Below are 56,467 nucleotides of genomic sequence, written 5' to 3'. Positions count from 1 at the left end.
GGCCGGCCGCGAGTCCCCACCACAGTCCGCGCGCGCCGAGCCCGAAGTGAAACGCCAGCGTGTAGCCGGTCGGAAAACCGATCGCCCAGTACCCGAAGGCGGCGGCGATCATTGGTACGCGCGTGTCTTTCAGGCCGCGCAGACAGCCGGAGCCGACCGTCTGCATGCCATCGACGATCTGGAAGATGGCCGCCACGCCGAGCAGCGAACTTGCGAGCTTGACCGTGGCCGCGTTGGCCGGATCGTCGAGATGCAGATAGAGGCCGACGATCCAGTGCGGCGCGGCGATCAGCACGAGGCCCGACAGCGTCATGAAGGCGACGCCGAGCGCGAGCGCGACGAAACCGGCGTGGCGCGCGGCGAGCGGCTGGCCGGCGCCGGACCAGAAGCCGACGCGCACATTGGCCGCCTGGCCGATCGCCAGCGGCACCATGAAGGCTACGGAGGCGACATTCAGCGCGATCTGATGCGCGGCCAGTTGCGACTCGCCGAGCAGGCCGACCATCAGGCCGGTGGCGAGAAAGAGAGTGGACTCGACGCCGTAGGTGATCGCGACCGGCCAGCCGATGCCGAACAGTTCGCCCATCAGCGGCACGTTCGGCCGCGTGGCGACGACGAAATGGCGATAGCGCGGGCGCAAATGCAGCAGCGCCATCAACACGAGCGCGCTCAGCCAGACGGTGATCGAGGTCGCGGCCGCCGAGCCGAGAAAGCCGAGTCGCGGCAGTCCATAGGCGCCGTGGATCAGGCCGTAATTGAGAAAACCGTTCACGCCGACGCTCGCCAGCGACACCCACAAAAGCCGTTTGGCCGCGCCGATCGCCGGCAAAAACGAACGCATCAGGCCGACCCCGATCAGGCTGCCGAGCGAGCCCCAGCGCAGCACCGCCGAATATTCGCCGACGTTGTGCGCGAGCAGCGCGGGTTCGCCGAAAGCGAGCAGGATCGGCGTGGCGAACGAGAGCAGGAAGAACGCCGGAACCGACAGCAGCACCGACAGCACCAAGCCGGTCCAGTAGATGTGCGGCACGCGGCCTTCGTCCTGGGCGCCGCGCGCGTGCGACACGCTCACGCTGACGGAGGTCAACACGCCCTGCAGCAGCGTGACCACCACGAAAAACAGATTCGCGCCGAGGCCGCCGGCCGCGAGCGCGTCGGGGCCGAGCGAGCCGAGCAAGATCGTGTCGGTGACGCCCATCGCCATCTGCGAGAGCTGCGCAATGGCGAGCGGCGCGGCGAGCCGCGCGGTGTCGGCCGCGTGGCGGGTCAGGGTCGGCGGCCGGGCGGCCACCCGAGTGATGCCGGATTGAGTCATGGAGCGCCTGGCGGCGGAAGTGGCGACAGCGCGACGGCGGCGCGACGAGCGCGCGAGCGGTGGCGAGGGCAGCGGCTCGATGCGCCTCGGCGAATGCTCGAGGGAGCCGCCGGCCGGGTGTGTCAGCCGATTGTTGGTTTGTCGAAACTGACAGCTTATTGCTTAGGCGCGGCGATGTCGATGGAATAGGCACGATTTTGGTGCGCCCGTTCCTCCGAGTTTTCGGACTGCGGCCCGTGCGTCAGTTCCGAGCGTTAGTCCCGTGAATCAGCCCGTCGAGTCAGGCCTCGTGAACCGCAATCCGCGTATCGCCGAGCAGCACGACCTGTCCCGCGCGGATCTTGCAGGTTTTACGCGTCTCCACCCGGCCGTCGACGGTAACCGCACCGTCCGCCACCATCATTTTTGCCGAACCGCCGCTGTCCGCCAGCCCCGTTATCTTCAGGAGATTGTGCAGTTCGACGTAGTCGCCGGTGAGCGTGAAATCAAGGTTGGGCATGGCGTTTGCACCTTCAGGCAAAGGGTTCGCATCATAAGCCAGAAGCTTGCCCTGGATGAAGTTCGCGGTGTGCGCCGCCGTCGTGTGAGCATCTGCAAGCAGATGTTATGCGTTTGTCGGAAAGTGAAACGTTCCGTAACGGCAGTCGTAAAACACAAACTTCACTCGTAGAGTTCAGGTCAGTAGGGAAAGCCTGCTGGATTTTTATCCGGCAGCGAGCAGACCGGGCGAGGCACGCAGAGCGCGTTCATATGGGCTCAAATGCGCAGCGCCAGACAGGCCGCCCGCGTCACAACAACCTTAGAGAGGATTAGCCATGACCCAGATTCGTACGCTTCTGATCGGTACCGCCCTTACGGCCCTTGCTTCGACAGCCGCGTTCGCACAGACCGCGCAACCGGCAGCGGGCGTGGAAGGCCAGCCGCAGGTTCAGATGCAAAGTAATGACGCGGCGCCCGCCGCCCAAGGCGTGCAACCGGTGACGCCGGCGCCGACGCGTCTGACGGCGTCGGGCTCGACCGACCCGCTGGTGCAGAAGCGCGACGCCAACGCGAAGGCTAACGCCGAATATCGCGCGTCGAAGAAGGCCTCCAAGGCGGAGCTGAAGGATCAGCAGAAGGCCGCCAAGGTCCAGTACAAGGAGCAGGTGCGCGACGCCAAGATCAATCAGAAGGCGGATAAGCAGACGGCCAACAACGAAATGAAGATGAACATGCAAGGCCAGACGGGCGACCAGTCGGACGGCACCGACGTCAAGCATTAAGGCCGAGTTCTGAGCAGGCGGGGTGGCGGCTCGGTTAGCCGCCGCGACCGCCGCTTCACCGGACTTTCGGGTCCGGGCATTTCGATTCGACGGAGGTATCGAATGAGCATCGCACATTCCACGAAGACCACGCTTGTCGCCGCGTTGATCGCGGGTTGCCTGTCGTCGGCTGCATTCGCGCAGGCTAGCGATCCGGCTGCGGCGCCGGTCACCCATGCCGATAAGAAGGCGGCCAAGGAACAGTCGAAGGCGGACAAGAAGGCTTCGGTCGCGCAGGCCAAGGCCGACAAGAAGAAGACCGATGCGCAGGCCGACGCCGACGAGGCCAAAGCCGACGCAAACGTCAAGGACGCGAAGAAGCAATAGCAGGCTTCGCGGCAGTGGCTGACGCGGGGCGCGTGAGCGTCTTGATGTCGTGCCTGCGAAATGGCTCGTATGCATTCGTGCGACGAGCCATTTTTTTGTGTTCGTGTTCGCTCGCACGGCAGGCGTGAAAACGTGGACAGCGCATCCGGCTAAAAAAGGGCGCTTGTCGGCCCGGGTTGTATGGATATACAGTATGCGTCGCCGCTCTGAATCCATCCAACGTCCAAATCAATCGTGCTCTCCGTCGCCGAATCCGCGCCTTCCTCGCCGTCCCCGACGTCCTCCGCGTCCGACACCGCCGCCTGGCTGGCGAAGCTCAATGACGCCCAGCGCGAAGCGGTCGACTACGGCGCCGACACGCCCACCGCACCGTCCGGCGCGTTGCTGGTGATTGCAGGCGCCGGGTCCGGCAAGACCAATACGCTTGCGCACCGGGTCGCCAATCTGGTGGTGAAGGGCGCCGATCCGCGCCGCATCCTGCTGCTGACCTTTTCGCGCCGTGCGGCGCTCGAAATGACCCGGCGCGTCACGCGCATCGCCGGCGCGGCGCTCGGTTCGCGAGCTGCGCTCGCGCAGGGGCTGACGTGGTCGGGCACGTTCCATAGCGTCGGCGCGCGGCTGTTGCGCGAATACGCGGATCTGATCGGCCTCGCGCCGGCCTTCACGATCAACGACCGCGAGGATTCCGCCGACCTGATGAACCTCGTGCGCCACGAACTCGGCTTGTCGGCGAAGGAGCGGCGTTTCCCGGCCAAAGGCACGTGCTTTACCATTTACTCGCGCGTCGTGAACACCGGCGCGTCGCTCGGTCAGGTGCTGGACAAGGCATTCCCGTGGTGCCGCGAATGGGAGGCCGATCTGCGCATGCTGTTCGCGTCATACGTTGAAGCGAAGCAGAAGCAGAGCGTGCTCGATTACGACGACCTGCTGCTTTACTGGTCGCACATGGCCGCCGAGCCGGGCATCGCCGCCGACCTGTCGGGACGCTTCGATCACGTATTGGTCGACGAGTACCAGGACACCAACCGTCTGCAGGCGGCCATCCTGCTCGCGTTGAAGCCAGATGGCCGCGGTCTGACCGTGGTCGGCGACGACGCCCAGTCGATCTATTCGTTTCGCGGCGCGACCGTGCGCAATATTCTCGATTTCCCCGCGCATTTCGATCCGCCTGCCAAACAGGTCACGCTCGAGCGCAATTACCGCTCGACCGCGCCGATCCTGGCGGCGTCGAACGCGGTGATCGAGCTGGCCAGCGAGCGCTACACGAAGAATCTGTGGACGGACAAGGCGTCGGCGCAGCGGCCGCGCCTCGTGACGGTCGCCGATGAGGCGGATCAAGCCCGCTACATCGTCGAGCAGGTGCTGGAAGCGCGCGAGCAGGGCATGAAGCTGAAGTCGCAGGCGGTGCTGTTCCGCGCCGCGCACCACAGCGCCGCGCTGGAGATCGAACTGACCCGGCGCAACATTCCGTTCGTCAAGTTCGGCGGGCTGAAGTTTCTCGACTCTGTGCACGTGAAAGACGTGCTTGCCGTGTTGCGCTGGGCGGAAAATCCGCGTGACCGCGTGGCCGGCTTTCGTGTCGTGCAGTTGCTGCCGGGCGTGGGACCGGCCACCGCGGCCAGGGTGCTCGACGAGGTCGTCGCGCGCGCGGGCAGCGGCAACCCCGCCGACACCGCCGGCGGCGCGCTGGCCGCCTTCACCGCGCCGGCTCGGGCGCAGGAAGACTGGCATCCGTTCGTCAAGCTGATGTCGAGCGTCTACGGGCGCCAGACGCCATGGCCCGCCGAGTTCGAAATGGTGCGCCGCTGGTATGAGCCGCACCTGGAGCGCAATCACGAGGACGCGGCGATCCGTCACGCGGACGTGTTGCAGATGGAGAGTATCGCGGGCACGTATGCATCGCGTGAACGGTTTCTGACCGAGTTGACGCTCGACCCGCCCGACGCCACCAGCGACGAATCCGGCGTGCCGCTGATCGACGAAGACTACCTGATCCTGTCCACGATCCATTCGGCGAAGGGGCAGGAGTGGCGCAACGTGTTCGTGCTGAACGGCGTGGACGGCTGCATTCCGTCCGATCTCGGCGCCGGCAGCGAAGAGCAAATCGACGAGGAGCGCCGTCTGCTCTATGTGGCGATGACGCGCGCGAAAGAGGACCTGCATATCGTCGTGCCGCAGCGCTTTTATGTGCACAACCAGACGCATATGGGCGATCGTCATGTGTGGGCATCGCGCACGCGCTTCATTCCCGCGCATCTGATGCCGTTGTTCGATGCCTATGCATGGCCGCGCGTCCCGGTGCCGAGCGCGCCGACACCGGCCGGGCTGGCTGCGGCGGCGCAGGCGAAGATCGAGATCGGCGCGAAACTCAGGAAGATGTGGGATTGAGAGTGGCGGCGGCGCGCGCTTCGATGCCGTGCACCTGATGCCGCTGTTCGATGCAATATGCGGCGAGGCGCGCGAGTTCTGCCCCACCTATGACGTCTGGCGGGGCGCCGCCGTTCAGGCGAAGGTCGGGATCGGCGCGAAACTCAGGAAAATGTGAGATTGAGAACGCGACGGTGCGCGCATCAATGCGACGCGTCTAATGCTGTTCTTCGACGGAATGTGTGGCCAAGGCATGCCAGTTCCGCGCGCCTACGGCGTCTGGGCGCTGCCGCCGCTCAGGCGGAGACCGGGATCGGCGAGCAACTCAGAACAATGTGGGATTGGGAGCGCGGCGGCGCGCTCCCGTGCGTGACAGCCGAGACGCGACCCACGCTGACCAAACGACGCGGCTAGATCGTCGGCCCGGTCCGTTGTTCTGCGCAACGTCTTTCGAGCGGCGGACGGTCGCCGCTGTTGGCTGCCGGACTCAGTGATGGTTTCCGAAGCTCTTCAGCCTCAGCGCGGCTGCGACTGCCGCTGCTGCTGTTGCTGCGGCGCCGGACGCGGCGGCACGAAGAAATTGCGCAGCCAGGCCGCCATCCGCGAAAACACGTCGTACGGCTCTTCCACGAAAATTTCCGGCTTGAGCAGGCGCAGGAACTCCATGATCTGCTGCGCTTCCTGCTTCTGGAACGAGCCGTGCGAAATACCCAGCCGCAGCAGCCCGCGCAGTTCGCCGAGCTTTTCGCGCGCCGTGCTGCCCACACTCGTTTCGCACGCCACCTTGGCCTCGTAGACGCGCTGACGCAGTGATTCCACCAGCCGCCACGCCGGCGTCTGCATGACTTCCTCGAGCGCCTGAATATCCTGCGCCGCGCTCTTGATCTGCGCGGCAAGCGGGTCGATCAGCGCGGCGTCGCCTTCCGCTTCCTTGACGATCGCCGCCGCCCAGTCGCGGCACTGCTTGGCCAGTTCCTCCGGCGTCCATTCCGAGCGGGCGGCGAAGCCGAAGCCGAACTCGCCCGCCTGCCGCATCAGAATCGCGACGACATCCGGAAACTCCTTGTCCAGTGTGCGTTTGGCCCATGCGTATTGGCCGCCCTGCAACATCCGCTGAACCGCGTGTTCGGTCAGCGGCACCATATTGTCGAGCAGCTTGGCGCGCAAAAAATCCTCAAACGACGGCGTCGCGAACTGCGGATCGAGCTTCAGCGATACCCGCAGAAAAGCGTCGAAATCCTTGCGCAGCGTCGCGATGGTCTCGTCTTTGAGCGTGAGGGTGATTTGACCCATGTGTTATCCCGTTTGGTCCTGCCGCGCGGCCTCGCCACACCGCCCGGCCGCGCGGGCCATGGGAGACGCGGCGTTCGATGCCGGCGCGCTTGATTCCTGCCTGATGCCGCATACCCAGCGGGACGTATCCCGACGAGCGGACCTCGACTGCATAACGGCGGATCGTGGGGAAACTTAAGGGAGTGCGGGGCGGGGGCGCCCGCTTTAGAGGAAAGTGTCGCCCGGCTTGCGCAGGCATGGCGCGAGCCGGGCGACGCTGTCGCTACGTTGAAAGCCGCGTGTGTCTATTTCAACACGACGCATTGCCAGACAAAAAACACCGTCAGCCCGACGGCGATGGTCAGCAGCGGCCGCCGCGTCAACGCGCTGACGAGCACCGCGGCCAATGCGCCGACCAGTTGGGGATTGCGCCAGGTCAGCTCGGCGTCGCCGCCGTGCGGCGCAACCGCCATTGGCACGATGATCGCGGTCAGCACGGTGACCGGCACGAAACCGAGCGCGGTGCGCACCAGCGGCGGAAACACCAGCCGGTCGCCGAGCACGAAGACGGCGGCGCGGATCACCCACGTGATCGCCGCCATGCCGAGAATCAGGACGACGTAGTTCATCGCGATGCCTCCGCCGTTTTGCCGTTGCCGCGCAGGTTGGGCCGCGACGTCGACAGCAGGACGCCGATCGCCACGCCCGCGAACACCGCGCCGAGCAAACCGAGCTTGTACGGCCACGCCTGCCAGAAGAAGGCCAGCATGCCCGAGGTGACGGCCGCCGCGATATAGCGCAGCGCGACGAGTTGCGGCACGACGATCGCGATGAACGTGGCGACCATCGCAAAATCGAGGCCGAGCGATTGCAGGCCCGGGAAAGCCACGCCGAACAGCAAGCCGGCCACGGTCCAGAGCTGCCAGTTCAGATACATGGCCAAGCCGGCGCCGAAGAAGTAATGCGGCCCGATCGTGCCGGGCTCCCGATGCCGGTAGTGTTCCCACGCGACGGCGAAGACTTCGTCGGTGAGCAGCGCGCCGAGCACCCAGCGCCAGCGTGCCGGCAGATGCGCGACGTGCGGGGCGAGCGTGGCGCTGTACAGCACATGACGCAGATTGACGACGAGCGTGGTCGCCCAGACGACGGCAAAACTCGCGTGTCCGGCAATCAGGCCGAGCGCGATGAATTGCGCGGAGCCGGCGAACACGATGAGCGACATCAACTGGCCGTGCCATAGATGCAGCGGGCCGGATGCGACGAGGGTGCCGAAAATGACGCCGAAAGGCGCCGCGCCTACCATCATCGGGATGATGTCGCGCGCGCCGGCGGTGAACTCTTTGAAATGGCCTGGGCTCGTGGGCCGGCCTGCGGTGGAATGGGTCAATCTAGCCTCCTTGATTCGGGAAGCATAGCGGCGGTGGCCAGGCGGAGCTTGTACGTTCTTGCGGATGGGCGATGGTTCGATGCGGCGGTGGCGCGCCCGAGGCCGTGTCATGCCACGCGGCCGGAATGAGCAAATAACGTGGCACGCGGAGGTCGCCGGTAACGTGGATGTTGGCGTCGTGTCTGGCGGTTGGGTTGGTCCGAGCCGCGGCGCGCCAGAGGCAGCCGCTCGCGTACTTGCGAGTACATGGGATGGCCAAGGCGGCCGAGCGGGGTAGGCCGCGGGCAAAGTACGCACGTGCGTCGGTGTCGTGCGGGTGAAGTGCTTGAGGTTGCAGGACGCGCAGTTCGCCGACAACGCACGCACCCGCGTCGCGTCACACGCCCTGCCACCGCCCGGGCGGCACGCCGAACATGCGCCTGAAGTGTCGCGTGAAGTGGCTCTGGTCCGTGAAGCCGCTGGCGGCGGCGACCTCCGTGACGGAAACGCCCGCGCGAAGTGGCGCGAGCGCGCGCTGCAAGCGCACCTGATTGCGCCACGCGTGAGGCGGCAGACCGGTGGTCTGGGTGAAAAGACGCGCCGCGTGGAACGGCGAGAGTCCCGCTACCTGGGCCACTTCAGCGAGCGTGACGGGTTCGACGAGGTCGCCCGTCAGGCGCTCCTGCATGATCGTCACGCGAGCGTCGTCGGTGGCGAGGCGCGAACGCGCCGGCTGCGTTTGCGCATAGCGCACCAGCAGCGTGGACAAGGCGTCGAGCATGGCGGCTTCGGCGGCGAGCGCGTCGCCGCCCGTCTCCAGCAGACGATGCGCGTGCGCCAGCCGCGCGGCCAGATCGGGATCGCGGATCACACCGGGCGCAAACCACGGCAACGCCTGAGGCTTGCCGCTGACCTCGTTGGCGAGCGCGTGGATGAAATCCACCGGCGCATACATCACGCGATACCGCCAGCCCGCCTCGACCGCCTTCGAGCCGGTGTGCAATTCGCCGGGATTGATGATGGGTACGCTGCCGGCTTCGGCGACATAGTCGGAACCGAGATACCGATACCCCTCGGCGCCCGCCACGATCACTGGAATCGTGTACGCATCGTGCCAATGCGGCGTGAACTCGTGATCGTGATATTCGGCCGTAAGCAGGTCCGCGCCGGGCAGAAGCGGCGTGCGCCAGTAGCGGGCGGAATCCTGGAAACGGTGTGCGGCAGTCATCATGAAAGTCCAGCTTGACCGGTCAGTGTAGCGCGTCGCGACCATGGCGCGTCATGCGCTGATGTGTCGGCCGACTGCGTTTTGCCGTAGGGCGGTGTCTACTTGAGCGGTATCGTTGTTCCGGCCGGCATCGGCACGGCGCTCACGCTGTTCTTCGCGCTGCCGCTGACCACGCGGTCGCTGTAGGTGAGATACACCAGCGAGTTGCGCTTCGCGTCGACCACCCGCACCACATGCAGCGACTTGAAGATGAACGACATGCTCACCGAGAACACGTCGGCCTGCTTCTTCACGGGACCCGTGAAGTGGATTTCACCGACCTGCCGGCAGGCGATCGACGCTTCGGTTGGATCTTCAGCGATGCCGAGCGTACCCTTGACGCCGCCGGTACGCGCGCGCGACACGTAGCAAGTCACGCCTTGAACCACCGGATCGTCATAGGCCTCGACGACCACGCGGTCGGAACCCGTGACGCGGAAATTAGTATTGACGCTGCCGACTTCTTCGCCATGCGCCGAAGGCAGCAGGAGGGCGGCAGCCGCCGCAAGCGAGATGCGCAACAAAGTGGGTTTCATGGGATGAGCTTGCCGGAAATTGAGCGCCTGAATTGGGCGCGGGATGTGCGCGGGGAAATCGTCATCGTATAACGGCAGGCGGGTCGGATGGCCGACGATCCGGCCGACGCGCCGGTCGTAGCGGCGCGAGCATGGCGTTGACCAGAGCGACACGGTTTGGCACCGTGTGGCGCGCAAAAGAAAAAGGCCCGCACGGATGCGGGCCTTTCAAATTTTTTGGCTCCTCGACCTGGGCTCGAACCAGGGACCTACGGATTAACAGTCCGGCGCTCTACCGACTGAGCTATCGAGGAACAGCAGTACAACTTGATTAACTACAGCTTGATCTACATAAAAAAGCCCGTCTTGGTTAACGGGCTTTTGCAATTCTTGGCTCCTCGACCTGGGCTCGAACCAGGGACCTACGGATTAACAGTCCGGCGCTCTACCGACTGAGCTATCGAGGAACAGAACAACAAACAGCAGAGAAACGAAATTGTAGGAGCAGCTTAAGCGCCTGTCAATACCCTGCGTTCATCTCGATTTCATTCGAATTCGACTGCGGACGCGACAGGCAGCGAGGCTCAACGTGCGAGCAGCTCGAGCTTTTCCTTCACGTCCTTGAACTCGTCGGCTTCCGGCAGCGGTGCCTTGGTCTTGGTGATGCTCGGCCAGTTCTTCGCGAGTTCGGCATTCAGTTCGATGAAGTTCTGCTGGTCGCCCGGCACGTCTTCTTCGGCATAAATGGCGTTCACCGGGCACTCGGCCACGCACACGGCGCAGTCGATGCATTCATCGGGGTCGATCGCGAGGAAGTTGGGACCTTCGCGAAAGCAGTCCACCGGGCACACATCGACACAGTCGGTATAGCGGCACTTGATGCAGCTTTCGGTCACAACGTGAGTCATTCAGGCAGCTCCTGCATGCGGTATCTGGGGAGGCGGAAACGCCAAAAGCGCTATTGTATCGTAACGTCAAGAGGCACATGCGGCATCGCGCACGACCGTTTATACGTTTTCGTGATTAGTTTATGACGTCCGCCTGGCGGCTTCCCTGAGCGCCCGGCGCGGGAGTCTGCCGGCGCGCTGAATACCGGCGCATTCGGGTAACATGCGTCAGGCCGGTACGCACGGGGCGTGCCGTCGCGCATGGGTGAGTCGGGCCTTCGTGTCAGGCCTTCCGTTTCTCCGCAGTCCAGTTCGCACCATCATGATTATTACTTCGCTGCTCGACACCGATCTGTACAAGTTCACGATGATGCAAGTGGTGTTGCATCACTTTCCCGCGGCGAACGTGGAGTATCGCTTCCGCTGCCGTACGCCGAATGTCGATCTCGTACCGTACATCGGCGAGATTCGCGACGAAGTGCGCAAGCTCTGCCAACTGCGCTTCACCGACGACGAACTCGACTACCTCCGGCGCATGCGCTTCATCAAGGGCGACTTCATCGAGTTTCTCGCGCTGTTCCATCTGAACGAAAAATACATTTCGATCGAACCGTCGCCCAAGGGCAATGGCGAAATCGACATCGAGATCAAGGGACCGTGGCTGCATACGATCCTGTTCGAGATTCCGATGCTCGCGATCGTCAACGAAGTCTACTTCCGCAATACGCAGCAAAAGCCGGACTACAGCGAAGGGCGCGGGCGCCTCGTCGACAAGATCCAGCTGCTCGGCGCGCGTCCGGAATTCGCCGACTGCAAGATCGCCGACTACGGCACGCGCCGTCGCTTCTCGAAGCAATGGCACGAGGAGGTGATCCTCAAGCTCAAGGAAGGCCTCGGCGAGCAGTTCGCCGGCACCAGCAACGTGTTCTACGCGATGAAGCACAGCCTCACGCCGCTCGGCACGATGGCGCACGAATACCTGCAGGCGTGTCAGGCGCTCGGTCCGCGGCTGCGCGATTCGCAGATCTACGGCTTCGAAATGTGGGCCAAGGAATACCGCGGCGACCTCGGCATCGCGCTCTCCGACGTGTACGGCATGGAGGCGTTCCTGCGCGACTTCGACATGTACTTCTGCAAACTGTTCGACGGCGCGCGCCACGATTCCGGCGATCCGTTCGACTGGGGCGAACGCCTGCTCAAGCACTACGAAGCGAATCGCTGCGACCCGCGCACCAAGATCCTCGTGTTCTCCGACGCGCTCGACATTCCCAAAGTGCTGCAACTCTACGAGCGCTTCCGCGGCCGCTGCAAGCTGGCGTTCGGCGTGGGCACGAATCTGACCAACGACCTCGGCTATAACCCGCTGCAGATCGTCATCAAGATGGTCCGCTGCAACGGTCAGCCGGTGGCGAAGCTGTCGGACTCGCCAGGCAAGAACATGTGCGAAGACAAGGCTTATCTCGCCTATCTGCGCCAGGTGTTCGGCATTGCGCAACCCGAGGAAGAGGCGGCCAAGTAACGCGGTTCATCGCTAGCTGTCAGTAGCTTATGCCGCGCGTGCGATGCGCGGCAATAGGCCGTTCGGCCAGGGTGTTCGCGCGCGGGGTGGCCGGTATAATTCTCGCCATATCGCACGGCTGCCGACACGAGGATTTCGCACATGGACACATCGATTGCACGCCGCAACATCCTGGCGCGCATCCGCGCGGCGCAAGGGCGTGAGCCGGAGCCGTCAGCTTCCGAGCGCGAGGCCGCCGCGGACTATCTCGCGCGCCATCCTGCCGGCCCGCGTCCGGAGATGCCAGCCGACCTCGTTGCGCACTTCATTGAAGAAGCGCAAAAAATGGCGACCACGGTGGACTCGGTTGAAGCACTGGGCGACGTGCCGGCCGCGGCGCACCGGTACCTCACAGAGCATGCGTTGCCGCTGCAGGCCATCGCCTGGCAAACGCTGCAAGATCTGCATTGGGCGGAAGCCGGCCTCACCGTCGAATTTCGCAAGCCGCAAGACGGCGACGTAGTCGGTCTCACCGGCTGCTTCTGCGCGACCGCCGAGACCGGCACACTGGTGCTGCTGTCGGGCCCGGAAACTTATGCCTCGGCCGGTCTACTTCCGGAAACTCACATTGCGATCGTGCCGGCTTCTCGCATCGTCTCGGGTCACGAAGAGGCGTTCGCGCTGGTCCGCAAGGAACGCGGCGAACTGCCGCGCGCGGTCAACTTCGTCTCCGGGCCTTCGCGCACCGGCGATATCGAACAGACCATCGTGCTCGGCGCGCATGGGCCTTACCGGGTGCATGTGATCGTCGTGCAGGGCGCCTGAGCGGCAAGCACGGCCGTGCCGCAGGACGCGTGCTCCAGCGTGCGGTCGCAATCAATAACAAGGACTTCAAACCTATGAAAGGACGTGCCGCCTGGACGGGCATGGCGCTCGCGGCTGCATTGGCGCTGGCCGGCTGGCCGCAGCTCGCGTCGGCCGCCAGGCTCGACGGCGCGACCTTGTCGGCGCTGTGGGGACTACCGTTCGCGGGCGTGCTGCTGTCGATCGCGCTATTTCCGTTGATCGCGCCGGCGTTCTGGCATCACCATTTCGGCAAGATTGCTGCGGCGTGGGCGCTGGTGTTTCTCGTGCCGTTCGCGCTCGACTACGGTAGCAGGGCCGCATTCGGCACACTCGTGCATGCGCTGCTCGAAGAATACATACCGTTCATCGTGTTGCTGACGGCGCTCTACACCGTGGCGGGCGGCATCTGCGTGCGCGGCAATCTGCATGGCACGCCGCGCCTGAACACCGCGATCCTCGCGCTCGGCACTTTGCTCGCGAGCATCATGGGCACGACCGGTGCTGCCATGTTGCTGATACGTCCGTTGCTGCGCGCCAACGACAATCGCAAGCACGTCGTTCACGTGGTCGTGTTTTTTATCTTCCTCGTGGCCAACGCGGGTGGTTCGCTTTCGCCGCTGGGCGACCCGCCGCTCTTTCTCGGCTTTCTGCAGGGCGTGAGTTTCTTCTGGACCACCACGCATCTCGCGCTGCCGATGCTGTTCGTCTGCGGCGTACTGCTGATCGGGTTCTATGCGCTGGACTCGCACTACTTTCATCGGCGCGAAGAAGAGCGCTCGCGTTTTCTCGATCCGACGCCGGACACGCCGCTGCTCGGCATCGACGGCAAAATCAATTTTGTGTTGCTCGCCGCGGTGATCGCGCTCGTGCTGATGAGCGGGCTGTGGAAACCGGGCGTGGAATTCGACGTGTTCGGCACGCATGTGGCGCTGCAAAACGCCGTGCGCGATGCCGCGCTGATCGGCGTCACCTTGCTCTCGTTGGCGCTTACGCCGCGCGCGGCTCGCGCGGGCAACGACTTCAACTGGGCGCCGATCGAAGAAGTGGCCAAACTGTTCGCCGGCATCTTCGTGACGATCGCGCCGGTCATCACGATTCTGCGCGCCGGCGAGGCGGGCGCGTTCGCCGGCATCGTCCATCTGGTCAACGACGCCTCGGGCCAGCCGCACGATCTGATGTACTTCTGGGCGACCGGGCTGCTATCTTCGTTTCTCGACAACGCGCCGACTTACCTCGTGTTCTTCAACCTGGCCGGTGGCGACGCGCAGACGCTCATGACCACCGGCGCCACTACGCTCGCGGCGATCTCGGCCGGCGCGGTGTTCATGGGCGCGAACACGTATATCGGCAATGCGCCGAACTTCATGGTGAAGGCAATCGCGGAATCGCGCGGCGTTCGCATGCCGGGTTTTTTCGCGTATCTAGGCTGGTCAGCCGTCGTGTTGTTGCCGCTTTTCCTCGTCACCGGCTGGCTCTTTTTTTGACGCCGAGGCAATCTAACTCGACGCGCTTTACGGAGAATTGCAATGCAGAAGATCCTCGTCGCCCGTCCGATCTTTCCCGATGTGATCGAACGGCTCAAACAGTATTTCGACGTCGACTGGAATCAGGGCGACGTGTTGCCCGCCGACGAACTGAAACGCCGTCTCGCGGATAAAGACGGCGCGCTGACCGCGGGCGATCCGGTCGGTGCCGCCGAACTCGCGGCGGCGCCGCGTCTGCGCGTGGTGTCGAATATGGCGGTGGGCTACAACAACTTCGACATGGCCGCTTTCAACGCGGCCAACGTGTTGGGCACCAATACGCCGGACGTGTTGAACGAATCGACCGCGGACTTCGGTTGGGCACTGATGATGGCGGCGGCGCGCCGCATCACCGAATCGGAGCACTGGCTGCGCGCGGGCCAATGGCAGAAGTGGGCGTATGACGCGTTTCTCGGCAGCGATTTGCACGGCTCGACGCTCGGCGTGATCGGCATGGGCCGCATTGGCCAGGCGCTCGCGCGTCGTGCGAAGGGCTTCAACATGCAGGTGATTTATCACAATCGTTCGCGCGTGGCGCCCGAGATCGAGGCCGAGTTGAACGCGGAGTATGTATCGAAGCAGGATCTGTTGCGGCGCGCCGACCACGTCGTGCTCGTACTGCCGTACACGAAGGAGAACCATCACACGATCGGCGCGGCCGAACTCGCGCTGATGAAACCGACCGCGACGCTTACGAATATCGCGCGCGGCGGTATCGTCGACGACGCAGCGCTGGTCGAGGCGTTGCGCTCGAAGCAGATTGCCGCCGCCGGTCTCGATGTGTTCGAAGGCGAGCCGAATCTGAATCAGGATCTGCTCAGCGTACCGAATGTCGTGCTGACGCCGCACATCGCCAGCGCGACCGAAGCCACGCGCCGCGCGATGGCGAATCTCGCCGCGGACAATCTGATCGCGGGCCTGGGCGAAGGTCCGCGCGCGGGGCGGCCGCCGAATCCGGTCAACCCCGAGGTCATCGGCAAGGCGCGTTCATGACAATGTATCTAGTGGCGGCCGTCGCCGTGCTGGCGGTCGCCTTGGTTATCGCGCTGGCCTTGCTGATGCGCGGCCATAGCCGCGCGGAAGACAACGAGCAGTTCGAGTTGCTCAACGAACGCATCGACGTCGCGGCCGACGCGCAAGCGCACGCCTACGAGCGGCTTGAGCGGCAACTGCGCAATGACATCACCGAGACGGCGCGCGTGTCGCGTACCGAACAGAGCGGCGGCTTCGCGCACTTTCAGCAGACGCTGGCCGCGCAGTTCAGCAGCATGACGACGGTGCAGGCCGGCAAGATCGACGGCTTCGCGCAACAGCTCGACGCCGTGCGCCACAGTCTGCAGGCGCAGGCCCAGCAGGCGCGCGACGAACAAGGCCGCTCGCTTAAACAGTTCGGCGATACGCTGAGCCTGCAACTGGGGCAACTCACCGAGGCGAACGACCGCCGCTTCGCCGAAGTGCGCGCGACCATCGAACAGCGGCTGAAGGATATCGAGGCGAACAACTCGCTCAAGCTCGACGAGATGCGCCGCACCGTCGACGAAAAATTACACGCTACGCTTGAACAGCGTTTGGGTGAGTCGTTCAAGCTGGTGTCGGACCGGCTCGAACAGGTTCACCGTGGACTGGGCGAGATGCAGACGCTGGCCGCCGGCGTCGGCGATCTGAAAAAGGTTCTCACCAACGTGAAGACGCGCGGCACGTGGGGTGAAGTGCAGCTCGAAGCATTGCTCGAGCAATTGCTCACCGCCGACCAGTACGCGAAAAACATTGCGACGGTGCCGAGAAGCGCGGAGCGCGTCGAGTTTGCGATCAAGCTGCCGGGACGCGCGGAGCAGGGCGCCGCGGCCACACCTGTGTGGCTGCCCATCGACGCCAAATTTCCGCGTGAAGACTACGAACGCCTGATCGAAGCGCAGGAGCGCGCCGATCCGGTCGCGGTGGAAGAAGCGTCACGCGCGCTCGAAGTGCGGATTCGTGCCGAGGCGCGCACGATCGCGGAGAAGTACGTGTCGCCGCCGCACACCACCGACTTCGCGCTGCTGTTTCTGCCGACAGAAGGGCTTTATGCGGAAGTGTTGCGTCGGCCGGGCCTGACGGACCTGCTGCAACGCGACTATCGGGTGACGATTGCGGGGCCGACTACGCTGACCGCCTTGCTCAATAGCTTGCAGATGGGTTTCCGCACGCTCGCGATCGAGAAGCGATCGAGCGAGGTGTGGCAGGTGCTCGGCGCGGTGAAAACGGAGTTCGGCAAATTCGGCGATGTGCTGGCCAAGACGAAGGCGCAACTGGAAACTGTGACGCGTTCTATTGAAGCGGCAGAAACGCGCACACGCGTCATGAGCCGAAGACTGCGCGATGTCGAAGCGTTGCCGGGTGAAGAGGCTAGCGGGTTGCTCGGCGATGCGCTGTCGGGTGTAGATCCCGACGAGCAGTAAAGGAGTCGAGCTAGCGGTGTAGTAGTCGCGGGGGCGCGACAAGTTGCCTCCGCGAAAACTATAGAACAACACGTCCGGCACCCGCTCAGGCGCCTGCGCCCGCCGCCAGTTGCTCCAGCGCTTCGCCCGCCAGACGCACCACGCGCCAATCCGGCATGACAGCCGCGCCCAACCTTTCATAGAAGCTGATGGCCTGCTTGTTCCAATCGAGCACGGTCCATTCGAACCGCCCGCATTGCCGTTCCACCGCCAATGCGGCAAGACGCTGCAACAACGCGGTGCCAAGACCGCTGCCCCGTTGCGAGGGTTGCACGTAGACGTCTTCGAGATACAGTCCGCGCTTGCCGACGAAGCTCGAGTAATTGTGAAAGAACAGCGCATAGCCGACGATGCGGCCTTCGCTTTCCGCCACCAACGCTTCAATGGAAGGCCGCGCGCCGAACAGCGCGTCGCGCAAGCCGTCCTCGGTCGCAACGAACACGTGCGTGAGGCTTTCGAACTGCGCGAGTTCGTACGTCAGCGCGAAGATGGCGCCGGTGTCCGCGGGCGTGGCGGCGCGGATCGTTGCGGGCATTACGCCTCTTCCGGCGCGTCGGTCAGCTGGATTTCAATGCCGCCGAAGCGCGACGCCACCCAGTTGTATGCGTGGCATGCGATCCACAGCAGGATAAAACCGAGAATCGCATTCAGCAGCAGCGCGCTGAACACCGTGCTCAGTTCCACCGAGCCGTAGCGCACGAACGCGACCAGCACGCCCAGCAGCACGATCGGCACCGAAAACGTCAGGTACACGAGGATCAGTGCTTTGGCCGTCTGTCCCGGTGCAATGAACGAGATCTGTTTTTTCATGTAAGTCAAACCCGTGTGTCGTAGTGGTAATGGGTAAAGCAGTCAATGAGCGCTGGCGGGTGCGTTGCCTCAGCCGCGCGTCGGCGTCAGATGAGACCGTCGAACAGCATGATCGCGACGCGCTCTCCTTCAGCGACCTCGCCGTCATCGTGCCCGAGCACGATGAAGCAATTGGCTTCGCTCATCGAACTCAGCACGCCGGAGCTTTGCGAACCGGTCGGCGTGACGTGCCATTGTCCGTGCGCGTCCTGTTCCGCGACGCCGCGCTGGAATTCGGTGCGCCCGGCGCGTTTGCGGATGGCCCGGCGGCTCATGGCGTGGATGACCGGCAGCGGTTGCGGCGTGGCGCCCGACATGAGCAGCAGCACTTCTCGCACGATCTGATAGAACGTCACCATCACGGCGACCGGATTGCCCGGCAAACCGAAGAATAGCGCGGGAAGCCCGACACCCGGCCGCTCACCGGACCAGACGCGGCCGAAGGCGAGCGGGCGGCCGGGGCGCATGGCGAGACTCCAGAACGCGACGTCGCCGAAAGTTTGCAGCAGTTGCTTGGTGAAATCCGCCTCGCCGACCGAGACGCCGCCCGAGGTCAGCACCACGTCGGCGCTCGCCGCGGCGCTGCGCAAGGCGGCTTCCATCGCGGCGGGCTCGTCGCGCACCACGCCGAGGTCGAGCGTGTCGACGTTCAGGCGCCGCAGCATGGCAAACAGCGTGTAGCGGTTGCTGTCGTACACGCAACCCGGATCGAGCGGCTCGCCGAGCGAGCGCAGTTCGTCGCCGGTCGAGAAGAAGGCGACGCGCAGAGGCCGCCTCACATTGACTTCGCCGATACCGAGCGAGGCCAGCAAACCGAGGTCCGACGCGCGCATGATGCGGCCCGCCCGCAGCGCGGCATGACCGCGCGCGAGGTCTTCGCCGGCGAGCCGCCGGTTTGCGCCGGCCGTCACGGCGGTGGCCGCAAAGCGGATCGAAACGGAATCGGCGCCGCGCTCGACGAGTTCTTGCGGCACGACCGTGTCGCAGTCGGCCGGCATGCAGGCGCCGGTCATGACGCGCGCGCATTGCGCGGCGTCGACGCGGCCCGCGAACGGATGCCCGGCCAGCGCCTTGCCGACGACCGCCAGTTCGACAGTGGCCGAGCCCGTGGCGAGTGCCGCGCGGTTGAACGCGTAGCCGTCCATGGCGGAGTTGTCGTGCGAAGGGACGTCGATCGGCGACACGATATCGTCCGCGAGCACGCGGTCGAGCGCGTCGCGCAAGGCCACGCGTTCAACCGCCGTGACGGGCGCGGCCCACTGACGAACAATCGCCTGTGCGGCCGGGACAGGTAGCGCGTGAGGATCGTACTGCGCGACGCAGCGGGAAAATTCGTTAGACGTGGTCATGAAGAGCTGAGCGTCGCGACCGGCGGCGGGTGCGGGAGCGGCGGTTGCCGTGCGGCCGGAGCGGGATTTCAACCGGGGCCTCAATCACGCTGGAGGTCGGCGAGTTCTTGTAGCGAATTGATATTGTAAAACGCGCGCTCGTCGGTAAAGACGACTTCCACCGTCTTGTGGCGCGCGTACCACGCGCGAACTTTACGCTCGCCGGCCTCCAGGAAGGCCGACAGATCGTCCGCGAGGCTCGTGCGCATGAGCGCGAAGACGGGATGCAAGGACGTTTGACCGTGCGCGTCGATCGTGGTGACCGTGGCGATGTCGGCTCCATTCGAGTCCAGCGCGTGCGCGAGGCGATCGGCCAGATTGGCTGGCAGCCACGGCGAGTCGCAGGGCGCACTGAGCACATAGCCGGTCGCGGCTGCCCGCAACCCGGCAAGCAGGCCGGCTAGCGGGCCTGGAAATCCAGCCAGGGTGTCCGCCACCACCGTGGCGCCGAACGGCGCGCCGAGTACGTTGTAAGTGTCGAGGTGACGATTGGCGCTGATCAGAAGGGCGCCCGTTTGTGGCGCGAGGCGCTTGAGCACATGCGCGGCGAGCGGTTCGCCGTGCAGCATTTGCAGGCCCTTGTCGGCGCCGCCCATGCGCATGCCGCGGCCGCCCGCGAGCAACAGTCCGGTAATGTGTTCGCGCGCCGGCTTCATGCGCCGCCGCTCAGCCGCCGATGTACGACATTTCGACGCGGCGGCCATCCCGCGCGCGTGAATCGGCCGAGGCGCTGCCGCGCAGTTGCGAATAGCGGTCGCCACGGTCCTGCCAGATTTCGGCGATGGCAGTGGCAATGTCGGCATCGCTCGCGCCGTTGCGCACCAGCGCGCGCAGGTCGTGCCCCGACGAAGCGAACAGACACAGGTACAGCTTGCCTTCCGTCGAGAGGCGCGCTCGCGTGCAACTGCCGCAAAAGGCGCGCGTCACGCTCGAAATCACGCCGATTTCGCCGCCGCCGTCCACGTAACCCCAGCGCTGCGCGGTCTCGGCGGCGCTGTGCGCTTCGAGCGGCGCGAGCGGGAAGTGCTCGGCAATGCGCGTAACGACGTCGGCGGACGGCAGCACTTCCGTCATGTTCCAGCCGTTCGACGTGCCGACGTCCATGTATTCGATAAAGCGCAATACCGCGCCCGAGCCTTTGAAGTGACGCGCCATCGGCACGATTTCGCTGTCGTTGGTGCCGCGCTTGACGACCATGTTCACCTTGATCGGCGCGAGGCCCACCGCGTGCGCCGCGGCAATGCCGTCCAGCACGTCGCCGACGGCGAAATCCGCATCGTTCATGCGACGAAATAGCGTGTCGTCGAGCGCGTCGAGACTCACCGTGACGCGCGTCAAACCGGCGTCTTTCAGGCTGCGCGCCTTGCGTTCCAGCAGCGAACCGTTGGTGGTCAGCGTCAGATCGAGCGGGCGGCCCGCCGGCGTAGTCAGTTGCGCGAGGCGTTCGATCAGGAATTCCAGATTTTTACGCAATAGCGGTTCGCCGCCCGTCAGACGGATTTTCTCCACGCCATGTGCGACGAACAGCCGCGCCAGCCGTTCGATTTCCTCGAAGCTCAGCAAGGCGCTGTGCGGCAAAAACGTGTAGTCCTTGTCGAACACCGCGCGAGGCATGCAATACACGCACCGGAAATTGCAACGATCCGTGACCGAAATGCGCAGGTCGCGCAGCGGTCGCGCGAGCGTGTCGTGCAGCGCGCCGCTGGGCGTCTGCACGGGGCCGGCGATAACCGGCACGGCGCTGAGATCGGCAACAGGGATGATGCGTCGGGACATGAGTTGCTTCGATGAATTACGTCGGTTAGTGCTTGAAGTAAAGCTAGATATTCATTCTATCGGAAATGATTCTGGCAGCGCGGCACCTTGGGTCGTGTCGGGGTATACGGGGAGTGGCATACCGCGGCGCGCCCGGGCTGCGGCGCGAGCCCATGAAAACAAAAAGCCCGCCGGTGAGGGCGGGCTTTTCGAGTGCGGCAGGGCAGCTTACTGCGGGTGCTGGCCTGTTTCCACCTGTTGCATCGGCGCGCTGTCGAGCGGCGGCAGCGGCTTGCGTTCGCGAGCCACGCGAGCCGGCTTGACGGTCTGGGCAGCAACTTCCTGCGCCGCGCGCAGCTTGTCGGCGTCGGTGTTCACCCAGACGAGGCCGGCTTGTTCCAGCACCGGCTTCAGGGCTTCCGCCGACACGGCGACTTGACGCGGCGCTTGCTGCGCAGCTTGCGGTGCGACGGCGACGGGCGCCGGTTCGACCGCTGCCGGTTCGGGTGCCGGTGCTACCGCTGCCACGACCGGCTGCGGTTCCACGATCTCAGCCTGCTGCGCGGGTTGAACAACCGGCGCTTCGATTGCCGCAGCCGGAGCCGCAGTCTCGACCGGAGCCGGAGCAGCGGCTTGCGCCTCGACAACCGGCGCAACCGCCGGCGCTTCGACCTGCGCATGAGCCGGGGCTTCGACGCGTGCGACCGGTTCAACCAGCGACACCGTTTCGCTAGCGGCCGGCGCAGCTTGCGCTGCTTCGACCTGCTCCGCGGCGGCTTGCGCCACCGGCGTTTCGGCGATTGGCTCGACGGCTGCCGGCGCAACCGGCGCTTCCGCGACCGGTACTACCGTTTCCGTCTTCGCAGCCTTTTCGACGGCCAGAGCCGGCGTTTCGGTTGCGGCGTGCAGTTCGGTCACCACGGCCGTTTCCGTCGCGACAGCAGCGACCACTACTTCCACCGGCGTCACGTCCTTCGCCTCGACGACTTCCGGCTTGCGCTCGACCGGCTGATGCGCCGTGCGCACCGGCGCTTCGTCGGTTGCGCTCGCATTGTCGCCTTCAGCTTCCGCGACGTCCGCTGCCAGATTGCCGTTCACGTCCTCTTCACGCTCACGACGGCCACCGCGACGGCCGCGACGGCGACGACGACGCTCTTCGCCTTCACGCGCCACTGCTTCCTGATCGATCGGCGCGCCGTTTTCGCCCAAGGCGGTCTGGTTTTGCACCAGTTCTTCCGCCGTTTGCGCTTCGCCTTGCGTCAATGCGTCCGCGGTTTCTGTTTGCGGCTTGCGGCGTTCGCCACGTTCCGCGCGTTCGCCACGTTCACGGCGCTCGCCGCGTTCCTGACGTTCGCCACGCGGTGCGGCTTCCGCCGTTTCCGCGCGCTCGGCACCGCGATTGTCGCGGTCACGGTTTTCGCGACCCTCGCGCGGCTCACGGGCCTCGCGCGGTTCACGGCCTTCGCGGGCTTCACGCGGCTCACGATTTCCACGCGGTTCGCGCGCCTCACGCGCTTCACGCGGCTCGCGGCCCTCGCGTGTTTCACGCGCCTCACGGCCTTCACGCGGCTCGCGTTCTTCGCGGCGTTGCGACGGCTGCTGACCTTGGGCTTGACGGCCGCCGGTCGTGCCTTCGCCACGGCCCGCTGCATCGCGAGTGCCCGTGCCGGTGCGGCGATTGCGGTTGCGATCGCCGCCGCGTTCGCCGGTGCGCTCACCGCGCTCCGTGCGTTCGCCGCGTTGCGGACGTGCCTGCTTTTCGGTCGCTGCCGGCGCGACGGGCGCCGGAGCGGCTGGCTGCACGCCGAACAGATTCTTCAACCAGCCGATAAAGCCGCCGCTCGCCGGCGTAACCGCGACCGGAGCCGGGGCCGCGACCGGGCGGACCGGCGCGCTCGGCGCCGGCTTTTCAGGCGTGATGCCCTTGACCGCCGCTTCCTGCTTCGGCTTCACTTCTTCGGTACGCTTGCTGTAACCGGTTTCCGATTCCAGTTCGCGGGCTGCTTCTTCGGCCATCTTCCACGAAGCGCGCGGATCGTCGAGGCGCGCGTCGTCGTGACGCAGACGCTCAAGCTTGTAATGCGGCGTATCGAGGTGCTTGTTCGGGATCAGCACGACGTTGACCTTGAAACGCGACTCGATCTTGTTGATCTCGGCACGCTTTTCGTTCAACAGGAAGGCGGTCACTTCGACCGGCACCTGACAGTGAATTGCCGCGGTGTTTTCCTTCATCGCTTCTTCCTGAATGATCCGCAGCACTTGCAGCGCGGACGATTCGGTATCGCGGATGTGGCCCGTGCCGTTACAGCGCGGGCAGGTCACGTGACTGCCTTCCGAGAGGGCCGGACGCAGACGCTGACGCGACAGTTCCATCAGGCCGAAACGCGAGATCTTGCCCATCTGGACGCGCGCGCGGTCGTGCTTGAGCGCGTCTTTCAGGCGTTGCTCGACTTCGCGCTGGCTCTTGGCGGACTCCATGTCGATGAAGTCGATCACGATCAGGCCGCCCAGGTCGCGCAGACGCAGCTGGCGGGCGACTTCGTCGGCGGCTTCGAGGTTGGTGCGCGCGGCCGTTTCCTCGATGTCGGCGCCCTTGGTGGCGCGCGCGGAGTTCACGTCGATCGCGACCAGCGCTTCGGTGTGGTCGATCACGATTGCGCCGCCCGAGGGCAGCGGCACCGTGCGCGAGTACGCCGTTTCGATCTGGTGTTCGATCTGGAAGCGCGAGAAGAGCGGTACATCGTCGTGATACCGCTTCACCTTGCTGACATTATCCGGCATCACGATATCCATGAAGGCGCGTGCCTGGTCATGAATTTCGGTCGTGTCGATCAGAATTTCGCCGATGTCCGGCTGGAAGTAGTCGCGGATCGCGCGGATCACGAGGCTCGATTCGAGATAGATCAGCATCGGCTGACCGCTCGAACCGCTTTGCGACGCGGCTTCGATCGCGCGCCACAGTTGCATCAGGTAGTTCAGGTCCCACTGCAGTTCTTCGGCGCTGCGGCCAATGCCGGCCGTGCGCGCGATGATGCTCATGCCTTCCGGCAGTTGCAGCTGCGCCATGGTTTCGCGCAGTTCCTGACGGTCGTCGCCTTCGATCCGGCGCGACACGCCGCCGCCGCGCGGATTGTTCGGCATCAGGACCAGATAGCGGCCGGCGAGCGAGATGAACGTGGTGAGGGCCGCGCCCTTGTTGCCGCGTTCCTCTTTTTCGACCTGAACGATCAGTTCCTGGCCTTCACGCAGCGCGTCCTGGATGCGCGCGGAGCGCATGTCGACGCCATCGCGGAAGTACTGGCGGGCGACTTCCTTGAACGGCAGGAAGCCGTGGCGGTCTTCGCCGTAGTTGACGAAACAGGCTTCGAGCGACGGCTCGATGCGAGTAATGATGCCCTTGTAAATGTTGCCTTTGCGCTGTTCGCGCCCGGCGGTTTCGATGTCGATATCGATGAGTTTTTGCCCATCGACGATGGCGACGCGCAGTTCTTCCTGCTGCGTCGCGTTGAACAACATTCGTTTCATTGAACGGCTCCAGAGCGGCTTAGCCTGCCCCTCCGCCGCGCGGTTGTCAGTCGCGGGGGCGAAGCGGGCAGCGGCATGCCGCGCCTTATTGTGTTTTCACAAGCACGCTGGAGCGGGAAAGCTGGTGGGAGAATTGCCTGAGAGGGCCCGGCCCATAAAACGGGCACGGTGCCGCAGGGCACATGCGAACACGGCTTCAAATAACGACCCGACACGCCGCGGGTTCTGCCGGCCGACCTTCATAAGCCTTCGTCCACTCGCGCCGGTGCGCCAACTGGGCGCGTGACCGGAGGGTCGAAGGCTGCGGTCGTGCCGCAGCGGGAAGTTCGCGCAGTCGGCGCGTCTTTTCCTGCTGGGGGTGTCTCGCCTCATTTTGACGTCGCCATGTCTTGTATTTTCTACCAGACGCCTTGGGCGCACGCCGTATTTTCGCAACCTGCAGCTTCGTAAAGCAGGGCGTCAGACCGCCCGATACCGAAGCTGAAAGTTAAATTCTTTTTTACCAAAATTCCGTTACCGTCGAAGCCGACCTTGACCGAACGCGCCTGTGGGCGCCGTCCCTGCCGGGCACTGACTTCGTGCGTGCAACTTGTTGCATCTCATTTTCAGGGTGAGCAACCAGACCCCGGCGCAAGTAAAATAACGGTTTATCGCTTGCACCTGCGCAATCCGCCCGAATTCCGGACACTGCGCCGGCCGCCGCAGACTGCTGGGCAAATTATATTCAGAATGAAAGAGTTAGGCAAAATATCCCAGAAATCGGTCGCAAGCGACCAGGTCTCGATGATCGAGATCGACGACAGCGCGGCCGGACAGCGCATCGACAACTTCTTGTTGCGCGTCTGTAAAGGCGTGCCCAAAAGCCATATTTACCGCATCCTGCGCAGCGGGGAAGTGCGGGTGAATAAGGGCCGGATAGACGCGCAATACCGTCTCGAACTGGGTGATCTGGTGCGCGTGCCGCCCATTCGCGTCGCTCAACCGAGCGAAACCGCTGCCCAGGCGCCGGTCCCGGCCGCCCATTTCAACATTATTTTCGAAGACGAGCACTTGCTTGTGATCGATAAACCAGCCGGCGTGGCGGTTCACGGCGGCAGCGGCGTCGCGTTCGGCGTGATCGAGCAGATGCGCGAGGCGCGTCCGCAGGCGAAATTTCTCGAACTGGTGCATCGGCTGGATCGTGAGACGTCCGGCATTCTGATGCTCGCCAAGAAGCGCTCGGCGCTCGTCAATCTGCACGAGCAGATTCGCGAGAACAAGATGGACAAGCGCTACTATGCTTGCGTTCACGGCGACTGGGCGAGCGACTGGGGCCGCCGCCGCGCGGTCAAGGAGCCGCTGCACAAGTATTTGACGGCCGACGGCGAGCGCCGCGTGCGCGTACAGCCGGACGGTCTCGCGTCGCATACGGTGTTCAATCTGATCGACCGCTGGCCGGAATATGCGTTGCTCGAGGCGGAACTGAAGACCGGGCGCACGCATCAGATCCGGGTCCACTTGCAGCATCTGGAACTGCCGATCGTCGGCGACGCCAAATACGGCGACTTCGCGCTGAACAAGGCACTGGCGCGCGCCAATGCCAAGCCTGGCCTGAAGCGCATGTTCCTGCACGCTTACCGGCTCAAGCTCACGCACCCGGCAACCGGCGCGCCGCTGCAGATCGAGGCGCCGCTGCCGGCCGAATGCCGCAGCTTCATCGCGCAACTCAACGAACTACGAAATGGGTCACACCCGGAGACGACACCGCATGGCTAGAGAGCAATTTGACCTGATCGTCTTCGACTGGGATGGGACGTTGATGGATTCGACCGCGCACATCACGCGCAGCATCCAGTCGGCGTGCCGCGATTTGGGTCTTCCGGTTCCCGCCGACGAGGCGGCCAGCTATGTCATCGGCCTGGGCTTGCGCGACGCGCTGCAGATTGCCGCGCCCACGCTCGATCCTTCGGACTATCCGCGGCTCGCCGAGCGGTACCGCTTCCACTATCTGGTGAAGGATCAGACCACCGAGCTGTTCGTCGGTGTGCGCGAGATGTTGCAAGAATTGCGCGATCAGGGCTATTTGCTGGCTGTGGCGACGGGCAAGAGCCGCGTCGGGCTGAATCGCGCGTTGGATCAGTCGCGCCTGACAAGCCTGTTCGACGGCACGCGCTGCGCCGACGAAACATTCTCGAAGCCGCACCCCGCGATGCTGCACGAATTGACGCGCGAACTGGGGCAGGATAACGCGCGCACGGTGATGGTCGGCGATACGACGCACGATCTGCAAATGGCGATCAACGCGGGCGTCGCGGGAATTGGCGTCACATATGGCGCGCATCCTGCGGATTCGTTGAGCGCGTTGTCGCCGAAATTCGTTGCGTCGAGTGTCAGTGTGCTGTCCGGCTGGCTGCGGGAGAACGCATGAACACCGCGGCCACGGAAGCGCAAGCGGAGGCGGTTCGCGTCTGCGCATCGGACGAGCTGGTCGACGGCGGCGCGGGCGTGCGCCACGCGGCGAAGCTCGGTGGCGGCGACGTCGTCGTGTTCTTTGTCCGCTACGATGGCCGCGCCTACGGCTACCTGAACCGTTGCGCCCACGTACCGATGGAGCTGGACTGGGCCGAAGGGCAGTTCTTCGAATCGTCCGGTTTATACTTGATGTGCGCTACACATGGCGCGATTTACGCGCCGGATACGGGCAAATGCGTCGGCGGTCCGTGCCGCGGCGGCAAATTGCGGCCGGTCCAGGTAGACGAGCGCGATACGCCGGAAGGCCGAGCCGTTTTCTGGCTGCCAGACGGCGAACTGCGCCCGGCCACATCCTGATTTTTCTCTCTTCGACCTTTCCCACTGCACCGCATGTCCGACAATTTAACTCCCGAGCCGAAGGAACCGTCTCTGAATGGCCGCCCCAGCACGTCTGCCAATGAGCCGGGCTGGGAACGCGCCGCGCTGGAACGTATCGCGCTCGCGGCGATCAACGAACAGCGCGCGGCGCGGCGGTGGAGGATTTTCTTCCGTTTTGTTTTTCTGCTGGTAGTGCTGCTGGCGATCTGGGTGGCAATCGACTTCTCCGGCGACAAGGTCGCCGCCACCGGCCGCCACACGGCTGTGGTGACGTTAAACGGTGAGATATCCGCGGATGCGAACGCGAATGCGGAAGATGTCAATACGGCGTTGCAGAGCGCGTTTGACGATTCGGGCACCGCAGGCGTGATCCTGCGCTGCAATAGTCCAGGCGGCAGTCCGGTGCAAGCGGGCATTATTTACAACGAAATTCGTCGATTACGCGCCAAATATCCTTCAATTCCGCTGTATGCGGTCGTGGGCGACATGTGCGCGTCCGGCGGTTACTACGCTGCTGCGGCGGCTGACAAGATTTATGTCGATAAGGCGAGCATCGTCGGTTCTATCGGCGTGCTGATGGACAGTTTCGGCTTCACCGGCCTGATGGATAAGCTCGGGATTCAGCGGCGTTTGCATACATCTGGTGAAAACAAGGGCTTTTTCGATCCGTTCTCGCCGGAAACGCCGAAGATGGACGAACATGCTCAAGATATGCTCGATCAGATCCACGCGCAGTTTATCGACGCGGTGCGTCAGGGGCGCGGCAAACGCCTGCATGAAACGCCGGACATGTTCTCGGGTCTTTTTTGGACTGGCCAGAAGAGCGTCGAACTCGGCCTCGCCGACGGGTTGGGCGACGCCGATTATGTGGCCCGCGATCTGTTCAAGGCGCCGGATATCGTCGATTACACGGTAAAAGAGAGCATTACAGACCGTGTTGCGCGCAAGTTCGGCGCGGCTGTCGGCAGCGGGGCGGTTCACGCCATGGCGCTTGGTGGGAAGATGAATCTGCGTTGAATTGCCGATGACAATTCGAGAAGCGCCGCGCGGTCGTCGTTTGATGATTGCGCGGCGCTCTTTTAGTTTGACATTGCCGTCAGACCCGATCACACGGCCAAGATCAGAAAAATAGCCGGTCGCTTGTGCAAGTCGATCGTCGGCTTTTTCTTCCAGTCCGCCACGGTGCGGCTGGCGATAGTTTCCGTTTCCAGCGTCAGATCCACAGCCACGCAAACGAGCGTGGAAGGCGCACAGGTCGCCAGCAGCGTATCCAGCAACGCGCGATTCCGGTAGGGCGTCTCGATAAAGATCTGCGTTTGCTTGCCTTTGCGCGACTGCTGCTCCAGGTCTCGCAACCGCTTGGCGCGTTCCGTGGCATCGACCGGGAGATATCCGTGGAACGCAAAGCTCTGCCCGTTGAGCCCTGACGCCATCAAAGCGAGCAGAATCGAACTCGGGCCCACGAACGGCACGACTTTCACGCCGCGCTCATGCGCGCGGCGCACCAGCAGGGCGCCGGGGTCGGCGACCGCCGGACAGCCCGCTTCGGAAACAAGGCCCGCGTCCGTGCCGGCAAGAAGCGGCGCGAGCAGCCTGTCGATCTCGCCGGCCGGTGTATTCACATTCAGTTCGCGAATCTCGATTTCCTGGATCGGCCGTTCCGTGCCGACCTTCTTTAGGAAAGCGCGCGTGGTTTTCGCGTTTTCGCCGATGTAATAGTGAAGCGACGCCGCACGGGCGCGCACCGGTGCGGGCAGGACGGCGTCGAGCGCCTCGGTGTCGCCTTCGCCCAGCGTGTTCGGAATCAGATAGAGCGTGCCGCTCATTGAGCCTCCAATAGTGGATAACCCACTGCGAGCAGCATGCGCGACAGTGCGATCAACGGCAGGCCGACAAGCGCGGTCGGGTCGTCGGAATGGATGGCCTCGAGCAAGGCGATGCCGAGCCCTTCGGACTTTGCGCTGCCGGCGACGTCGTACGGCGTTTCGGACAGCAAATAGGCCTCCAGCGTGGCATCCGGCAGATCGCGGAAATGCACGCGAGTGATTACGTCGACGGCTTGTACGCTTCCCGAGCGGCTGTCGAGCAGACATAGCGCACTATGGAACAGCACTTCGCGGCCGCGCATCGCCTGCAACTGGGCAAGCGCCTTGTCGTGCGTGCCTGGCTTGCCGATCTGCAGACCGTCGTAGGTGGCGACCTGATCGGAGCCGATCACGAGCGCCGCTTCGCCAGCGCCGAGTCCGCCGGCTACCGCGCGAGCTTTGGCTTGCGCGAGCCGCAGCGCGGTGACTTCGGGTGTTTCGCCGGCGAGCGGCGTCTCGTCGATTGCGGGCACGACGACATCGAACGGCACGCGCAGGCGTTCGAGCAGTTCGCGACGATAGGGCGAACTCGACGCCAGGATCAGGCGTGGCGGGCGATTGGGAGAATCTGACATGGGTAATCGACGGCTAGGGAGGCGGGGCGTACGGAACTGCGCGCGTACGGGCTTAAGTGTTTGACTCGAAAAGACAAAACGGATATGATTTTGGGCTTTTCATCGGTATGCTTGCGCTAGGCGAGTCTCGGTGCATGTCAATGGCAGTGATCACTGCGGGCAAGCACATGAGTCTCACGGGCTGTCTCGCAAATCGGTTATACCTCGCGGTTATATCCGGCGAAATCCTTGCCAACGCAGGAGCGCACATGACTGAACATCCTGGCAACCCTGCAGGTCTGTCCGACCCGCATGATATCGATCTGTTCGAATTCGCGCGGAGTGGGCGTCAGGCCGCGGGTGTCGTGCGCGTCTCGCAACTGCCGCGCATGTTAAACGAAGTCCCGGCAGAAGCGCCAGACCGCGATGCCGCGTTCACCTGGCAAGCCGAAGGGGCGACGCAGCCGGAATTGCAGGACGACGGTACCGAGGGTCCCCAGCCTTATTTGAGGATGGCGATTCACGGCGCTGCCTGGCTCGAATGTCAGCGGTGCATGACACCGTACTTGCAGGCATTCAACGTCGATGCAACTTACCGGATCGTCAACACTGAGGCGGAAGCCGAAGAGTTTCCGCTCGACGAGGATGAAGTCGAAGTGATCGTGGGTTCGAACCATTTCGATCTCATCGACTTGATCGAAGAAGAGTTGCTGCTTTCCTTGCCGCTTGTGCCTAAGCACGAGGTCTGTCCCGAAGTGCACGAGAGCCTTGTCTCTGGTGTGGCCGGTACTGAAGGCGAGGGCGACGAGGGCGCACTGGACGAGGGGGGTGAGGGCGGCGAGCCCGAGCGGCCTAATCCGTTTGCGGCGCTCCAGAGTCTCAAGCGCGGTGAGCCGGACGACAAGAAGCACTGAACAGTTGCATGGGAGCACGATGCGGGCGCATTGGCCATTCGGCCAGTGGCGGAGACCGGATCGGGCTGTGTTAGAATTCGGAAAATTTTTAGGAGTTAGTCATGGCAGTTCAACAAAATAAGAAGTCGCCGTCGAAGCGCGGCATGCACCGTTCGCACGATTTCCTGACGGCAGCGCCGCTGGCCGTGGAACCGAGCACGGGCGAAGTGCATCTGCGTCACCACGTTAGCCCGAACGGCTACTATCGCGGCAAGAAAGTCGTCAAGACGAAGAACGATTAATCGTTTCATTGCGCGTTTCACTGCGTGTCGCCCTGTGGCGTTTCGCGTGGCGATCGGCTCGCTTGACATTTTCCCGGCTCGGCAAAAAGGCGGCATTCAATTGCCGCTTTTTTGTGTCGATCGCAGTTGGCGCCTCAGCGCTTACTATGATTCCATGCAGGGCGTCTGAAATTCGTCGCACTCCATGACAGTAAAGCTCACGATAGATTGCATGGGAGGCGACCACGGCCCGTCCGTGACCGTTCCCGCTGCCGTCAACTTCGTTCGATCGCATCCCGATGCTGAACTGCTGCTCGTCGGCATCGAAAGCGCGATTCGTGCGCAGCTGAAAAAGTTGAAGGCTCAGGACCTGCCGGCGCTGACCGTCGTACCCGCTTCCGAGATCGTCGCCATGGACGATCCGGTCGAAGTCGCGCTGCGCAAGAAAAAAGATTCCTCCATGCGCGTGGCGCTAAACCGCGTCAAGGAAGGCGAGGCGCAAGCCTGCGTTTCTGCGGGCAACACCGGCGCGCTGATGGCTGTCTCGCGCTACGTGCTGAAAACGCTGTCGGGCATCGAGCGCCCGGCCATCGCGTCGGCACTACCCAATCCCAATGGCTACACGATGATGCTCGACCTGGGCGCCAACGTCGACTGCGAGCCGCAGCATCTGCTGCAGTTCGCGGAGATGGGGCACGCGCTTGTCTCCGCGCTCGAGGGCAAGGATCGGCCTACCATCGGGTTGCTCAACATCGGCGAAGAAGTCATCAAGGGCAACGACACCATCAAACGTGCCGGCGAACTGCTGCGCGCGAGTACACTTAACTTTCACGGTAACGTTGAAGGCAACGATATCTTTAAGGGCACGGTCGACGTCATCGTCTGCGACGGTTTTGTCGGCAATGTCGCGCTCAAGACGTCGGAAGGCCTCGCGCAGATGTTGTCCAACATCATCAAGGAAGAGTTCGGCCGTTCCTGGCTCACCAAGGTGATGGCGGTGCTCGCCTTGCCGGTATTGATGCGCTTCAAGAAACGCGTCGATCATCGGCAATACAATGGCGCCGCGTTGCTCGGCCTGCGCGGGCTGGTCATCAAAAGCCACGGTTCGGCGGATGCTTACGGGTTTGAGTGGGCTATCAAACGCGGGTATGATGCCGTCAAAAACGGCGTGCTGGAACGCCTTGCGCGAGCGATGGAAGAGAATGCGGGTTCTCTCGAACAGGCGGCGCGCGACGCGAGCGGTGCGGGTCAAGCAAGCCCCATCGCAGGCCAGCCAGCCGAGCCCTACGCTGCGCAATCCTCGAAGGCATAATGGCTCAATCGACAATTTATTCCCGCGTGCTGGGCACCGGCAGCTATCTGCCGCCCAACCGCGTCACCAATCAGGATCTGGCCGAGCGTCTTGGCAAGCAAGGTGTCGAGACGAGCGACGAATGGATCGTGGCCCGCACCGGCATTCATGCGCGCCACTTTGCGGACCCTGATGTCACGACCAGCGATCTCTCGCTCATCGCTTCACAACGCGCGATCGAGGCAGCGGATATCGACCCGCAGTCCATCGACCTGATCATCGTCGCGACGTCCACGCCCGACTTCGTGTTTCCGAGCACGGCGTGCCTGTTGCAGAACAAGCTCGGCATCAAGAACCACGGCGCGGCATTCGACGTGCAGGCCGTCTGTTCCGGTTTTGCCTACGCGGTGGCCACGGCGGACAGTTTCATCCGCAGCGGTCAGCATCGCACGGCGCTGGTGATCGGGGCGGAAACCTTCTCGCGCATTCTCGACTTCAACGACCGTACAACCTGCGTACTGTTCGGCGACGGCGCGGGCGCGGTGATCCTGCAGGCCTCCGAACAACCGGGCGTGCTGGCCAGCGCACTGCACGCCGACGGCAGCCATTCGAATATTCTCTGCACGCCGGGCAACGTGAACGGCGGCGTCGTGGCGGGCAGCGCGTTCCTGCATATGGACGGGCAGGCCGTGTTCAAGCTCGCCGTCAACGTGCTCGAAAAGGTCGCGGTCGAAGCGCTCGAGAAGGCCAATCTGTCGGCTGAACAGATCGACTGGCTGATTCCGCATCAGGCGAATATCCGCATCATGCAAAGCACCTGCCGCAAGCTCGGTTTGCCGCAGGAACGCATGGTCGTCACGGTGGGCGAGCACGGCAATACGTCGGCTGCGTCCATTCCGCTCGCATTCGACGTCGCGGTGCGCGACGGCCGCATCAAGCGTGGCCAGAACGTGCTGATCGAAGGTGTCGGCGGCGGCTTCACGTGGGGCGCGTCGGTTATCCGCTACTGATAGCGGCGACGTTATGGCGAGCGCTCTTCACGGCGCTCGGCTACGCTTGAGCGCGCTCGCCATCAACTGGGCGCGCCACCCACATCTGACTAAATCGATTTTGGGGACGATATGAAATTTGCGTTCGTTTTTCCTGGGCAAGGTTCGCAGTCGGTCGGCATGCTCAACGCATTCGCCGATCACGCCGTCGTGCGTGAGACGGTTCAGGAAGCCTCCGATGCGCTCAATCAGGATCTCGGCAGGCTGATCGCCGAAGGCCCCGTCGAAGATCTGAACCTCACCACCAACACCCAGCCGGTCATGCTGACCGCCGCTTACGCCATGTATCGCGCGTGGCTGCAGGCCGGCGGCTCGAAGCCGGCGATCGTCGCGGGCCATAGCCTCGGCGAGTACACCGCGCTGGTCGCGGCGGGCGCGATCGCGTTTCGCGACGCTGTGCCGCTCGTGCGTTTTCGCGCGCAAGCCATGCAGACGGCGGTGCCGGTCGGTGAAGGCGGCATGGCCGCGATTCTCGGTCTCGACGACGACGCAGTGCGCGCGGTGTGCGCCGAAGCGTCGGTCGCGGGCGTCGTCGAAGCGGTGAATTTCAATGCACCGGCGCAGGTCGTGATCGCAGGAAACAAGGCTGCGGTTGAAAAGGCCTGCGAAGTCGCGAAAGCGAAGGGCGCCAAGCGCGCGTTGCCGCTGCCGGTCTCGGCACCGTTCCACTCGTCGCTGCTCAAGCCGGCGTCGGACCAGTTGCGTGAGTATCTGGCGAGCGTCGAGGTGCAGGTGCCGGCTATTCCGGTCATCAACAACGTCGACGTCGCCGTGGTCAACGAGCCGGTCAAGATCAAGGACGCGCTGGTGCGCCAGGCAGCCGGTGCGGTGCGTTGGGTCGAAAGCGTTCAGGCCATGTCGGCTCAAGGCGTCACGCACGTGATCGAATGCGGTCCGGGCAAGGTCCTTGCGGGCCTGACCAAACGTATCGACAGCAACCTGGTTGGCGCTTCGATCTTCGATCCGGCTTCACTCGAAGAAACGCTCAAGCTGGTAACGGCAGGCTGAACGCATAGTCTCGTGAGCGTCTGGCAGCGGGCGCTGCGCGAGCAGCACCAGACGCAAGCATCAAGAATCAATCAGCCCTCCGAAGGGCATCCGGACTGACAGATGGAAAAGACTCTCGACAAGCAGATCGCAATCGTCACTGGCGCTTCGCGCGGCATTGGCCGTGCGATCGCCATGGAACTGGCGCGCCAGGGCGCGACGGTGATCGGCACGGCGACCAGCGAAAGCGGCGCGGCCGCCATCAGCGAAGCGTTTAACGCAGCCGGCGTGAACGGTCGCGGTGCGGTACTCAACGTCAACGACGCGGCTGCGGCAGAAGCGCTGATCGACGGCACGGTGAAGGAATTCGGCGCGCTGCACGTGCTGGTGAACAACGCCGGCATCACGCAGGATCAACTCGCCATGCGCATGAAGGACGACGATTGGGACGCGGTGGTCGATACCAACCTCAAGTCGGTATTCCGTCTATCGCGCGCGGTGCTGCGTCCCATGATGAAGGCGAAGGGCGGCCGCATCATCAACATCACGTCGGTGGTCGGCTCGGCCGGCAACCCTGGGCAGATCAATTACGCCGCCGCGAAAGCGGGCGTGGCGGGCATGACGCGCGCGCTCGCGCGTGAGATCGGCAGCCGCAACATCACGGTGAATTGCGTGGCGCCGGGCTTCATCGATACCGACATGACCAAAACCCTGCCGGAAGAGCAGCAAACGGCGCTGAAGACACAGATTCCGCTGGGCCGCCTCGGTAGCCCGGAAGATATCGCGCACGCCGTGGCGTTTCTGGCATCGCCGCAAGCCGGCTATATCACCGGCACGACACTGCATGTGAACGGCGGGATGTACATGTCGTAACCAAATTCGGTTACTATCCGCGCCTTGATGCGTTTGTAAATGCATAAAGGCGCATGCCTTGACAGCAACCCGATGCGCCGCTTTTTTGCCGGGTCAAACCTGATAAAATGCGCGCACCTGTATTTTTGAACTTCTTTTCCCTTGGAGGGGTAATGGACAATATCGAACAGCGCGTCAAGAAGATCGTCGCAGAACAACTGGGCGTTGCAGAAGCTGAGATCAAGAACGAAGCTTCGTTTGTGAACGACCTCGGCGCCGACTCGCTCGACACCGTTGAACTCGTGATGGCCCTCGAAGACGAATTCGGCATGGAAATTCCGGATGAAGAAGCCGAGAAGATCACCACCGTTCAGCAAGCGATCGACTACGCTCGCGCGAACGTCAAGGCCTAAGGTCATTCGCGCCCGCGTTTCTGCGTTGGCGGCGTATGACGCCCTGCCGTGTCGGTTGCCGACGCCAGCAGGGTTGGTGCTTTTTGCCGCGCGTTTTGCCAAGCAGGAGCCAGCGATGTCGACAGCGCAAGTTTTCGCGCGATTGCCGAGTTAAACAGCCACAGGGCACACAGGGCAGGTTCCTGTGGCCGCTGTGGCTTTTGCTTTTGTCATCTATGAAAAAGGGGTTACCGTGAGCCGCCGTCGTGTTGTTGTTACAGGCCTGGGGCTGATTTCGCCTGTTGGCAATAATGTTGCCGACGGCTGGGCCAATCTGGTCGCCGGCAAGTCGGGTATTGCCAATATCACGAAGTTCGATGCGTCGAACTTTTCGACTCGTTTCGCCGGCGAGGTGAAGGGCTTCAATATCGAGGACTACATCCCCGGTAAGGAAGCGCGCCACATGGATACGTTCATCCATTACGGCGTGGCTGCGGGCATCCAGGCGATGCAGGACAGCGGTCTAGAAGTCACCGACGAGAATTCGGAGCGTATCGGCGTGGTGGTCGGTTCGGGCATCGGTGGTTTGCCGATGATCGAAGTGACGCAAACCGAACTGCTCAATCGCGGCCCGCGCCGTATTTCGCCGTTCTTCGTGCCGGCGTCGATCATCAACATGATCTCCGGCCATCTGTCCATCAAGTTCGGCATCAAGGGGCCGAATCTGGCGATCGTCACCGCCTGCACCACCGGCCTGCACTGTATCGGCGAGGCATCGCGCCTGATCGAATACGGCGACGCCGACGTGATGATCGCGGGCGGCGCGGAATCGACCGTGTCGCCGCTGGGTATCGGCGGCTTTGCGGCGGCGCGCGCGCTGTCGCAACGCAACGACGATCCGGCAACCGCGAGCCGTCCGTGGGACAAAGACCGCGACGGTTTCGTGCTGGGCGAGGGTGCCGGTGTGATGGTGCTCGAAGAGTACGAACACGCGAAGGCACGCGGCGCGAAGATTTACGCCGAAGTCAGCGGCTATGGGATGAGCGGCGACGCCTATCACATGACCGCGCCGCTGGAAGACGGCGACGGCGCTCGCCGCTGCATGCTGGCCGCGTTGAAGAACGCGGGCGTCAACACGGATCAGGTGAATTACCTGAACGCGCACGGCACGTCCACGCCGCTCGGCGATCTGGCCGAAACGACCGGCATCAAGCGCGCTTTCGGCGACCACGCCAAAGACATGGTCGTGAACTCGACCAAGTCGATGACGGGTCACCTGCTGGGCGGAGCCGGCGGTCTGGAGTCGGTGTTCACCGTGCTGGCCGTGCATCATCAGGTGTCGCCGCCGACCATCAACATCTTCAACCAGGATCCGGCCTGCGACCTGGACTACTGCGCGAACACCGCGCGGGAGATGAAGATCGACGTCGCGCTGAAGAACTCGTTCGGGTTCGGCGGCACGAACGGCACGCTGGTCTTTAAGCGCGCCTGAAACGCCTGATAGTTGGTGACGCGCCAGTCGACGGCGCCGGCTGTGCCGGCGCTTTCCCCTGAATCGGCCGAGCCCGACGGAGCGTCGCAGCGGATTGCGCTGCGACGCTCCGTCGCCGTCTGGGCTGCGTTAGGGGTTTTCGTTATGACGGCGACATCGGCCGTCTTTGCTTGCCTCGCGTCGCATCTGGGAGCGTGGCAGGCCGTCCCGTTGACGCTCGCCGTGTGGGCGTGGCTTGCGCTTTGCTCGCTCCGGTATGAGCGCGCGCAGCCTGTCGCGTTGAAAATCGGGCCGGACGGATTGTCTGTCTGGAGCCGAACCGGCGCGCTGCTGGCGCAAGGCCGAGTTGCCGGTTGTTCACAATGGAGCGGCCGCCTGCTGATGCTGGCGCTGATGCCGGAGCAGGGCCGCTCACGCACTCTGCTACTTGCCGCCGACGCGCTCCCGGCACCCATCTTCCGGGAGCTGGCCGTGCTGGGCCGACGTGGCGCCGGCGCCTGACTGTAACGACTGTAACCGCTGTTACCGGCGTAACGTGCCCTGATGACGGGAACGCTACAATGGTGCCCCGCCATGCGCCCTATAGTTAACGGATTTATCAGGTGAGCGAAAAAGAAATTGATCAGGTGCTGGTCGAGCGCGTCCAGAAGGGCGACAAGGCCGCGTTCGAGCTACTGGTCTCCAAATACCACCGCAAGATTCTCAGGCTGATCTCGCGCCTCGTGCGGGACCCCGCCGAGGTAGAAGACGTCGCGCAGGACGCCTTTATCAAGGCGTACCGGGCGTTGCCGCAGTTTCGCGGCGAATCGGCTTTTTATACGTGGTTGTACCGGATTGCCGTCAACACGGCAAAGAACTACCTTGCGACCCAAGGGCGGCGCGCGCCGACCTCGACCGAAGCAGATGCTGAAGAAGCTGAAACTTTCTCGGACGCTGACCAACTAAGGGATATCAACACGCCTGAGTCGATGTTGATGAGCAAGCAGATCGCTGAGACGGTCAATGCTGCGATGGCGGTTTTACCGGAAGAGTTGCGCACCGCCATTACTCTTCGTGAAATTGAAGGTTTGAGCTACGAGGAAATCGCTGAGATGATGGGTTGCCCAATTGGCACAGTCAGATCACGAATTTTCCGCGCTCGCGAAGCCATTGCGGCAAAATTGCGTCCGTTGCTTGACACACCTGAAGGCAAGCGCTGGTAAACCACCAGCCGGTTGGAAGGGGCGCGGGTGCAATATCTGGATTAGTGGTGTCACTACGGGGTATTTGTAAGATGGGGAGCATCATGGGGTCGGTCTCGATGCAATCGCAAGCCAGCTCGCGCGGCGAGCGTCTGTCCGCTTTTGTCGACGGTGAGCTGTTCGGCGAAGAGCATCTGAATCTGGACGCGTTTATTTCCGGGCTGAATGGCGAGGATCGCGCCGCCTGGTCGAGCTATCACCTGATCGGCGACGCGTTGCGTTCCGACGATCTGGCGGTCAGCCCAGCGGCGAGCAGCGCGTTTCTGAGCGGTTTTGCCGCGCGCCTCGACAACGAGCCGCACGTGCTGGCGCCCGCCGCCATGCCAGTTGCGCGTCGTTTGCTGGCGTTGCGCCGCCGCGTCGTGCCGGCTTTCGCGGTCGCGGCGGCGGCTGCCACGCTGACGTGGATCGTCGTGCCGCAGCTGCAAGGTGTGCCGGGCGGTCCGGGCGCGGCGCAGCTTGCCTCGGTTCAACGTGGCGACGCACTGCAACGCGTGGCCATGGCGCCCGCGCCGACAGCTACGGTCCAGCCGGTTGCGCAAGACGCCAACATCATTCGCGACGCCAGTCTCGACCAGTATCTGGAAGCTCATCAGCAATTCGCGCAACAACCGGTCATGCCGGGCTCGATGCCGCTGATTCGCGCTGCCGCTGTTTCTACGCAAGGCCAATAGTTTGATGCAGACTCCGCGGTTGAATAAAACGACTATCTGGGGGCGGCTGCCGGCATTTCTGTTCTGCGCAGCCGTATTGTTGTCCGCTACACCGCGGGTTTTTGCACAAACCGACGATCCGCTCGTTGCCCGTCGCACGGCCGCGGATCTGCTGGATCGCATCCATCAGGCCGCGCAGCAACAGAATTACGAAGGCGCATTCGTCTACCAGCGCGGCAATTTCGTTCAAACGTCGCGGATCGCGCACTACGCGACCCGCGCGGACGGCGAATTCGAGCAGCTCGAAAGCCTCGACGGCAAGCCGCGCAAAATGCTGCGTCATAACGACGAGCTCTACACGTTCGTGCCGGAGCGGCATTTGTGCGTCGTGGAGAAACGTCAGAACAAAGATTCGTTCCCCGCGCTGCTGGCCGTGAGCGGCGAGCAGGTGTTGTCGGTGTACGAGCCCAAGCTGCTCGGTGACGACCGCGTCGCGGGCGTCGACAGCCAGGTGATCGAACTCGATCCGAAAGACGCCTATCGCTTTGCGTACAAGCTGTGGGCCGACAAGAAAACCGGCCTCCTGCTGCGTGCCCAGACGCTCGACACGACTGGCCAGGTGCTCGAGCAACTTTCGTTTTCTCAGATTCGCATCGGCGTGCCGGTCGACAAGGCCGGCATCGTCAACGGTATTCGTAATACGGCGGGTTGGACCGTGGTGCGTCCGCCGGTCGAGCCGGTCGACATGGCCGCGCAAGGCTGGCAGATTACGCCGACAGTACCGGGCTTCCGCAAAATTCGTGAACTGCGCCGTCCCATGGCCGCGCGCGATCCGGGCCAGCCGACCATTCCGGTGGACCAGGCGGTGTTCTCCGACGGCCTCGCGGCCATTTCGGTGTTCGTCGAACCGGTCGAAAACAACACGCGCAAGGAAGGCGCGGGGAGCAGCGGCGCCACGCACGTGCTCGTCAAGCGTCGCGGCGACTTCTGGATTACTCTGCTTGGTGAAGTGCCCCAGACCACATTGCAGCAATTTGCGTCTGCCATAGAATACAAAGCTCCGAAGTAATCCTCCGAATCCTGAATCCCTCGGCTTGCTACGATATGACGACTTTCTCGGTGCGCAAATTCCTCGCGGCCGCGGTGGTAGCGGCTTGTTTGCCGCTCGTGCCGCATACGGCGTCGGCGGCTCCGGCCGCCAATCTGCCCGACTTCACTGATCTGGTCGACAAGGTCGGCCCGGCGGTCGTCAACATTCGCACGACTACACGCGTGTCGAACAGCGGTGCTCGCGGCGGGTTGCCGCCGGGCATGGACGACGGCGACATGTCGGAGTTTTTCCGGCGCTTCTTCGGCATTCCGTTGCCGCAGTCGCCGCAATCGCCCGGTTCGCCACGTGGCGGCGACAACGGCGGCAGTGGCGGCAGTCAGGACTTGCCGGATAACAGCGATGCCGAGCAGAACAGCGGCGTCGGCTCGGGCTTCATTCTGTCGGCGGACGGCTACGTGATGACCAACGCGCACGTCATCGATGACGCGGACACCATTTACGTCACGCTCACTGACAAGCGCGAATTCAAGGCGAAGCTGATCGGCGTGGACGACCGGACCGACGTTGCCGTCGTGAAGATCAGCGCCGCCAATCTGCCGACCATCACGATCGGCGACTCGAACAAGGTGCGCGTGGGCGAATGGGTCGTGGCGATCGGCTCGCCGTTCGGTCTCGAGAACACGGTGACAGCCGGCATTGTCAGCGCCAAGGGGCGCGATACGGGCGATTATTTGCCGTTCATCCAGACCGACGTGGCCGTCAATCCGGGCAATTCAGGCGGTCCGCTGATCAATATGCAGGGCGAGGTGATCGGCATCAACTCGCAGATCTACAGTCGTACGGGCGGTTTCATGGGCATCTCCTTCGCGATTCCGATCGACGAGGCCATGCGCGTGGCAGATCAGCTGAAGGCGTCGGGTAAGGTTGTGCGCGGCCGGATCGCGGTAGCGATCGGCGAAGTGACCAAAGACGTGGCCGACTCGCTCGGCCTGCCGAAGGCGCAGGGTGCGCTGGTTAGCAGCGTCGAACCAGGTGGCCCGGCGGATAAGGCCGGCGTGCAGCCGGGCGACATCATCCTGAAGTTCAATGGCCATTCGGTCGATACGGCAACGGACCTGCCGCGCATGGTCGGCGACACCAAGCCGGGCACCAAGTCGACGATCACGATCTGGCGCAAGGGCCAGACGCGCGATCTGCCGGTGACGATCGCCGAAATGCAGCCGGATAAATCGGCCAAGGCGGATCAGAAGAAACCGCAGCCGCCGAAGCAGCGCGCCACCAACGCGCTGGGTGTGGCCGTCAGCGATATCCCTGCCGACCAACTGAAGGCGCTGAAATTGCGCAACGGCGTGCAGATCGACGCAGCGGACGGTCCCGCAGCGCGCGTCGGCTTGCAAAAGGGCGACATCATCCTGCGGGTGGGCGATACCGACATCACCAGCGCGAAGCAGTTCGACGAGGTGAGTTCGCACCTCGATCCGCAAAAGATGGTCGCGCTGCTGGTTCGTCGCGGCGAGAACACGCAGTTCGTGCCGGTCCGCCCGCGCAGCGTCCAGAAATGACGAAGGCGGCGCCGCTCACGCTCTACGGGCGCGCGTGGTGCCACCTTTGCGACGACCTGCGTGCCGCGCTCGAGCCTTTGCTGGCCGAGTTCGGCGCGCAGGTCGAAGTGATCGACGTCGACTCCGATCCAGTGCTGGAAGCCCGTTACAACGAACTGGTGCCGGTTCTGGTCTGCGACGGCGTTGAGTTGTGTCACTATCACCTCGACGAAGCGCGGGTTCGTGCTGCGCTCGCGGCACGGGTTGCGGCCACGCCCTGAGCTTGGCTCAGGGGTTCGAACACAGCGCGAACGCCGCGCCGTTCACACCGAGTCTCACGCCTCTCTTGAGCCGTCTTTTCCGCCCGAGCTTCGCAAGATGCGCCGGGCGATAGCCTTTTCGGCTAAAATAGATAGGTTTTTCACCTACTTACAAGGCGTGCTCCGCTATTGTCCGAGCGCGCCTTTTTTGCTTGATCGGCACTGAATGGATCATATTCGTAACTTCTCGATCATTGCGCACATCGACCATGGCAAGTCGACGCTCGCCGATCGCATCATCCAGATTTGCGGCGGCCTGTCCGACCGCGAGATGGAATCTCAAGTGCTCGATTCGATGGATCTCGAACGCGAGCGCGGCATCACCATCAAGGCACAAACCGCCGCATTGACGTACAAGGCCCGCAACGGGCAAGTCTACAACCTGAACATGATCGACACGCCGGGCCACGTCGACTTCTCGTACGAAGTCAGCCGCTCGCTGTCCGCATGCGAAGGCGCGCTGCTGGTGGTGGACGCGAGCCAGGGCGTGGAAGCGCAAACCGTCGCCAACTGCTACACGGCGATCGAACTCGGCGTCGACGTGATTCCGGTGCTCAACAAGATCGATCTGCCGGCAGCGAACCCTGAAAACGCAATCGCCGAAATCGAAGACGTAATCGGCATCGACGCAACCGACGCCACGCATTGCAGCGCGAAAACCGGCCTCGGCGTCGAAGACGTGCTCGAAGCGCTGATCGCCAAAGTACCGCCGCCCAAGGGCGATCCGGAAGCGCCGTTGCAGGCGCTGATCATCGACTCGTGGTTCGACAACTACGTCGGCGTCGTGATGCTGGTGCGTATCGTCAACGGCACGCTGCGTCCCAAGGACAAGATCCGCATGATGGCGACCGGCGCGCAGTATCCGGTCGAGCATGTCGGCGTGTTCACGCCGAAGTCGAAGAATCTCGAATCGTTGTCGGCCGGGCAGGTCGGCTTCATCATCGCCGGCATCAAGGAACTGGCCGCGGCGAAGGTGGGCGACACCGTCACGCTGGTGAACCGTCCGGCGCCCGAACCGCTGCCGGGTTTCAAGGAAGTGAAGCCGCAGGTGTTCGCCGGTCTCTATCCGGTCGAAGCAAACCAGTACGACGCGCTGCGCGATTCGCTCGAAAAGCTGAAGTTGAACGACGCCTCTCTGATGTACGAGCCGGAGGTGTCGCAGGCGCTCGGCTTCGGTTTCCGTTGCGGCTTCCTCGGTCTGCTGCACATGGAGATCGTGCAGGAACGGCTGGAGCGCGAGTTCGACATGGACCTGATCACCACGGCGCCGACCGTTGTGTACGAAGTCCTGCAGCGCGACGGCACGACCATCATGGTCGAGAATCCGGCCAAGATGCCGGAGCCGTCGAAGATCGAAGAAGTGCGCGAGCCGATCGTCACCGTGAACCTGTACATGCCGCAAGATTACGTCGGCTCGGTGATCACGCTGTGTACGCAAAAGCGCGGCACGCAGATCAACATGCAGTATCACGGCCGTCAGGTGCAGCTGACCTATGAAATCCCGATGGGCGAAGTCGTGCTCGATTTCTTCGATCGTCTGAAGTCGATTTCGCGCGGTTACGCGTCGATGGATTACGAGTTCAAGGAATACCGCGCGGCAGACGTGGTGAAGGTCGACATGCTGATCAACGGCGACAAGGTCGATGCGCTGTCGGTTATCGTGCACCGTTCGCAAAGCCAGTATCGTGGCCGCGAAGTGGCGGCGAAAATGCGTGAACTGATTCCGCGTCAAATGTACGACGTCGCGATTCAGGCCACCATCGGCGCGAACATTATTGCGCGCGAGAACATTAAAGCGTTGCGTAAGAACGTGCTGGCAAAATGCTACGGCGGCGATATCTCGCGTAAGAAGAAGCTGCTGGAAAAGCAAAAGGCAGGCAAGAAGCGAATGAAGCAGGTGGGGTCGGTCGAGATTCCGCAAGAGGCTTTCCTCGCGATTTTGCGTGTCGAAGACAAATAAGACGAACAACGGAACCCTATGAATTTTGCGCTGATTCTTTTTGTGCTCGTCATTTTGACGGGCGTCGCATGGGTCGCAGACAAACTGGTTTTCATGCCGCAACGGCGCCGCGCGGCGGAAGCCGCGGTCGCCGAGTTCGACCGCCAGCAGGCACGCATCGGCGAGCGTTTCGCTGATGAAAACGCCGCGCAAACGCGCGCGCGTCTGCGTGACGACAAGCTGCGCCAACCGTGGTGGCTTGAGTATTCGGCGAGCTTTTTCCCGGTGATTCTGGTGGTATTCGTGGTGCGCTCGTTCGTGGTCGAGCCGTTCAAGATCCCTTCTGGTTCGATGGTGCCGACGCTGCTGGTGGGCGACTTCATCCTCGTCAATAAATTCGACTACGGCATCCGTCTGCCGATCACCAACACGAAAATCACCCAAGGCCGTCCGCTGCAACGCGGCGACGTGGTGGTGTTCCGTTACCCGAAAGACGAATCGGTCGACTACATCAAGCGCGTGATCGGCCTGCCGGGCGACACCGTCGCGTATCAGGATAAGCAACTCACCATCAACGGCAAGCCCGTACCAGAAACGCCGCTGCCCGATTATCTCGACGACGAACGCATGGGTTACGCGAAACAGTTCGAAGAAGATCTCGACGGCCGCAAGAACGCGATTCTGAACAATCCCGCCGTGCCGCCGTTTATCGTCGGCGCCGAAGATTATCCGTATCGCGACAACTGCACGTACAACGCGCGCGGCGTGATCTGCAAAGTGCCGCCGGGCAATTACTTCATGATGGGCGACAACCGCGATAACAGCGCGGACAGCCGTTACTGGGGTTTCGCGCCGGACAAGAATATTGTCGGCCGCGCGTTTTTTATCTGGATGAACTTCAGCAATCTGAAGCGCATCGGCTCATTCAACTGAGTTCGTATGCGTTGATTGCGCGACACGCCGCGTGCCTGGCTCGCAGTTGGCCTTCACCAGGTCACATGAGCCGCGGCGTGTTCTCACGCTACTTTAAGATCCCGCGGTAACGGCGCTTCACCACGCTTTTTCCGCTGGCCGCCCCGCGTTTTCGCCGGGTCTGGCGCCCGCGTTATACTCTGCCCATGCCCCTATCTCCGTTGGAAAGCCGTCTGCGCTACGAATTTCGCAATGCGGAATTGTTGCGCCAGGCTTTAACGCACCGCAGTCACAGTTCCACGCATAACGAACGGCTCGAGTTTCTTGGCGACTCCGTTCTAAATTGCGCGGTGGCCGCGCTTTTGTTCCAACGTTTCGGCAAATTGGACGAGGGCGACCTGTCGCGCGTCCGCGCCAATCTGGTCAAGCAGCAGTCGCTCTACGAGATCGCTCAGGCCCTGAATATTTCTGAAGGTTTGCGGCTGGGCGAAGGCGAGTTGCGCAGCGGCGGCTTCCGCCGGCCCTCCATCCTCGCTGACACGCTCGAAGCAGTGCTGGGTGCAGTGTTCCTCGACGGCGGCTTCGACGCCGCCCAGACGGTCATCAAGCGCCTCTACGTGCCGATTCTGGATCACATTGACCCGCGTACGCTCGGCAAGGATGCCAAGACGCTGCTGCAGGAGTATTTGCAAGGCCACAAGATCGCGCTGCCCACTTATACAGTCGTCGCTACGCATGGTGCGGCGCACAATCAACAATTCGAAGTCGAGTGCACGGTGCCGAAGCTGGACGTGAAAGTGTCCGGTTCCGGTGCGAGTCGTCGCGCGGCGGAGCAGGCGGCGGCTAAGAAAGCACTCGACGAAGTCATGGCCGCAGCGCCCGCCGTGGTCGCCAAGCCCAAGCGCTCGAAAGGCGCTCGCGCGGCGAAGCATGCCGAGCCGGAGATCGTGCCCGGTGTGACGGGCGTGCAAGCTGCGCTGGATTTGCGCAGTCCGGATCGCAAGAGCGAGCGCGGAGCGGGGCGCGGTGAATCGCGCGCGGCTGCGGAGCCCGCAACCGAACGTCCGACGTTCACCGCGACAGCCGCGCCGTTGGCGGTAATTCGGGCCGCGCACGTGGAGTACAGCGGACCGGACAAAACCGAGCGCGCCGAGAAGGCAGAGAAGACGGCCGCTCACGCGGGCGACAAGTCCGCTGACAAAGTCGCAGCGGAAAAAGCCGTCGAAAAGCTCGACACCAAGGCCGCGGATGCGAAACCCGCTGAAGCCAAACCCGCTGAAGCCAAACCGGAAGCGAAGCCAGAAACCGCCGCAGTCCGCAGCGTCGACAAACACCGCAGCCGCGAGGCCACGCCTGGTCCCGCCGTGCCCGTGCCGAGCGCGGCGGCGGCACCCACCGAACACGAACCCGGCGTAGCCGACGCGGTGCAAACGCGCGTCGCCGACGCGGGCCATTGATTGCCATCGGCGCGCCATTCCCGCGCGTCGATCCGAACTTGCCGTAGCCCGAATATGAATACTCCCACTCCCACTGGTTTTCGCTGCGGCATGGTCGCGATCGTCGGCCGCCCCAACGTCGGCAAATCCACGCTGATGAACGCGCTGGTCGGCCAGAAAGTCAGTATCACGTCGCGCAAGGCGCAGACCACGCGCCATCGCATCACGGGCATTCATACGCTCGACGACGCGCAATACATTTTCGTCGACACGCCGGGTTTTCAGACCAAGCACAGCGGCGCACTGAACCGTTCGCTCAATCGCGCGGTCACGTCCACGCTGACTTCGGTCGACGCGATCCTGTTCGTGATCGAAGCCGGCCGTTTCGGCCCGGACGATCAGAAGGTGCTCGACCTGATTCCGCCGTCGGTTCCCACGCTGCTGATCGCCAACAAGCTCGATCGCGTGTCGGATAAGGATTCGCTGTTTCCGTTCATGCAGCAGGTGAGCGCGCTGCACAAGTTCGCCGAGATCGTGCCGCTGTCGGCGAAACATCCCGACGACATCAAGCGTTTGATGGCGACCGTCAAGCCGTTCCTGCCGGAAGGCGCGCCGATCTACGGCGAAGACGACCTGACCGATCGAAGCGAGCGCTTCCTCGCCGCGGAAATCCTGCGCGAGAAAGTGTTCCGCTGGACCGGCGACGAGCTGCCGTACACGAGCACCGTGCTGATCGACAAGTTCGAAACCGAAGGGCGCCTGCGCCGCATTTTCGCGACCATCATGGTCGACCGCGACACGCATAAGGCGATGATCATCGGGCAGAAGGGCGCCAAGCTGAAACAGATCAGCACCGAAGCACGCCTCGATATGGAAAAGCTGTTCGACGGTCCGGTGTATCTGGAAACCTTCATCAAGGTGAAGAGCGGCTGGGCCGACAACGAAGCCGGACTTCGTGCGTATGGGTACGAATGACGCGTGGATGACGCTGAATTCCGACACCGACCCGGACGATTCGGAGCCGGCCGCGCCGGCACGCGATTTGTCCAAACCTGCGTCCAAACCGGCGCGTAGTACCAGAAAATCTTCATCGGCCAAGAGTGCTCAAGGCGCCGAAGGCGAGCCACGGAAAACGCCCGCTCGCCGCGTGCCGCGCACCTCCGCGTCCGACTACCGGATCGCGGAGCAACCCGCCTTCGTTCTCCATAGCTATCCGTATCGCGAGACCAGTCTGATCATCGACGTGCTGTCGCGCGATCACGGCCGTCTCGCGCTCGTCGCGAAGGGCGCGAAGCGTCCGCACTCCGCGCTGCGCGGCGTGCTGCAGACGTTCCAGCCGCTCGCGCTCTCGTGGTCGGGCAAATCCGAAGTGCGCACGCTGACCGGCGCCGAATGGGTCGGCGGCATGTTGCCGCTGGCCGGCGACGCGCTGCTGTGCGGCTTCTACGTCAACGAACTGCTGGTCAAGTTCTGCGCGCGCGAAGACCCGCATCCGCAACTATTCCATCATTACGTCGTCACGATGACGCGTCTCGCGCACGACGAGCCGCCCGTGCAGGTGCTGCGATCGTTCGAGCGCGTGCTGCTGCGCGAAACCGGCTACGCGATGGCGCTGGATCGCACGGTCGCGCGCAAAGCGGTGCTGGCCGATGGCCGCTACGTGTTCGATCCGGAGCGCGGCGTTCGCGAAGCCTCCGACGATCTGCCAGCGCTTTGGCCGGTGATCGCGGGGCAAACCTTGCTCGACATGGAGCAGGACGATTACCATCGAGCGCAGACCGTGGCGCAAAGCAAAACGCTGATGCGCTTTCTGCTCAACACTTACCTTGGCGGCACGCCGCTCGCGACGCGCCAGATCCTGATCGACTTGCAGAACTTATGAGCTTCTTTCTTACGTCGCCGAATGTGATTGACCTGGGCGTGAACATCGATCACGTCGCCACGCTGCGCAACGCGCGCGGCACGTCCTATCCCGATCCGATCCGCGCCGCGCTGATGGCCGAAGAGGCCGGCGCGGACGTCATCACGCTGCATCTGCGTGAAGACCGCCGGCATATCGTCGACGCCGACGTGCGCAAGCTGCGCCCGCTTCTGAAGACGCGCATGAATCTCGAATGCGCGGTCACGCAGGAAATGCTCGACATCGCCAGCGAAGTGCAGCCTCACGACGTGTGCCTCGTGCCGGAAAAGCGTCAGGAACTGACGACGGAGGGTGGACTCGACGTCGCCGGCCAGTTCGAAGCGGTACGCGCCGCATGCAAGCAACTCGCCGACGCGAGCTCGCGCGTGTCGCTCTTCATCGATCCGGACGAAACGCAGATTCGCGCCGCGCACGAAGCCGGCGCGCCGGTAATCGAACTGCACACCGGACGTTACGCCGAAGCCCACGATCCAGCCGAACAGCAGCGCGAATTCGAGCGCGTGGTGCGCGCCGTCGAATTCGGCAGGACGCTCGGCATCAAGGTCAATGCGGGCCACGGCCTGCACTATACGAACGTCCAGCAGATCGCGGCGATCGAGGGCATCGACGAGTTGAATATCGGCCACGCGATCGTCGCGCACGCGATCTTCGTGGGTTGGGACAACGCCGTGCGCGAGATGAAGGCGATCATGGTCGCCGCGCGTCTCGGCGCGCGTTCGTAACGCGGCGGCTCGCGTATGGCGATCTACGGCATCGGCACGGACATCGTTCAGGTCAGTCGCGTGGCCGCGGTCATGACGCGCACCAATGGCCGTTTCGCCGAGAAGGTGCTCGGTCCCGACGAACTGCGCGTCTATCACGCGCGCCACGCGCGTTCGGCGGCGCGCGGTCTCGCGTTTCTCGCCACGCGGTTCTCGGCGAAAGAAGCATTTTCGAAAGCGATCGGCCTCGGCATGCACTGGCCGATGACCTGGCGCGCGCTGCAGACGCTCAACAAACCGAGCGGCGAGCCGATGGTGGTCGCGTCCGGTGAACTGGCCGAGTGGCTCGACGCGCGCGGCATCACGGCGCGCGTGACGATCAGCGACGAGCGCGACTACGCGGTGTCGTTCGTGATTGCGGAAACGGCGCAAGCGGGCGCGGCCGACATCGCCGAATAAAAATACCTTGAACGCGGCGAAGGTCTGCCGCGTCTCTCCTTGCTCCAGGCTTTTTTCCAGCGGAAATCGATGAAAACCATTCCCGGACCGGTGATGCTCGACGTGGTCGGCAAAACGCTGAACCACGACGACAAGCGCCGCCTTGCCCATCCGATGACCGGCGGCGTGATCCTGTTCGCGCGCCACTACGAGAGCCGCGCGCAACTGATCGCGCTGACCGATTCGATCCGCGACATTCGCGATAATCTGCTGATTGCCGTCGATCACGAAGGCGGCCGCGTGCAACGCTTTCGCACCGACGGCTTCACGGTGCTGCCCGCAATGGGCAAGCTCGGCACGTTGTGGGACAGCGATGTGCTGCACGCCACCAAAGTGACGACGGCCGTCGGCTATATCCTCGCGACGGAACTGCGGGCGTGCGGCATCGACATGAGCTTCACGCCGGTGCTCGATCTGAACTACGGACAATCGCAGGTAATCGGCGACCGCTCGTTTCACCGCGATCCGCGCGTGGTGGCGTTGCTCGCCAAGAGCCTGAACCACGGACTCGCACTGGCCGGCATGAGCAATTGCGGCAAGCATTTCCCGGGACACGGCTTCGCCCACGCGGATTCGCATGTCGCCATGCCGGTCGACGACCGTTCGCTCGAGGAGATTCTGCGCGACGACGTTGCGCCTTACGACTGGCTCGGCCTGTCGTTGGGGTCGGTGATTCCGGCGCATGTGATCTATCCGCAGGTCGACTCCAAGCCGGCGGGGTTCTCGCGTGTCTGGCTGCAGGACATTCTGCGCAACAAGCTGCGCTTCGAAGGCGCGATTTTCAGCGACGATCTGTCGATGGAAGCCGCGCGCCAGGGCGGCACGCTGACCGAAGGCGCGAGCGCCGCGCTGCAGGCCGGCTGCGACATGGTGCTGATCTGCAATCAGCCGGACGAAGCGGAAAAGGTGCTGGATGCGCTGCGCTTCACGCCGTCGAAGGAATCGCAACGGCGCTTGCAGCGCATGCGGCCGCGCGGCAAAGCGTTGAAGTGGAGCAAGCTGGTCGCCGATCCGCAATATCTGCAAGCGCAGGCGCTGTTGCGTAGCGCGTTTGCATAGGCAGCCGAAACACCCGGCAAGCATCGCAAGAAAAACGGCGCCTTCATATTTGAAGGCGCCGTTTTTTCGTTCGACGCGAACCGCAAGCGACCGCCGCGGCTGTCAGTTCAAGCGCATACGTTGCAGCTTGTTGTATAGCGTCTTGGGACTGATGCCCAGCAGCGACGCCGCCCGGTGACGCGTACCGCCGACTGCGTCGAGCGTCGCGCGAATCAGCATTTCCTCGACGTCCGCGAGCGGCGTGCCCACGGTGACTTGCACGCGGCTGCCGTTCAGATCGCGGCCGTTCGCCGTGCCGGCCTCGTCGGCGCGCAACGACTCCAGCACGTCGCCGGACGCGTGATATGCGCGCCGCACGCGGTCCTGCAATTCACGCACATTGCCTGGCCATTCATACGCGAGACATTCGCGCAGGAAATTCGGCGCAACCTGCTTGGCGTTCTCCGCGGTGCCGCGCGTCAAGCCTTCGTGATTCAACTCGTCGACGACCGCCTGGGCGATCAGCGCCGGATCTTCGCCGCGCTCGCGCAGCGGCGGCAGCGTGACGGCTGCGGCTTCGAGGCGTAGCGCCAGGTCTTCGTGCAGGCTGCCGTCGGCTACCGCCGCGCGCGGCGCTTTGCGCGTCGACGCGATTAGCCGGAAGTCCGTCACCACCTGATTGGTGCCGCCGACCCGCATGAAAGTTTGCGAATCGAGCGCGCGCAGCAGCGCTTCCTGCTGGGCGCGCGGCAACTCGGCGATTTCCTCGATGAACAGCGTGCCGCCGCTCGCCTGTTCGAACAGGCCCGGTTCGCGCTGCTCGGCGCCGTTGAACGCACCGCGTTCGTGACCGAACAGCAGGCTGTCGAGCGAGCGTTGCGCGGCCGCGCTGTTCGCGCTCCGGCAGTCGAACGTGATGAACGGACCTTTGCGCCGCCGGCTCATGTCGTGCATCGTGCGCGCCGCGATCTGCTTGCCGGTGCCGGTTTCGCCGGAAATCAGCACAGCGGCTTCAGTCGGCGCGATATGTTCGATCGTGTCGTAGACGTGCTGGATCGCACCGCTGCGGCCGAGCATCGAGCCGAAACGACCTAGTTGACGCAGCGACGCGCGCAGCGTCTGCACTTCCTCGGTCAGTTCGTACGGGCGCGGGATGCGCGCGAGCAGGCTGCGCAAGCGGGGAATGTTGACCGGCTTGAGCAAGTAGTCCCAGATGCCGTGGCGCAAACCTTCGATCGCGCTTTCCACCGTCGCATTGCCGGTCATCACGATCACGGGCAGGGCGCCGCCGGGCGGATGGGCAGGCAGGTGTTGCAGCAGGTCGAGCCCGCTGCCGTCCGGCAGGTTCAGGTCGACCAGCACGACGTCGGGAATGAAGCGCGTCAACGCGGCCCGGGCCTCCGCGATCGTCGTCGCGGTATCGACGGAGAAACCGTCGGCGGCGAGGATGGCAGACAGGCCCGACAGGCTATTGGGATCGTCTTCAACAATCAGGGCGTGTGGCATGGCGAGCGCAATTTTTAGATGGATGGAATACCCGATGTGCTGCGCCGATACGTTGGCGCGCGGCACGGGCGCGATGCTGGCCGGTACTGTCGGTCGAATGCCGAGTCGGATCCTGCGCCGCGTGCGCAACTTCGACATGCGCGGTCGCGGTAAAGGTGCGGCCGGCTGACGTAGGCAACTCGTCCGGTGCGCACACCAGGCGCGGCACCGGCGGAAAGGCGGCGATTCGACTCAAGCGGTTCAGGTCCTTTGCGTTATTACCTGGCGGCCGGTCCTCACGTTTGTGAGCGCGGACCGGGCGCCTGTATTTCCTTCACTCGGGCTGTCAGAAATCCCGATTACTGTCGAAGAAACGCCGCACTTCGCGTTCCGCTTCTTCGCGGGTCTTGCCGTAGCGTTCCTGGATCAAACCGGCGAGCTTGTCAGCGCGACCTTCGGCCTTGGTCAACTCGTCGTCTGTCAGTTCACCCCATGCTGCCTTGGCCTTGCCAACCATTTGCTTCCACTTGCCTTCAGCGATGTCGTTATTCATGTCGCATCTCCGGAGTTGAAGAAAATAAAGCCGTACTGGCCTGTATTCAGAGATAAGCATGGACCGTGCCACGACAATTTATATAGGCTTATCAATGGTTTGCTGGACTGGCATACGGGAAATTTGAGGTCGAGGTGTGGCAATTTGGAGAAGATTGCCGGTAAAGTTTTCCTTAACCATACACGGTGGCGCAAAAAAGAAAAAGCGCCCAAATTGGGCGCTTTTTTTGCCATTTTTTTTTGCAGCGCCCGCGTTAGAGCGCTGGATTCAGGCGAGCAGGGCGCTTACGCGCGGCTGCGGTACTCGTGCGTACGCGTGTCGATTTCGATCTTGTCGCCGATGTTGCAGAAGAGCGGCACTTGCAGTTCGAAACCGGTGTTCAGCTTGGCGTTCTTCAACACCTTGCCCGACGACGTGTCGCCCTTGACAGCCGGTTCCGTGTAGATGATTTCGCGGACTAGCGTGGTAGGCAGTTCGACCGAGATCGCTTTCTCGTTGTAGAACACGACTTCGCAAGCCATGCCGTCTTCGAGGTAATGGAGGGCGTCGCCCATCATTTCGCCTTCGACTTCGAACTGGTTGTAGTCGGCGTCCATGAACACGTACATCGGGTCAGCGAAGTACGAGTACGTCACTTCCTTGCGTTCCAGCACGACGACGTCGAACTTGTCGTCGGCCTTGTACACGCTTTCCATGCCTGCGCCGGTCAGCAGGTTCTTGAACTTCATCTTGACGACGGCGGAGTTGCGGCCCGATTTGTTGTATTCGGCCTTTTGCACAACCATTGCGTCTGCGCCGATCATCACGACGTTGCCGGTGCGGAGTTCCTGTGCGGTCTTCATAAAACTGTCCTGTGCGAATTAAGTAGCTTCAACTTGTGCTCAACGGCATACGGCGCAAGCGGCTTCGGCGCTTTTCCCGCCGCGCGCCGCACCGCCGAAGCGGCTTGGCAGGTCGAGCGAGTCAAGCGTGGCCGGCTTGCCGCGGGGCGCGGCGGGAGTGCCGCAAACGCGCGGTCTCTGCCACTCCCAGCAATCCGTTACCTGCTTTTTTACCCTGTGCGGGCGTGTACACGAGTGGCGCCGATCCGCAACATACGTCCCTTTTTTGATATTCCGGCATCAAGCTTTGACTTAGGAAATATCTGGCCTCTTTCGAGGCCAAGGTCGGCGGGCCGCCAAAGCGAGTTGTTTGGATTCCGCCGCTGCGATCGGGCCGCGCTTGCGTCGTCGGCCGTTGGATAACCGCTTATTTTAACTGAGTTTTTGCGAACAAGGCCAGATTTCCGGCGAGGTCGCCCACTTGAGCCAGTTCCCCGGCCCACGCCGCTGCGCGTTGGCTGAGTGCCGGCAAGTGACGCTGGAATTGCGTCCAGTCCGGCCGGCCCGTGCCGTTCCAGGCGTGCCAGAAGCGCGCAAGCGCGTCGCGGGCGTCGGCGGGCAGGGTGCGCGCGTAATGCGCGAGCGCGGCGTCGAGCTTCGGCAGATGGGCGTCGTCGGCTTGCGGGTAGATGTGCCAGACGAAGGGTTTGGCGGCCCACTGCGCGCGCACGAACGAATCCTCGCCGCGCACGAAATTGATGTCGCTCGCCCACAGCAGCGCGTCGTAGCCGGGCTGGTCGGTAAAGGCGAGGGCGTGCGCGCTGAGATTGCCGCGCACCGCATACGAGCCGGCGCTGAACGCCGGCAGGTCAAAAAAGCGTGCCACCGCGCCTGAAATGCGGCCTTCGGGCACCAGCAATACGACCGGCTCCGCGCTATCGCGCCACTGTTCGAGCAGGCTGTCGACGGCGGGGTTTTCGTAGGCGAACAGCGAGACAACGGTGGCGGTGGCGGGCGGCGGCGCGTGCCCGGTGGTTTGCCGCCACCATGCTGCGCGCGCGCTGGGCGATGCTTCGAAATCCGCGCGCGCGCCGTCGAGATGCCGTTCCTTCAGCACGCCGCCGGTGCCGGGGCCGAGTCCGGGGAAAAAGAAGGTCTTGGTCAGCGGATAGCGCGGATGAGGCGACGGCCGCAGATGAAAATCCGCGACCCAATCCTCGGCGCTCAGATATTCGAGGTTGAACCACACCGGCGTGCGCTCGCGCGCCGCCATCGCGGCGATATAGATGAGCGGCAGTTCGCAGCCGAACGCCTCGATCACGACGTCGGCGACTTCGAGCGTATCGCCTGCATGGGCCGGCTCGTGCCAATGTTCGACGACGATGCCGCCCACCGTCTGGCGAGCGCGCTCCAACGTCAGCGATGGGCACAGCTTCTGGAACGCGTGCAGGTCGTCGACGAACACGCGCACCTGCCAGCCGTGTTCGCTCGCGAGTTGACGCGCGAGGCGCCAGCACACGCCGATGTCGCCGAAATTGTCGATCACCGCGCAGAAGATATCGCAGGCGATTGCCGTGGGCGTGTCGGCAGCTTGCTCGGATTGGGGCGTAGCGGAAGACATGATGGCCTGGGTCGCGGATTCGGACGGATGGAAGTAGCGAGGCAGTGCGAGCGATCCGACGGCGTTGCACTTCGCCGCAGCATGACGAAGCGTGACCCGATTCAAGCCAACAAGGCTCGGACGCACGCGGAATGTTCTAAACTGGCGATTCTAAAGCACTCGTTCACGATTGCGCGCGCATGGCGTCCTCCGGTTCGCCACGGCGCGCGGCAAAGGAGCAACGCTTCGCGAGACCGTCCCACCCGACCAATTCTGCATGACCGAACCCGAAGCAACCGACGCTTTCGAGCCGAAAAAAGTGCTCGCCCAACTGCCGCATCTGCCCGGCGTCTACCGCTATTACGATACGCACGGCGCGGTGCTTTACGTGGGCAAGGCGCGCGATCTGAAGAAGCGCGTGTCGAGCTACTTCACCAAGACGCTGCTGTCGCCACGCATCGCGATGATGGTGACGCGCATTGCGCGCATCGAAACGACCGTCACGCGCTCCGAGGCCGAAGCGCTGCTGCTCGAAAACAATCTGATCAAGGCGCTTACGCCGCGCTACAACATTCTGTTTCGCGACGACAAGTCGTATCCCTACCTCAAGCTGACCGGCCACAAGTTTCCGCGCATGGCGTATTACCGTGGCGCCGTGGATCGCAAGAATCAGTACTTCGGTCCGTTTCCGAGCGCGTGGGCGGTGCGCGAGAGCATCCAGATCCTGCAGCGCGTATTCCAGTTGCGCACCTGCGAAGACTCGGTGTTCAACAACCGCACGCGGCCCTGTCTGCTGCATCAGATCGGCCGTTGCACGGCGCCGTGCGTCGCGGCGATCAATGAAGAAGATTACGCGCGCGACGTCGCCAACGCCTCGCGCTTTCTACTCGGCCGGCAGGGCGAGGTGATGAAGGAGCTCGAGCAGAAGATGCACGCGTTCGCGGGCGAGCTGAAGTTCGAGCAGGCCGCGGCGGTGCGCAACCAGATGAGTTCGCTGTCGACGGTGCTGCATCAACAGGCGATTGAAGTCGGCAGCGATAGCGACGTGGATATTCTCGCGGTGGTCGCGCTAGGCGGCCGCGTATGCGTGAATCTGGCGATGGTGCGCGGCGGCCGGCATCTGGGCGACAAGGCGTATTTCCCGGCGCATGTTGAAAGCGCGTTGACCGCCGACGAGGGCGGACTGGAAGAAGACGGCGCAGCGTTGGCCGATGTCGCGCTCGCGTCCAACCCGCTCGCGCGAGACGATGTCATCGATGATGAAACGGCAGCGTTGGCCGATACCGCCGACGCTCTCGCGATCGCGCAAGAGATGCCATCGGAGGACGAAGAGAACGAACAGGACGACGCTGCTGAAGAAGTTGACGTAGCCGAAGAAGCCGGCTCCGAACCCGCAAAGCCGCGCAAAGGCCGCGCTGCAACCGGCGGAATCGAAGCCGAAGTGCTCGAAGCATTCATCGCCCAGCATTACCTGGGCAATCGCGTGCCGCCGGTGCTGGTAGTCAGTCACGCACCCGCCAACCGCGAACTGGTCGACGTGCTGATCGAACAAGCCGGCCACAAGGTTACCGTGCTGCGCCAGCCGCAAGGGCAACGGCGCGCCTGGCTCGCGATGGCCGAACAGAACGCGCGGCTCGCGCTTGCGCGCCTGCTTTCGGAGCAGGGCTCGCAGCAAGCCCGCACGCGCGCGCTCACCGACACGCTCGGCATGGAGTGCGACGATCTCGCGCATTTGCGTATCGAATGCTTCGACATCAGCCACACGATGGGCGAGGCGACCCAGGCATCGTGCGT

The 56,467-nt window shown here is 63.4% G+C and carries 56 protein-coding genes and 2 tRNA genes (2 of these 58 running past the window's edge); 36 read left to right on the top strand and 22 right to left on the bottom strand.

Annotated features, from left to right (window positions below):
• Together B0G75_RS21610 and B0G75_RS21605 are read right to left on the bottom strand one after the other, a co-directional pair.
• On the bottom strand, positions 1-1,315 hold the 5' portion of the coding sequence (locus B0G75_RS21610; protein WP_012433917.1) for an MATE family efflux transporter. Its footprint begins 98 nt before the window's first position; only the first 1,315 of its 1,413 coding nucleotides appear in the window; the start codon lies at positions 1,313-1,315; its stop codon lies off the left edge, out of view.
• A gap of 280 nt (positions 1,316-1,595) precedes the next feature.
• Positions 1,596-1,814: an RNA-binding S4 domain-containing protein gene (locus B0G75_RS21605; protein WP_011489423.1), complete on the bottom strand. Its 219-nt coding sequence runs from the start codon at positions 1,812-1,814 to the stop codon at positions 1,596-1,598.
• A gap of 316 nt (positions 1,815-2,130) precedes the next feature.
• Here B0G75_RS21605 and B0G75_RS21600 point away from each other — a divergent pair, with 316 nt between their 5' ends.
• The 3 genes from B0G75_RS21600 (at position 2,131) to B0G75_RS21590 (ending at position 5,331) form a co-directional block, all read left to right on the top strand.
• Positions 2,131-2,577 carry a hypothetical protein gene (locus tag B0G75_RS21600; RefSeq protein WP_106309932.1) on the top strand — a complete coding sequence of 149 codons (447 nt, stop codon included), beginning with the start codon at positions 2,131-2,133 and terminating at the stop codon, positions 2,575-2,577.
• Positions 2,578-2,679: 102 nt separating this feature from the next.
• Entirely contained in the window at positions 2,680-2,943 is a 264-nt protein-coding gene (locus B0G75_RS21595; protein WP_106309929.1) for a hypothetical protein, read from the top strand.
• A 234-nt stretch (positions 2,944-3,177) separates the two neighbouring features.
• On the top strand, positions 3,178-5,331 hold the full coding sequence (locus B0G75_RS21590) for an ATP-dependent helicase (RefSeq protein ID WP_106309926.1): 2,154 nt from the start codon (positions 3,178-3,180) through the stop codon (positions 5,329-5,331).
• Between the two features lie 495 nt (positions 5,332-5,826).
• On the opposite strand, the gene B0G75_RS21585 is transcribed toward B0G75_RS21590, so the two are convergent.
• The 8 genes from B0G75_RS21585 to fdxA form a co-directional block, all read right to left on the bottom strand.
• Positions 5,827-6,603 (bottom strand): DUF4088 family protein, encoded by a 777-nt coding sequence (locus tag B0G75_RS21585; protein WP_012433913.1) that lies wholly within the window; start codon positions 6,601-6,603, stop codon positions 5,827-5,829.
• Between the two features lie 284 nt (positions 6,604-6,887).
• Positions 6,888-7,211 (bottom strand): AzlD domain-containing protein, encoded by a 324-nt coding sequence (locus B0G75_RS21580; RefSeq protein ID WP_106283783.1) that lies wholly within the window; start codon positions 7,209-7,211, stop codon positions 6,888-6,890.
• Positions 7,208-7,969: an AzlC family ABC transporter permease gene (locus B0G75_RS21575; protein WP_106309923.1), complete on the bottom strand. Its 762-nt coding sequence runs from the start codon at positions 7,967-7,969 to the stop codon at positions 7,208-7,210. Before B0G75_RS21575 ends, B0G75_RS21580 begins: the two co-directional genes overlap by 4 nt.
• A gap of 376 nt (positions 7,970-8,345) precedes the next feature.
• Positions 8,346-9,176, bottom strand: coding sequence for an AraC family transcriptional regulator (locus B0G75_RS21570; protein WP_106310123.1), 831 nt, complete (start codon positions 9,174-9,176; stop codon positions 8,346-8,348).
• A gap of 98 nt (positions 9,177-9,274) precedes the next feature.
• On the bottom strand, positions 9,275-9,751 hold the full coding sequence (locus B0G75_RS21565) for a CreA family protein (protein ID WP_106310120.1): 477 nt from the start codon (positions 9,749-9,751) through the stop codon (positions 9,275-9,277).
• Between the two features lie 217 nt (positions 9,752-9,968).
• Positions 9,969-10,044 (bottom strand) — tRNA-Asn (locus B0G75_RS21560).
• Between the two features lie 77 nt (positions 10,045-10,121).
• Positions 10,122-10,197 (bottom strand) — tRNA-Asn (locus tag B0G75_RS21555).
• A 117-nt stretch (positions 10,198-10,314) separates the two neighbouring features.
• On the bottom strand, positions 10,315-10,638 hold the full coding sequence (fdxA, locus tag B0G75_RS21550) for a ferredoxin FdxA (protein WP_012433908.1): 324 nt from the start codon (positions 10,636-10,638) through the stop codon (positions 10,315-10,317).
• A 301-nt stretch (positions 10,639-10,939) separates the two neighbouring features.
• On the opposite strand from fdxA, the gene pncB reads away from it, so the two are divergent.
• From pncB to B0G75_RS21525, 5 genes are all read left to right on the top strand, one after another.
• Complete coding sequence (gene pncB / locus B0G75_RS21545) at positions 10,940-12,136, top strand: nicotinate phosphoribosyltransferase (RefSeq protein ID WP_012433907.1); 1,197 nt, start codon at positions 10,940-10,942, stop codon at positions 12,134-12,136.
• Between the two features lie 141 nt (positions 12,137-12,277).
• Positions 12,278-12,940: a lactate utilization protein C gene (locus tag B0G75_RS21540; RefSeq protein ID WP_106309919.1), complete on the top strand. Its 663-nt coding sequence runs from the start codon at positions 12,278-12,280 to the stop codon at positions 12,938-12,940.
• Positions 12,941-13,014: 74 nt separating this feature from the next.
• Complete coding sequence (locus B0G75_RS21535) at positions 13,015-14,445, top strand: sodium:proton antiporter (RefSeq protein ID WP_106309916.1); 1,431 nt, start codon at positions 13,015-13,017, stop codon at positions 14,443-14,445.
• Between the two features lie 42 nt (positions 14,446-14,487).
• The gene (locus B0G75_RS21530; RefSeq protein ID WP_106309913.1) at positions 14,488-15,477 is read left to right on the top strand and encodes a D-glycerate dehydrogenase; all 990 of its coding nucleotides are present in this window, start codon (positions 14,488-14,490) and stop codon (positions 15,475-15,477) included.
• Positions 15,474-16,922: a DNA recombination protein RmuC gene (locus B0G75_RS21525; RefSeq protein ID WP_106309910.1), complete on the top strand. Its 1,449-nt coding sequence runs from the start codon at positions 15,474-15,476 to the stop codon at positions 16,920-16,922. The genes B0G75_RS21530 and B0G75_RS21525 overlap by 4 nt, the downstream gene beginning before the upstream one ends.
• An 85-nt stretch (positions 16,923-17,007) precedes the next feature.
• Here B0G75_RS21525 and B0G75_RS21520 read toward each other — a convergent pair whose 3' ends face one another.
• The 6 genes from B0G75_RS21520 to B0G75_RS21495 form a co-directional block, all read right to left on the bottom strand.
• A complete protein-coding gene (locus B0G75_RS21520) occupies positions 17,008-17,496 on the bottom strand; it encodes a GNAT family N-acetyltransferase (protein WP_106309908.1) in 489 nt (162 codons plus the stop codon).
• Positions 17,496-17,771: a hypothetical protein gene (locus tag B0G75_RS21515; protein ID WP_006053283.1), complete on the bottom strand. Its 276-nt coding sequence runs from the start codon at positions 17,769-17,771 to the stop codon at positions 17,496-17,498. Before B0G75_RS21515 ends, B0G75_RS21520 begins: the two co-directional genes overlap by 1 nt.
• A gap of 86 nt (positions 17,772-17,857) precedes the next feature.
• On the bottom strand, positions 17,858-19,159 hold the full coding sequence (glp, locus tag B0G75_RS21510) for a gephyrin-like molybdotransferase Glp (RefSeq protein ID WP_106310117.1): 1,302 nt from the start codon (positions 19,157-19,159) through the stop codon (positions 17,858-17,860).
• Positions 19,160-19,239: 80 nt separating this feature from the next.
• Positions 19,240-19,854, bottom strand: coding sequence for a molybdenum cofactor guanylyltransferase MobA (mobA, locus tag B0G75_RS21505; RefSeq protein WP_106309905.1), 615 nt, complete (start codon positions 19,852-19,854; stop codon positions 19,240-19,242).
• A 10-nt stretch (positions 19,855-19,864) separates the two neighbouring features.
• Positions 19,865-20,974, bottom strand: coding sequence for a GTP 3',8-cyclase MoaA (gene moaA / locus B0G75_RS21500; protein WP_106309903.1), 1,110 nt, complete (start codon positions 20,972-20,974; stop codon positions 19,865-19,867).
• A gap of 207 nt (positions 20,975-21,181) precedes the next feature.
• Positions 21,182-24,478, bottom strand: a complete 3,297-nt coding sequence (locus B0G75_RS21495; protein WP_106309900.1) for an Rne/Rng family ribonuclease — start codon at positions 24,476-24,478, stop codon at positions 21,182-21,184.
• A gap of 729 nt (positions 24,479-25,207) precedes the next feature.
• Here B0G75_RS21495 and B0G75_RS21490 point away from each other — a divergent pair.
• The 4 genes from B0G75_RS21490 to B0G75_RS21475 are packed head-to-tail and all read left to right on the top strand — an operon-like array spanning position 25,208 to position 28,324.
• Complete coding sequence (locus tag B0G75_RS21490; RefSeq protein WP_106309897.1) at positions 25,208-26,233, top strand: RluA family pseudouridine synthase; 1,026 nt, start codon at positions 25,208-25,210, stop codon at positions 26,231-26,233.
• A complete protein-coding gene (locus tag B0G75_RS21485) occupies positions 26,226-26,885 on the top strand; it encodes an HAD-IA family hydrolase (protein WP_106309894.1) in 660 nt (219 codons plus the stop codon). The genes B0G75_RS21490 and B0G75_RS21485 overlap by 8 nt, the downstream gene beginning before the upstream one ends.
• Positions 26,882-27,286 (top strand): Rieske 2Fe-2S domain-containing protein, encoded by a 405-nt coding sequence (locus B0G75_RS21480; RefSeq protein ID WP_106309891.1) that lies wholly within the window; start codon positions 26,882-26,884, stop codon positions 27,284-27,286. The genes B0G75_RS21485 and B0G75_RS21480 overlap by 4 nt, the downstream gene beginning before the upstream one ends.
• A 33-nt stretch (positions 27,287-27,319) precedes the next feature.
• A complete protein-coding gene (locus B0G75_RS21475) occupies positions 27,320-28,324 on the top strand; it encodes a S49 family peptidase (protein WP_106309888.1) in 1,005 nt (334 codons plus the stop codon).
• An 89-nt stretch (positions 28,325-28,413) separates the two neighbouring features.
• On the opposite strand, the gene B0G75_RS21470 is transcribed toward B0G75_RS21475, so the two are convergent.
• Both B0G75_RS21470 and B0G75_RS21465 read right to left on the bottom strand, forming a co-directional pair.
• Positions 28,414-29,133 carry an SAM-dependent methyltransferase gene (locus tag B0G75_RS21470; protein ID WP_106309885.1) on the bottom strand — a complete coding sequence of 240 codons (720 nt, stop codon included), beginning with the start codon at positions 29,131-29,133 and terminating at the stop codon, positions 28,414-28,416.
• Complete coding sequence (locus B0G75_RS21465) at positions 29,130-29,747, bottom strand: Maf-like protein (protein ID WP_106309882.1); 618 nt, start codon at positions 29,745-29,747, stop codon at positions 29,130-29,132. The genes B0G75_RS21470 and B0G75_RS21465 overlap by 4 nt, the downstream gene beginning before the upstream one ends.
• 248 nt (positions 29,748-29,995) lie before the next feature.
• Between B0G75_RS21465 and B0G75_RS21460 the strand changes: the two genes are divergently transcribed.
• From B0G75_RS21460 to nagZ, 22 genes are all read left to right on the top strand, one after another.
• Positions 29,996-30,640 (top strand): DUF177 domain-containing protein, encoded by a 645-nt coding sequence (locus B0G75_RS21460; RefSeq protein WP_106309879.1) that lies wholly within the window; start codon positions 29,996-29,998, stop codon positions 30,638-30,640.
• A 101-nt stretch (positions 30,641-30,741) separates the two neighbouring features.
• Positions 30,742-30,921, top strand: coding sequence for a 50S ribosomal protein L32 (gene rpmF, locus B0G75_RS21455; protein WP_006051932.1), 180 nt, complete (start codon positions 30,742-30,744; stop codon positions 30,919-30,921).
• A gap of 184 nt (positions 30,922-31,105) precedes the next feature.
• Positions 31,106-32,212, top strand: a complete 1,107-nt coding sequence (gene plsX / locus B0G75_RS21445; RefSeq protein ID WP_012433890.1) for a phosphate acyltransferase PlsX — start codon at positions 31,106-31,108, stop codon at positions 32,210-32,212.
• A complete protein-coding gene (locus tag B0G75_RS21440) occupies positions 32,212-33,201 on the top strand; it encodes a beta-ketoacyl-ACP synthase III (RefSeq protein ID WP_106309876.1) in 990 nt (329 codons plus the stop codon). Before plsX ends, B0G75_RS21440 begins: the two co-directional genes overlap by 1 nt.
• 111 nt (positions 33,202-33,312) lie before the next feature.
• A complete protein-coding gene (gene fabD, locus B0G75_RS21435; RefSeq protein WP_106309873.1) occupies positions 33,313-34,248 on the top strand; it encodes an ACP S-malonyltransferase in 936 nt (311 codons plus the stop codon).
• A 102-nt stretch (positions 34,249-34,350) separates the two neighbouring features.
• Positions 34,351-35,100: a 3-oxoacyl-ACP reductase FabG gene (gene fabG / locus B0G75_RS21430; protein ID WP_012433887.1), complete on the top strand. Its 750-nt coding sequence runs from the start codon at positions 34,351-34,353 to the stop codon at positions 35,098-35,100.
• A gap of 152 nt (positions 35,101-35,252) precedes the next feature.
• On the top strand, positions 35,253-35,492 hold the full coding sequence (acpP, locus tag B0G75_RS21425) for an acyl carrier protein (RefSeq protein WP_004197638.1): 240 nt from the start codon (positions 35,253-35,255) through the stop codon (positions 35,490-35,492).
• Positions 35,493-35,724: 232 nt separating this feature from the next.
• Complete coding sequence (gene fabF, locus B0G75_RS21420) at positions 35,725-36,963, top strand: beta-ketoacyl-ACP synthase II (RefSeq protein ID WP_106310111.1); 1,239 nt, start codon at positions 35,725-35,727, stop codon at positions 36,961-36,963.
• Positions 36,964-37,107: 144 nt separating this feature from the next.
• The gene (locus B0G75_RS21415) at positions 37,108-37,464 is read left to right on the top strand and encodes a hypothetical protein (protein WP_258194607.1); all 357 of its coding nucleotides are present in this window, start codon (positions 37,108-37,110) and stop codon (positions 37,462-37,464) included.
• Positions 37,465-37,565: 101 nt separating this feature from the next.
• Positions 37,566-38,165, top strand: coding sequence for an RNA polymerase sigma factor RpoE (gene rpoE / locus B0G75_RS21410; RefSeq protein WP_006051939.1), 600 nt, complete (start codon positions 37,566-37,568; stop codon positions 38,163-38,165).
• Between the two features lie 83 nt (positions 38,166-38,248).
• Complete coding sequence (locus B0G75_RS21405; protein ID WP_106310104.1) at positions 38,249-38,878, top strand: sigma-E factor negative regulatory protein; 630 nt, start codon at positions 38,249-38,251, stop codon at positions 38,876-38,878.
• 4 nt (positions 38,879-38,882) lie between these two features.
• Positions 38,883-39,926: a MucB/RseB C-terminal domain-containing protein gene (locus B0G75_RS21400; RefSeq protein ID WP_106310101.1), complete on the top strand. Its 1,044-nt coding sequence runs from the start codon at positions 38,883-38,885 to the stop codon at positions 39,924-39,926.
• Between the two features lie 35 nt (positions 39,927-39,961).
• Positions 39,962-41,470: a DegQ family serine endoprotease gene (locus B0G75_RS21395; RefSeq protein WP_106309870.1), complete on the top strand. Its 1,509-nt coding sequence runs from the start codon at positions 39,962-39,964 to the stop codon at positions 41,468-41,470.
• Entirely contained in the window at positions 41,467-41,730 is a 264-nt protein-coding gene (locus tag B0G75_RS21390) for a glutaredoxin family protein (protein WP_106309867.1), read from the top strand. The genes B0G75_RS21395 and B0G75_RS21390 overlap by 4 nt, the downstream gene beginning before the upstream one ends.
• A 205-nt stretch (positions 41,731-41,935) precedes the next feature.
• Positions 41,936-43,729, top strand: coding sequence for a translation elongation factor 4 (gene lepA, locus B0G75_RS21385; protein WP_106309864.1), 1,794 nt, complete (start codon positions 41,936-41,938; stop codon positions 43,727-43,729).
• Positions 43,730-43,747: 18 nt separating this feature from the next.
• Entirely contained in the window at positions 43,748-44,641 is an 894-nt protein-coding gene (lepB, locus tag B0G75_RS21380) for a signal peptidase I (protein WP_106309861.1), read from the top strand.
• A 185-nt stretch (positions 44,642-44,826) separates the two neighbouring features.
• Positions 44,827-46,077, top strand: a complete 1,251-nt coding sequence (gene rnc / locus B0G75_RS21375; protein WP_106309858.1) for a ribonuclease III — start codon at positions 44,827-44,829, stop codon at positions 46,075-46,077.
• A gap of 54 nt (positions 46,078-46,131) precedes the next feature.
• A complete protein-coding gene (gene era / locus B0G75_RS21370; protein ID WP_106309856.1) occupies positions 46,132-47,031 on the top strand; it encodes a GTPase Era in 900 nt (299 codons plus the stop codon).
• Positions 47,018-47,938: a DNA repair protein RecO gene (gene recO, locus B0G75_RS21365; RefSeq protein ID WP_106309853.1), complete on the top strand. Its 921-nt coding sequence runs from the start codon at positions 47,018-47,020 to the stop codon at positions 47,936-47,938. Before era ends, recO begins: the two co-directional genes overlap by 14 nt.
• Positions 47,935-48,699: a pyridoxine 5'-phosphate synthase gene (gene pdxJ / locus B0G75_RS21360; protein WP_106309850.1), complete on the top strand. Its 765-nt coding sequence runs from the start codon at positions 47,935-47,937 to the stop codon at positions 48,697-48,699. The genes recO and pdxJ overlap by 4 nt, the downstream gene beginning before the upstream one ends.
• Positions 48,700-48,714: 15 nt before the next feature.
• The gene (gene acpS / locus B0G75_RS21355) at positions 48,715-49,137 is read left to right on the top strand and encodes a holo-ACP synthase (RefSeq protein WP_012433874.1); all 423 of its coding nucleotides are present in this window, start codon (positions 48,715-48,717) and stop codon (positions 49,135-49,137) included.
• 69 nt (positions 49,138-49,206) lie between these two features.
• Positions 49,207-50,235 (top strand): beta-N-acetylhexosaminidase, encoded by a 1,029-nt coding sequence (nagZ, locus tag B0G75_RS21350; RefSeq protein WP_106309847.1) that lies wholly within the window; start codon positions 49,207-49,209, stop codon positions 50,233-50,235.
• Positions 50,236-50,337: 102 nt separating this feature from the next.
• Here nagZ and B0G75_RS21345 read toward each other — a convergent pair whose 3' ends face one another.
• Entirely contained in the window at positions 50,338-51,720 is a 1,383-nt protein-coding gene (locus tag B0G75_RS21345; RefSeq protein WP_106309844.1) for a sigma-54 dependent transcriptional regulator, read from the bottom strand.
• On the opposite strand from B0G75_RS21345, the gene B0G75_RS40755 reads away from it, so the two are divergent.
• Complete coding sequence (locus B0G75_RS40755) at positions 51,719-51,889, top strand: hypothetical protein (protein ID WP_181309321.1); 171 nt, start codon at positions 51,719-51,721, stop codon at positions 51,887-51,889. The two genes, B0G75_RS21345 and B0G75_RS40755, sit on opposite strands and share 2 nt — an antisense overlap.
• A 156-nt stretch (positions 51,890-52,045) precedes the next feature.
• On the opposite strand, the gene B0G75_RS21340 is transcribed toward B0G75_RS40755, so the two are convergent.
• The 3 genes from B0G75_RS21340 to earP all read right to left on the bottom strand — a co-directional run bounded on the left by B0G75_RS21340 (position 52,046) and on the right by earP (position 54,694).
• Positions 52,046-52,252, bottom strand: a complete 207-nt coding sequence (locus B0G75_RS21340) for a CsbD family protein (protein ID WP_106309841.1) — start codon at positions 52,250-52,252, stop codon at positions 52,046-52,048.
• Positions 52,253-52,536: 284 nt separating this feature from the next.
• Positions 52,537-53,094 carry an elongation factor P gene (efp, locus tag B0G75_RS21335; protein ID WP_012433870.1) on the bottom strand — a complete coding sequence of 186 codons (558 nt, stop codon included), beginning with the start codon at positions 53,092-53,094 and terminating at the stop codon, positions 52,537-52,539.
• A 406-nt stretch (positions 53,095-53,500) separates the two neighbouring features.
• Positions 53,501-54,694: an elongation factor P maturation arginine rhamnosyltransferase EarP gene (earP, locus tag B0G75_RS21330; protein WP_106310098.1), complete on the bottom strand. Its 1,194-nt coding sequence runs from the start codon at positions 54,692-54,694 to the stop codon at positions 53,501-53,503.
• A 256-nt stretch (positions 54,695-54,950) separates the two neighbouring features.
• Here earP and uvrC point away from each other — a divergent pair, with 256 nt between their 5' ends.
• A protein-coding gene (gene uvrC / locus B0G75_RS21325) for an excinuclease ABC subunit UvrC (protein ID WP_106310095.1) crosses the window boundary here: on the top strand, positions 54,951-56,467 show its 5' portion. Its footprint extends 679 nt past the window's final position; 1,517 of the gene's 2,196 nt are visible here — the first part of the coding sequence; its start codon is at positions 54,951-54,953; its stop codon lies off the right edge, out of view.

The organism is Paraburkholderia sp. BL18I3N2, from assembly GCF_003001875.1.
GTDB lineage: Bacteria > Pseudomonadota > Gammaproteobacteria > Burkholderiales > Burkholderiaceae > Paraburkholderia > Paraburkholderia phytofirmans.
Note: the sequence above shows the minus strand (reverse complement) of the source record. Positions and strands in the feature narration are given on the sequence as shown.

Coding starts and splice junctions, on each gene's coding strand:
- glp (WP_106310117.1), bottom strand. CDS start 19,159: ATGACCACGTCTAACGAATTTTCCCGCTGCGTCGCGCAGTACGATCCT.
- B0G75_RS21390 (WP_106309867.1), top strand. CDS start 41,467: ATGACGAAGGCGGCGCCGCTCACGCTCTACGGGCGCGCGTGGTGCCAC.
- earP (WP_106310098.1), bottom strand. CDS start 54,694: ATGTCTTCCGCTACGCCCCAATCCGAGCAAGCTGCCGACACGCCCACG.
- efp (WP_012433870.1), bottom strand. CDS start 53,094: ATGAAGACCGCACAGGAACTCCGCACCGGCAACGTCGTGATGATCGGC.
- rpmF (WP_006051932.1), top strand. CDS start 30,742: ATGGCAGTTCAACAAAATAAGAAGTCGCCGTCGAAGCGCGGCATGCAC.
- recO (WP_106309853.1), top strand. CDS start 47,018: ATGGGTACGAATGACGCGTGGATGACGCTGAATTCCGACACCGACCCG.
- B0G75_RS21595 (WP_106309929.1), top strand. CDS start 2,680: ATGAGCATCGCACATTCCACGAAGACCACGCTTGTCGCCGCGTTGATC.
- pncB (WP_012433907.1), top strand. CDS start 10,940: ATGATTATTACTTCGCTGCTCGACACCGATCTGTACAAGTTCACGATG.
- B0G75_RS21465 (WP_106309882.1), bottom strand. CDS start 29,747: ATGTCAGATTCTCCCAATCGCCCGCCACGCCTGATCCTGGCGTCGAGT.
- B0G75_RS21415 (WP_258194607.1), top strand. CDS start 37,108: ATGACGGCGACATCGGCCGTCTTTGCTTGCCTCGCGTCGCATCTGGGA.
- mobA (WP_106309905.1), bottom strand. CDS start 19,854: ATGAAGCCGGCGCGCGAACACATTACCGGACTGTTGCTCGCGGGCGGC.
- acpS (WP_012433874.1), top strand. CDS start 48,715: ATGGCGATCTACGGCATCGGCACGGACATCGTTCAGGTCAGTCGCGTG.
- B0G75_RS21520 (WP_106309908.1), bottom strand. CDS start 17,496: ATGCCCGCAACGATCCGCGCCGCCACGCCCGCGGACACCGGCGCCATC.
- B0G75_RS21540 (WP_106309919.1), top strand. CDS start 12,278: ATGGACACATCGATTGCACGCCGCAACATCCTGGCGCGCATCCGCGCG.
- B0G75_RS21600 (WP_106309932.1), top strand. CDS start 2,131: ATGACCCAGATTCGTACGCTTCTGATCGGTACCGCCCTTACGGCCCTT.
- B0G75_RS21470 (WP_106309885.1), bottom strand. CDS start 29,133: ATGAGCGGCACGCTCTATCTGATTCCGAACACGCTGGGCGAAGGCGAC.
- plsX (WP_012433890.1), top strand. CDS start 31,106: ATGACAGTAAAGCTCACGATAGATTGCATGGGAGGCGACCACGGCCCG.
- B0G75_RS21605 (WP_011489423.1), bottom strand. CDS start 1,814: ATGCCCAACCTTGATTTCACGCTCACCGGCGACTACGTCGAACTGCAC.
- B0G75_RS40755 (WP_181309321.1), top strand. CDS start 51,719: ATGGCGAGCGCAATTTTTAGATGGATGGAATACCCGATGTGCTGCGCC.
- B0G75_RS21395 (WP_106309870.1), top strand. CDS start 39,962: ATGACGACTTTCTCGGTGCGCAAATTCCTCGCGGCCGCGGTGGTAGCG.
- era (WP_106309856.1), top strand. CDS start 46,132: ATGAATACTCCCACTCCCACTGGTTTTCGCTGCGGCATGGTCGCGATC.
- B0G75_RS21535 (WP_106309916.1), top strand. CDS start 13,015: ATGAAAGGACGTGCCGCCTGGACGGGCATGGCGCTCGCGGCTGCATTG.
- pdxJ (WP_106309850.1), top strand. CDS start 47,935: ATGAGCTTCTTTCTTACGTCGCCGAATGTGATTGACCTGGGCGTGAAC.
- B0G75_RS21495 (WP_106309900.1), bottom strand. CDS start 24,478: ATGAAACGAATGTTGTTCAACGCGACGCAGCAGGAAGAACTGCGCGTC.
- rnc (WP_106309858.1), top strand. CDS start 44,827: ATGCCCCTATCTCCGTTGGAAAGCCGTCTGCGCTACGAATTTCGCAAT.
- B0G75_RS21400 (WP_106310101.1), top strand. CDS start 38,883: ATGCAGACTCCGCGGTTGAATAAAACGACTATCTGGGGGCGGCTGCCG.
- acpP (WP_004197638.1), top strand. CDS start 35,253: ATGGACAATATCGAACAGCGCGTCAAGAAGATCGTCGCAGAACAACTG.
- B0G75_RS21485 (WP_106309894.1), top strand. CDS start 26,226: ATGGCTAGAGAGCAATTTGACCTGATCGTCTTCGACTGGGATGGGACG.
- B0G75_RS21525 (WP_106309910.1), top strand. CDS start 15,474: ATGACAATGTATCTAGTGGCGGCCGTCGCCGTGCTGGCGGTCGCCTTG.
- B0G75_RS21480 (WP_106309891.1), top strand. CDS start 26,882: ATGAACACCGCGGCCACGGAAGCGCAAGCGGAGGCGGTTCGCGTCTGC.
- B0G75_RS21475 (WP_106309888.1), top strand. CDS start 27,320: ATGTCCGACAATTTAACTCCCGAGCCGAAGGAACCGTCTCTGAATGGC.
- fdxA (WP_012433908.1), bottom strand. CDS start 10,638: ATGACTCACGTTGTGACCGAAAGCTGCATCAAGTGCCGCTATACCGAC.
- nagZ (WP_106309847.1), top strand. CDS start 49,207: ATGAAAACCATTCCCGGACCGGTGATGCTCGACGTGGTCGGCAAAACG.
- B0G75_RS21570 (WP_106310123.1), bottom strand. CDS start 9,176: ATGACTGCCGCACACCGTTTCCAGGATTCCGCCCGCTACTGGCGCACG.
- B0G75_RS21345 (WP_106309844.1), bottom strand. CDS start 51,720: ATGCCACACGCCCTGATTGTTGAAGACGATCCCAATAGCCTGTCGGGC.
- B0G75_RS21340 (WP_106309841.1), bottom strand. CDS start 52,252: ATGAATAACGACATCGCTGAAGGCAAGTGGAAGCAAATGGTTGGCAAG.
- B0G75_RS21585 (WP_012433913.1), bottom strand. CDS start 6,603: ATGGGTCAAATCACCCTCACGCTCAAAGACGAGACCATCGCGACGCTG.
- lepA (WP_106309864.1), top strand. CDS start 41,936: ATGGATCATATTCGTAACTTCTCGATCATTGCGCACATCGACCATGGC.
- B0G75_RS21440 (WP_106309876.1), top strand. CDS start 32,212: ATGGCTCAATCGACAATTTATTCCCGCGTGCTGGGCACCGGCAGCTAT.
- B0G75_RS21405 (WP_106310104.1), top strand. CDS start 38,249: ATGGGGTCGGTCTCGATGCAATCGCAAGCCAGCTCGCGCGGCGAGCGT.
- B0G75_RS21460 (WP_106309879.1), top strand. CDS start 29,996: ATGACTGAACATCCTGGCAACCCTGCAGGTCTGTCCGACCCGCATGAT.
- lepB (WP_106309861.1), top strand. CDS start 43,748: ATGAATTTTGCGCTGATTCTTTTTGTGCTCGTCATTTTGACGGGCGTC.
- fabD (WP_106309873.1), top strand. CDS start 33,313: ATGAAATTTGCGTTCGTTTTTCCTGGGCAAGGTTCGCAGTCGGTCGGC.
- B0G75_RS21530 (WP_106309913.1), top strand. CDS start 14,488: ATGCAGAAGATCCTCGTCGCCCGTCCGATCTTTCCCGATGTGATCGAA.
- B0G75_RS21580 (WP_106283783.1), bottom strand. CDS start 7,211: ATGAACTACGTCGTCCTGATTCTCGGCATGGCGGCGATCACGTGGGTG.
- fabG (WP_012433887.1), top strand. CDS start 34,351: ATGGAAAAGACTCTCGACAAGCAGATCGCAATCGTCACTGGCGCTTCG.
- B0G75_RS21515 (WP_006053283.1), bottom strand. CDS start 17,771: ATGAAAAAACAGATCTCGTTCATTGCACCGGGACAGACGGCCAAAGCA.
- moaA (WP_106309903.1), bottom strand. CDS start 20,974: ATGTCCCGACGCATCATCCCTGTTGCCGATCTCAGCGCCGTGCCGGTT.
- B0G75_RS21565 (WP_106310120.1), bottom strand. CDS start 9,751: ATGAAACCCACTTTGTTGCGCATCTCGCTTGCGGCGGCTGCCGCCCTC.
- B0G75_RS21490 (WP_106309897.1), top strand. CDS start 25,208: ATGAAAGAGTTAGGCAAAATATCCCAGAAATCGGTCGCAAGCGACCAG.